This window comes from Saccharothrix isguenensis (assembly GCF_052936305.1).
On record NZ_CP193626.1, the window covers coordinates 6,465,796 to 6,523,343 of the forward strand.

The 57,548-nt window shown below is 71.5% G+C and carries 55 protein-coding genes, 1 pseudogene and 1 riboswitch (2 of these 57 only partly in view); of the genes and pseudogenes, 11 read left to right on the plus strand and 45 right to left on the minus strand.

Annotated features, from left to right (window positions below; all coding sequences use genetic code 11):
• Positions 1–179, minus strand: the start of a protein-coding gene (bioD, locus tag ACRAKI_RS28830) for a dethiobiotin synthase (protein ID WP_447003636.1). It extends 538 nt beyond the left edge of the window; 179 of the gene's 717 nt are visible here — the first part of the coding sequence; its start codon is at positions 177–179; its stop codon lies off the left edge, out of view.
• A 60-nt stretch (positions 180–239) separates the two neighbouring features.
• Between bioD and ACRAKI_RS28835 the strand changes: the two genes are divergently transcribed.
• Positions 240–479: a glutaredoxin family protein gene (locus ACRAKI_RS28835; protein WP_447003637.1), complete on the plus strand. Its 240-nt coding sequence runs from the start codon at positions 240–242 to the stop codon at positions 477–479.
• 1 nt (position 480) lies between these two features.
• A complete protein-coding gene (locus ACRAKI_RS28840) occupies positions 481–1,131 on the plus strand; it encodes a hypothetical protein (protein WP_447003638.1) in 651 nt (216 codons plus the stop codon).
• Here the strand turns inward: ACRAKI_RS28840 and ACRAKI_RS28845 are convergent.
• The 3 genes from ACRAKI_RS28845 to dnaE all read right to left on the minus strand — a co-directional run bounded on the left by ACRAKI_RS28845 (position 1,111) and on the right by dnaE (position 7,216).
• The gene (locus ACRAKI_RS28845) at positions 1,111–2,379 is read right to left on the minus strand and encodes an adenosylmethionine--8-amino-7-oxononanoate transaminase (protein WP_447003639.1); all 1,269 of its coding nucleotides are present in this window, start codon (positions 2,377–2,379) and stop codon (positions 1,111–1,113) included. The genes ACRAKI_RS28840 and ACRAKI_RS28845 overlap by 21 nt on opposite strands.
• The gene (locus ACRAKI_RS28850; protein WP_447008544.1) at positions 2,366–3,604 is read right to left on the minus strand and encodes a cytochrome P450 family protein; all 1,239 of its coding nucleotides are present in this window, start codon (positions 3,602–3,604) and stop codon (positions 2,366–2,368) included. Before ACRAKI_RS28850 ends, ACRAKI_RS28845 begins: the two co-directional genes overlap by 14 nt.
• Before the next feature lie 81 nt (positions 3,605–3,685).
• The gene (gene dnaE, locus ACRAKI_RS28855; protein ID WP_447003640.1) at positions 3,686–7,216 is read right to left on the minus strand and encodes a DNA polymerase III subunit alpha; all 3,531 of its coding nucleotides are present in this window, start codon (positions 7,214–7,216) and stop codon (positions 3,686–3,688) included.
• 172 nt (positions 7,217–7,388) lie between these two features.
• Here dnaE and ACRAKI_RS28860 point away from each other — a divergent pair, with 172 nt between their 5' ends.
• Positions 7,389–8,285 (plus strand): AsnC family protein, encoded by an 897-nt coding sequence (locus ACRAKI_RS28860; RefSeq protein ID WP_447003641.1) that lies wholly within the window; start codon positions 7,389–7,391, stop codon positions 8,283–8,285.
• 57 nt (positions 8,286–8,342) lie between these two features.
• On the opposite strand, the gene ACRAKI_RS28865 is transcribed toward ACRAKI_RS28860, so the two are convergent.
• The 7 genes from ACRAKI_RS28865 to ACRAKI_RS28895 all read right to left on the minus strand — a co-directional run bounded on the left by ACRAKI_RS28865 (position 8,343) and on the right by ACRAKI_RS28895 (position 15,173).
• Positions 8,343–9,557, minus strand: a complete 1,215-nt coding sequence (locus ACRAKI_RS28865; protein WP_447003642.1) for a multidrug effflux MFS transporter — start codon at positions 9,555–9,557, stop codon at positions 8,343–8,345.
• 122 nt (positions 9,558–9,679) lie between these two features.
• A complete protein-coding gene (locus tag ACRAKI_RS28870; protein ID WP_447003643.1) occupies positions 9,680–10,612 on the minus strand; it encodes an RluA family pseudouridine synthase in 933 nt (310 codons plus the stop codon).
• A complete protein-coding gene (gene lspA, locus ACRAKI_RS28875) occupies positions 10,609–11,190 on the minus strand; it encodes a signal peptidase II (protein ID WP_447003644.1) in 582 nt (193 codons plus the stop codon). Before lspA ends, ACRAKI_RS28870 begins: the two co-directional genes overlap by 4 nt.
• 23 nt (positions 11,191–11,213) lie before the next feature.
• A complete protein-coding gene (locus ACRAKI_RS28880; RefSeq protein WP_447003645.1) occupies positions 11,214–12,533 on the minus strand; it encodes an aminotransferase class V-fold PLP-dependent enzyme in 1,320 nt (439 codons plus the stop codon).
• A 37-nt stretch (positions 12,534–12,570) separates the two neighbouring features.
• A riboswitch (SAM riboswitch) is annotated at positions 12,571–12,684 on the minus strand.
• A gap of 65 nt (positions 12,685–12,749) precedes the next feature.
• The gene (locus tag ACRAKI_RS28885; protein ID WP_447008545.1) at positions 12,750–14,222 is read right to left on the minus strand and encodes a potassium/proton antiporter; all 1,473 of its coding nucleotides are present in this window, start codon (positions 14,220–14,222) and stop codon (positions 12,750–12,752) included.
• Positions 14,223–14,338: 116 nt separating this feature from the next.
• The gene (locus ACRAKI_RS28890) at positions 14,339–14,623 is read right to left on the minus strand and encodes a DUF167 domain-containing protein (protein WP_447003646.1); all 285 of its coding nucleotides are present in this window, start codon (positions 14,621–14,623) and stop codon (positions 14,339–14,341) included.
• A gap of 1 nt (position 14,624) precedes the next feature.
• Complete coding sequence (locus ACRAKI_RS28895; RefSeq protein WP_447003647.1) at positions 14,625–15,173, minus strand: TetR/AcrR family transcriptional regulator; 549 nt, start codon at positions 15,171–15,173, stop codon at positions 14,625–14,627.
• Between the two features lie 55 nt (positions 15,174–15,228).
• On the opposite strand from ACRAKI_RS28895, the gene ACRAKI_RS28900 reads away from it, so the two are divergent.
• From ACRAKI_RS28900 to ACRAKI_RS28910, 3 genes are all read left to right on the plus strand, one after another.
• A complete protein-coding gene (locus ACRAKI_RS28900; protein ID WP_447003648.1) occupies positions 15,229–15,687 on the plus strand; it encodes an SRPBCC family protein in 459 nt (152 codons plus the stop codon).
• 68 nt (positions 15,688–15,755) lie between these two features.
• The gene (locus ACRAKI_RS28905; protein ID WP_447003649.1) at positions 15,756–16,316 is read left to right on the plus strand and encodes an RNA polymerase sigma factor; all 561 of its coding nucleotides are present in this window, start codon (positions 15,756–15,758) and stop codon (positions 16,314–16,316) included.
• A gap of 98 nt (positions 16,317–16,414) precedes the next feature.
• Positions 16,415–16,981: an RNA polymerase sigma factor gene (locus ACRAKI_RS28910; RefSeq protein ID WP_447008546.1), complete on the plus strand. Its 567-nt coding sequence runs from the start codon at positions 16,415–16,417 to the stop codon at positions 16,979–16,981.
• 58 nt (positions 16,982–17,039) lie between these two features.
• On the opposite strand, the gene ileS is transcribed toward ACRAKI_RS28910, so the two are convergent.
• The 26 genes from ileS to mraZ form a co-directional block, all read right to left on the minus strand.
• The gene (gene ileS, locus ACRAKI_RS28915; protein WP_447003650.1) at positions 17,040–20,147 is read right to left on the minus strand and encodes an isoleucine--tRNA ligase; all 3,108 of its coding nucleotides are present in this window, start codon (positions 20,145–20,147) and stop codon (positions 17,040–17,042) included.
• Positions 20,148–20,480: 333 nt separating this feature from the next.
• Entirely contained in the window at positions 20,481–20,960 is a 480-nt protein-coding gene (locus tag ACRAKI_RS28920) for a hypothetical protein (RefSeq protein ID WP_447008547.1), read from the minus strand.
• A gap of 52 nt (positions 20,961–21,012) precedes the next feature.
• Positions 21,013–21,837 (minus strand): DivIVA-like cell division protein Wag31, encoded by an 825-nt coding sequence (wag31, locus tag ACRAKI_RS28925; RefSeq protein WP_184923463.1) that lies wholly within the window; start codon positions 21,835–21,837, stop codon positions 21,013–21,015.
• Between the two features lie 45 nt (positions 21,838–21,882).
• Complete coding sequence (locus ACRAKI_RS28930) at positions 21,883–22,167, minus strand: YggT family protein (protein ID WP_380725279.1); 285 nt, start codon at positions 22,165–22,167, stop codon at positions 21,883–21,885.
• Positions 22,168–22,187: 20 nt separating this feature from the next.
• The gene (locus tag ACRAKI_RS28935; protein WP_447003651.1) at positions 22,188–22,805 is read right to left on the minus strand and encodes a cell division protein SepF; all 618 of its coding nucleotides are present in this window, start codon (positions 22,803–22,805) and stop codon (positions 22,188–22,190) included.
• A 71-nt stretch (positions 22,806–22,876) separates the two neighbouring features.
• Positions 22,877–23,575, minus strand: coding sequence for a YggS family pyridoxal phosphate-dependent enzyme (locus tag ACRAKI_RS28940; RefSeq protein ID WP_447003652.1), 699 nt, complete (start codon positions 23,573–23,575; stop codon positions 22,877–22,879).
• Positions 23,572–24,276 (minus strand): peptidoglycan editing factor PgeF, encoded by a 705-nt coding sequence (pgeF, locus tag ACRAKI_RS28945; RefSeq protein WP_447003653.1) that lies wholly within the window; start codon positions 24,274–24,276, stop codon positions 23,572–23,574. The genes ACRAKI_RS28940 and pgeF overlap by 4 nt, the downstream gene beginning before the upstream one ends.
• A gap of 146 nt (positions 24,277–24,422) precedes the next feature.
• On the minus strand, positions 24,423–25,820 hold the full coding sequence (gene ftsZ, locus ACRAKI_RS28950; RefSeq protein ID WP_447003654.1) for a cell division protein FtsZ: 1,398 nt from the start codon (positions 25,818–25,820) through the stop codon (positions 24,423–24,425).
• Positions 25,821–26,029: 209 nt separating this feature from the next.
• On the minus strand, positions 26,030–26,542 hold the full coding sequence (locus ACRAKI_RS28955) for a DinB family protein (RefSeq protein ID WP_447003655.1): 513 nt from the start codon (positions 26,540–26,542) through the stop codon (positions 26,030–26,032).
• A 79-nt stretch (positions 26,543–26,621) separates the two neighbouring features.
• Complete coding sequence (locus ACRAKI_RS28960) at positions 26,622–27,392, minus strand: cell division protein FtsQ/DivIB (protein WP_447003656.1); 771 nt, start codon at positions 27,390–27,392, stop codon at positions 26,622–26,624.
• Positions 27,389–28,789 (minus strand): UDP-N-acetylmuramate--L-alanine ligase, encoded by a 1,401-nt coding sequence (gene murC / locus ACRAKI_RS28965; protein ID WP_447003657.1) that lies wholly within the window; start codon positions 28,787–28,789, stop codon positions 27,389–27,391. Before murC ends, ACRAKI_RS28960 begins: the two co-directional genes overlap by 4 nt.
• A complete protein-coding gene (murG, locus tag ACRAKI_RS28970; RefSeq protein WP_447003658.1) occupies positions 28,786–29,889 on the minus strand; it encodes an undecaprenyldiphospho-muramoylpentapeptide beta-N-acetylglucosaminyltransferase in 1,104 nt (367 codons plus the stop codon). The genes murC and murG overlap by 4 nt, the downstream gene beginning before the upstream one ends.
• Before the next feature lie 39 nt (positions 29,890–29,928).
• On the minus strand, positions 29,929–31,389 hold the full coding sequence (gene ftsW, locus ACRAKI_RS28975) for a putative lipid II flippase FtsW (protein WP_447003659.1): 1,461 nt from the start codon (positions 31,387–31,389) through the stop codon (positions 29,929–29,931).
• A 78-nt stretch (positions 31,390–31,467) separates the two neighbouring features.
• Positions 31,468–31,905 (minus strand): Imm1 family immunity protein, encoded by a 438-nt coding sequence (locus ACRAKI_RS28980; protein ID WP_447003660.1) that lies wholly within the window; start codon positions 31,903–31,905, stop codon positions 31,468–31,470.
• Positions 31,906–31,946: 41 nt separating this feature from the next.
• Positions 31,947–32,171 (minus strand): Imm1 family immunity protein, encoded by a 225-nt coding sequence (locus ACRAKI_RS28985; RefSeq protein ID WP_447003661.1) that lies wholly within the window; start codon positions 32,169–32,171, stop codon positions 31,947–31,949.
• Positions 32,172–32,173: 2 nt separating this feature from the next.
• The gene (locus tag ACRAKI_RS28990) at positions 32,174–32,404 is read right to left on the minus strand and encodes a hypothetical protein (protein ID WP_447003662.1); all 231 of its coding nucleotides are present in this window, start codon (positions 32,402–32,404) and stop codon (positions 32,174–32,176) included.
• Positions 32,385–32,621, minus strand: a complete 237-nt coding sequence (locus ACRAKI_RS28995; protein ID WP_447003663.1) for a DUF397 domain-containing protein — start codon at positions 32,619–32,621, stop codon at positions 32,385–32,387. The genes ACRAKI_RS28990 and ACRAKI_RS28995 overlap by 20 nt, the downstream gene beginning before the upstream one ends.
• 41 nt (positions 32,622–32,662) lie before the next feature.
• Positions 32,663–34,048: a UDP-N-acetylmuramoyl-L-alanine--D-glutamate ligase gene (murD, locus tag ACRAKI_RS29000; RefSeq protein WP_447008548.1), complete on the minus strand. Its 1,386-nt coding sequence runs from the start codon at positions 34,046–34,048 to the stop codon at positions 32,663–32,665.
• A gap of 2 nt (positions 34,049–34,050) precedes the next feature.
• Complete coding sequence (gene mraY / locus ACRAKI_RS29005) at positions 34,051–35,139, minus strand: phospho-N-acetylmuramoyl-pentapeptide-transferase (protein WP_447003664.1); 1,089 nt, start codon at positions 35,137–35,139, stop codon at positions 34,051–34,053.
• Positions 35,136–36,596, minus strand: coding sequence for a UDP-N-acetylmuramoyl-tripeptide--D-alanyl-D-alanine ligase (locus ACRAKI_RS29010; RefSeq protein WP_447003665.1), 1,461 nt, complete (start codon positions 36,594–36,596; stop codon positions 35,136–35,138). Before ACRAKI_RS29010 ends, mraY begins: the two co-directional genes overlap by 4 nt.
• On the minus strand, positions 36,593–38,122 hold the full coding sequence (locus ACRAKI_RS29015; protein ID WP_447003666.1) for a UDP-N-acetylmuramoyl-L-alanyl-D-glutamate--2,6-diaminopimelate ligase: 1,530 nt from the start codon (positions 38,120–38,122) through the stop codon (positions 36,593–36,595). The genes ACRAKI_RS29010 and ACRAKI_RS29015 overlap by 4 nt, the downstream gene beginning before the upstream one ends.
• A 147-nt stretch (positions 38,123–38,269) precedes the next feature.
• Positions 38,270–38,815 carry a hypothetical protein gene (locus ACRAKI_RS29020; protein WP_447003667.1) on the minus strand — a complete coding sequence of 182 codons (546 nt, stop codon included), beginning with the start codon at positions 38,813–38,815 and terminating at the stop codon, positions 38,270–38,272.
• Between the two features lie 81 nt (positions 38,816–38,896).
• Positions 38,897–40,789, minus strand: a complete 1,893-nt coding sequence (locus ACRAKI_RS29025) for a peptidoglycan D,D-transpeptidase FtsI family protein (protein WP_447003668.1) — start codon at positions 40,787–40,789, stop codon at positions 38,897–38,899.
• Positions 40,789–41,478, minus strand: coding sequence for a hypothetical protein (locus tag ACRAKI_RS29030; RefSeq protein ID WP_447003669.1), 690 nt, complete (start codon positions 41,476–41,478; stop codon positions 40,789–40,791). Before ACRAKI_RS29030 ends, ACRAKI_RS29025 begins: the two co-directional genes overlap by 1 nt.
• Positions 41,475–42,422, minus strand: coding sequence for a 16S rRNA (cytosine(1402)-N(4))-methyltransferase RsmH (gene rsmH, locus ACRAKI_RS29035; protein WP_447003670.1), 948 nt, complete (start codon positions 42,420–42,422; stop codon positions 41,475–41,477). The genes ACRAKI_RS29030 and rsmH overlap by 4 nt, the downstream gene beginning before the upstream one ends.
• A 169-nt stretch (positions 42,423–42,591) precedes the next feature.
• A complete protein-coding gene (gene mraZ / locus ACRAKI_RS29040; RefSeq protein WP_447003671.1) occupies positions 42,592–43,023 on the minus strand; it encodes a division/cell wall cluster transcriptional repressor MraZ in 432 nt (143 codons plus the stop codon).
• A 456-nt stretch (positions 43,024–43,479) separates the two neighbouring features.
• Here mraZ and ACRAKI_RS29045 point away from each other — a divergent pair, with 456 nt between their 5' ends.
• The 3 genes from ACRAKI_RS29045 to ACRAKI_RS29055 are packed head-to-tail and all read left to right on the plus strand — an operon-like array spanning position 43,480 to position 48,391.
• Positions 43,480–44,616 (plus strand): AAA family ATPase, encoded by a 1,137-nt coding sequence (locus ACRAKI_RS29045; RefSeq protein ID WP_447003672.1) that lies wholly within the window; start codon positions 43,480–43,482, stop codon positions 44,614–44,616.
• 1 nt (position 44,617) lies between these two features.
• Complete coding sequence (locus ACRAKI_RS29050; protein ID WP_447003673.1) at positions 44,618–45,883, plus strand: DUF58 domain-containing protein; 1,266 nt, start codon at positions 44,618–44,620, stop codon at positions 45,881–45,883.
• Complete coding sequence (locus tag ACRAKI_RS29055) at positions 45,884–48,391, plus strand: transglutaminase family protein (protein WP_447003674.1); 2,508 nt, start codon at positions 45,884–45,886, stop codon at positions 48,389–48,391. It begins immediately after the preceding gene.
• A gap of 380 nt (positions 48,392–48,771) precedes the next feature.
• Here the strand turns inward: ACRAKI_RS29055 and ACRAKI_RS29060 are convergent, their stop codons facing one another.
• The 6 genes from ACRAKI_RS29060 to ACRAKI_RS29085 all read right to left on the minus strand — a co-directional run bounded on the left by ACRAKI_RS29060 (position 48,772) and on the right by ACRAKI_RS29085 (position 54,374).
• A complete protein-coding gene (locus tag ACRAKI_RS29060) occupies positions 48,772–49,155 on the minus strand; it encodes a DUF3040 domain-containing protein (RefSeq protein ID WP_033437744.1) in 384 nt (127 codons plus the stop codon).
• A 407-nt stretch (positions 49,156–49,562) separates the two neighbouring features.
• The gene (locus tag ACRAKI_RS29065; protein WP_447003675.1) at positions 49,563–50,645 is read right to left on the minus strand and encodes a hypothetical protein; all 1,083 of its coding nucleotides are present in this window, start codon (positions 50,643–50,645) and stop codon (positions 49,563–49,565) included.
• 187 nt (positions 50,646–50,832) lie between these two features.
• Positions 50,833–51,090, minus strand: coding sequence for a hypothetical protein (locus ACRAKI_RS29070; RefSeq protein WP_447003676.1), 258 nt, complete (start codon positions 51,088–51,090; stop codon positions 50,833–50,835).
• Positions 51,091–51,174: 84 nt separating this feature from the next.
• The gene (locus ACRAKI_RS29075) at positions 51,175–51,816 is read right to left on the minus strand and encodes a Crp/Fnr family transcriptional regulator (RefSeq protein ID WP_447003677.1); all 642 of its coding nucleotides are present in this window, start codon (positions 51,814–51,816) and stop codon (positions 51,175–51,177) included.
• Positions 51,817–51,936: 120 nt separating this feature from the next.
• The gene (locus ACRAKI_RS29080; RefSeq protein WP_447003678.1) at positions 51,937–53,235 is read right to left on the minus strand and encodes a DNA polymerase IV; all 1,299 of its coding nucleotides are present in this window, start codon (positions 53,233–53,235) and stop codon (positions 51,937–51,939) included.
• A 38-nt stretch (positions 53,236–53,273) separates the two neighbouring features.
• Positions 53,274–54,374, minus strand: a complete 1,101-nt coding sequence (locus ACRAKI_RS29085) for an amidohydrolase family protein (protein WP_447003679.1) — start codon at positions 54,372–54,374, stop codon at positions 53,274–53,276.
• A gap of 36 nt (positions 54,375–54,410) precedes the next feature.
• Between ACRAKI_RS29085 and ACRAKI_RS29090 the strand changes: the two are divergent.
• Positions 54,411–55,741 (plus strand): annotated as a pseudogene (locus ACRAKI_RS29090) (glutamine synthetase).
• On the opposite strand, the gene ACRAKI_RS29095 reads toward ACRAKI_RS29090, so the two are convergent.
• Together ACRAKI_RS29095 and ACRAKI_RS29100 are read right to left on the minus strand one after the other, a co-directional pair.
• The gene (locus tag ACRAKI_RS29095) at positions 55,742–56,335 is read right to left on the minus strand and encodes a sigma-70 family RNA polymerase sigma factor (RefSeq protein WP_447003680.1); all 594 of its coding nucleotides are present in this window, start codon (positions 56,333–56,335) and stop codon (positions 55,742–55,744) included.
• Between the two features lie 301 nt (positions 56,336–56,636).
• Entirely contained in the window at positions 56,637–57,359 is a 723-nt protein-coding gene (locus tag ACRAKI_RS29100; RefSeq protein ID WP_447003681.1) for a class I SAM-dependent methyltransferase, read from the minus strand.
• Between the two features lie 34 nt (positions 57,360–57,393).
• On the opposite strand from ACRAKI_RS29100, the gene ACRAKI_RS29105 reads away from it, so the two are divergent.
• Positions 57,394–57,548: the 5' end (the start) of a ParA family protein gene (locus ACRAKI_RS29105; protein WP_447003682.1), read on the plus strand. Its footprint extends 682 nt past the window's final position; only the first 155 of its 837 coding nucleotides appear in the window; its start codon is at positions 57,394–57,396; its stop codon lies beyond the right edge, outside the window.

Below are 57,548 nucleotides of genomic sequence, written 5' to 3' on the forward strand. Positions count from 1 at the left end.
GGGCCGGCGAGCCGGACCACTTCGGCGAGATCGCCTGGTTCGCCGTCGGCGACGCCGGTCTGCACCGGCTTGAGCACGGCGACCCGTCGGCCTTCGGCGACGGCCAGGGCCGCCAAAGCGGCGACGACCACCGTCTTGCCGACCTCGGTGCCCGTGCCGGTGATCACGAGGACGCTCACGGGCACCGAGCCTAGGCGTTCACGCACAGTCGCGGCCGGTCACGTTCTAAAGTCACACCCATGAGTGAGATCGTTCTCTACGGGGCGAACTGGTGCGGTGACTGCCGGCGGGCCAAGGCGTGGCTGCGGGAGCACGAAGTGCCGTTCACCGAGGTCGACGTCGAACACGACGACGCGGCGCGCGACCGGGCGATCGAGATCGCCGGCGGGCGCAAGAACATCCCGGTGGTCGTGCTCCCGGACGGCCGGGTGCTGGTGGAGCCGACCGACACCGACCTCGCCGCCGCAGTAGACCACTGACGTGGGCAAGGCGGGCAGACGCGCGCGGCGGCGGGCGAGGTCGAAGGGGGGCGAACGCGATCCGGCCTGGTCGGAGAGCAACCACGCCCGCATCGCCGCGCAGGTCGCCGCCGAGCGAAGGCCGCCCACGTGGTTCGACCGGCTGCCCGGGTGGGCGGCGTACGCGCTCTGCACGGGATTCATCGTCGGCGCGATCTCCGGGCACTACGCGTTGTGGCGGTGGGTGATCCCGTCGGTCGGGGAGGTGGTCGGCCGGATCCCGGTGGTGTCGACCGTGGTGGGCTGGTTGTTCGCCGGTGGCGCGTTCGTCGCGGTCGGGGTCGCCGTGGTGAACGACAAGACCGCGCGCGAGAACACGCGCCGACGCCTCCGGCTGATCGCCTGCGCGTGGAGCGGGTTGGCGATCCTGTGCCTGCCCATCGGCTGGGCGGAAGCGGCCTACCTGCCGACCGACTACTGGGCCGGGGTGTTCGCGGGTTCCTACGGCACCGCGGCCTCGCCGCTGGTGGTCGCGGTGGTCGCGTTCCTCTGGTGGCTGGCGTGGCTGGGGGTGAAGGGCTCGCGCCGACCGGGCAACGGGCTCGTCGGGTGGGCGTTCATCTCCTACGGCGTGTTGCTGCTGGTGTGGGGTTCAACGCTGCTGCGCATGTGACGCCTCGGCCGCGGCGATGACGGCGGCGGCGATCGCGGCCACGTCGTCGTCGGTGCTGATGTACGGCGGCATGGTGTAGATCAGGTCCCGGAACGGCCGCAGCCACACCCCGTGGTCGACGGCCGCGGCGGTGGCGGCGGCCATGTCCACCTGGTGGTCGAGCTGCACGACGCCGATCGCGCCGAGCACCCGCACCTCACCGGGCGCCTGCGCCAGCCCGGACCGCAGCCCGGCCCCGATCCGCCGCACCGACCCGCGCCAGTCCTGCGACAACAGCAGGTCGGTCGACGCCAGCGCGACCGCCGACGCCAGCGGGTTGCCCATGAACGTCGGCCCGTGCGCCAGCACCGGCACCTCGCCGCGCGAGATGCCGTCCGCCACGCGTGGCGTGCACAGGGTGGCCGCCATCGACAGGTAACCGCCGGTCAGCGCCTTGCCGAGGGCCATGATGTCCGGGCTGATCCCGGCGTGGTCGGCGGCGAACAGCTCACCCGTGCGGCCGAAGCCGGTGGCGATCTCGTCGAAGATCAGCAGCACGCCGTGCGCCAGCGTCAGCTCCCGCAGCACGTGCAGGTAGCGCGGGTCGTGGAAGCGCATCCCGCCGGCGCCCTGCACGACCGGCTCCACGATGACCGCGGCCAGCTCGCCGGCGTGCGCCTCGATCAGGTCCGACAGCTCCTGGACGTACCCGGTCTCCATGTCGCGCGGCGGCGCGGACGCGAACACCTGGTCCGGCAGCACGCCCCGCCACAGCGAGTGCATCCCGCCCTCCGGGTCGCACACGGACATCGGCTGGAACGTGTCGCCGTGGTAGCCGCCGCGCCACGTCAGCAGCCGCCGCTTCTCCGGCCGGCCCCGCGACCGCCAGTACTGCAGCGCCATCTTGACGGCGACCTCGACCGACACCGAGCCCGAGTCGCAGAGGAACACGTGCTGCAACGGCTCGGGGGTGATCTCCACCAGCCGTGCCGCCAACGCCACCGCGGGTTCGTGGGTGAGGCCCCCGAACATGACGTGGCTCATCCGGCCGAGCTGGTCGCGCACGGCGTCGTCCAGCACCGGGTGCCGGTAACCGTGGATCGCGGCCCACCAGGAAGACATGCCGTCGACCAGCTCGCGGCCGTCGTCCAGCCGGAGCCGGACCCCCGAAGCCGACGAGACCACGAGCGGCTCCAGGGTGCCCGGCATCGGGCCGTACGGGTGCCAGACGTGCGCCTGGTCCAGCTTCAGCAGCTCATCGCGGTCCACGGGGCGTCAGGCTAACCGGCAGCGACTCGAGCCCGCGCATGAGCGTGCCCTGCCGCCAGCGCAGCGACTCCGGATCGGCCGCCAGGGTGAGGTCGTACCGGTCCAGCAGTGACCCGATCGCGATCTCGCCCTCCATCCGGGCCAGCGGCGCGCCCAGGCAGTAGTGGACCCCGTGGCCGAACGCCAGGTGCCCGCCGGCGGGCCGGGTGATGTCGAACCGGTCCGGGTCGGGGAACCGGGCCCCGTCGCGGTTGGCGCCGTTCAGCGACACGACCGCCACGCTGTCCTTGGGGATGACCACGTCGCCCACCTCGACGTCCGCGAGCGTGACGCGGATCGTGGCTTGGTTGACCGGGCTCTCGTAGCGCAGGAACTCCTCCACCGCGCCCGGCAGCAGCGACCGGTCGGCGCGCAGCTCGGCCGCCTGGTCGGGGTGGCGGAGCAGGAGCAGCACGCCGTTGGTGATCAGGTTGACCGTCGTCTCGTGCCCGGCGACCAGCAGCAGGAACGCCATGGAGATCAGTTCCAGCTGGTCGAGCCGGTCACCCTCCTCGTCGGCGTGGACCAGCTCCGAGAAGAAGTCGTCACCCGGGTTGGCCCGCTTGTGGTCCACCAGCCGGGTCAGGTAGTCCGCCATCCTGCCCGCGGCCACCGGCACCGCGTCCGCGTCCGGGCCGCCGCCGCCGACCAGGATGTTCGACCACACCCGGAAGTCGTCGCGCTCGTCCATCGGCACGTCGAGCATCTCGCAGATCACCGTGATGGGAAGCGGGAACGACAGCGCTTCGACCAGGTCGACTTCGGCTTCGCCCGCCATCCCGTCGAGCAGCCCGTCGGTGATCTCCTGGACCCGGGACCGCAGCTGCTCGACCCGCCGCACCGTGAACGCCTTGGTGACGAGCTTGCGCAGCCGGGTGTGGTCCGGCGGGTCCATGTTCAGCATGTGCCTCATCAGGGACTGGTCGAACTCCCCCGATTCGTTGCTCCCGACCTGGTTGCGCCGCATGACCTCCGGGAACGCCCGGTAGTCCTTGCTGAACCGCTGGTCCGCGAGCGCCTGCCGGGCTTCCTCGTACCGGGTGATGAGCCACGCCCTCGTGCCGCGCGGCAGCACCACTTCGGTCGCCGCAGCCTGCCCGCGCATCCGGGCGTGGAAGGCGTGCGGGTCGGCGAAGTACTCCGGCCCGAGCACGTCGAGCCCGGCGATCTTCTCCCCCACAGGGATCTCCTCCTCCGTTGAGTTAACCCTGTTCACTCAACGATTAGAGGGTCCCTCGCGTCCCCGGAGACCGCTTATCTCACCCGATCAGCCCAAGCACCCCGGTCCGAGCAGCGCCTTCAGGTCGCCCATGAGGGACGGCGTCGGCGTGACCCTGAGCGCGTCGTCCAGCTTCAGCAACGTGTTCCGGCTGCTGTTGATGACGAGGTTCAGGTGCACCTCGGTGGTGCCGGGGTGCGCGGAGAGGACTTCCTTCAGCGACGTCACCAGCTTCGGGTCGCAGCGCGACGCCGCCACCTTCAGCTTCAACGCCTGCGCGCCCAGTTCGGACAGGTCCGGCACGACCAGGTCGTTGGCGATCAGCGACGTCCGGTCCTCCCGCTTCGCCACCCGCGCCTTCACCAGCACGATCGCGTCCTCGGCCACGGACATGCCGTGGACCATGTAGCTCTTGGGGAAGAACAGCACCTCGATGCCGCCGGCCAGGTCCTCCAGCATCGCCGACGCCCACGGCTCGCCGTTCTTGTTCACCCGGCGGGTCACGGTGGTGAGGATGCCGCCCAGCGTGACCTGGGTGCCGTCCTGCACGTCGCCTTCCAGGATGCGCGGGATCGACGTGTCCGAATAGGACCCGAGCAGCTGCTCCACGCCGTTGAGCGGGTGCCCGGACACGTACAGGCCCAGCATCTCCCGCTCCAGCGTGAGCTGGTGCTTGGCCTCCCAGTGCTCGTCCGGGATCTTCACGTCGAACACGCTCGCGCCGTCGTCGCCGCCGCCGTCGCCGAACAGGTCGAACTGGCCGCGCGCCTCTTCCTTCTTGGTCAGCATGATCGCGTCGACCGCCTCGACGTGGACCATGTGCAGGCCCTTGCGCGGGTGGCCGAGCGAGTCGAACGCGCCCGCCTTGATCAGCGACTCGACGACCTTCTTGTTGCACGCCTGGACGTCGACCTTGCGCAGGAAGTCGGAGAAGTCGGCGAACTTCCCCTTCTCCTTGCGGGTCCTGATGATCGCGTCGACCACGTTCGCGCCGACGTTGCGGATCGCGCCGAGGCCGAACCGGATGTCGTTGCCGACCGCGACGAACTCGCGTTCCGACTCGTTGACGTCCGGCGGCAGCACGGTGATGCCCATCCGGCGGCACTCGGCCAGGTAGACGGCCGACTTGTCCTTGTTGTCCGAGTTCGTGGTCAGCAGGGCTGCCATGTACTCGCCGGGGTAGTTCGCCTTGAGGTACGCGGTCCAGTACGCGATCAGGCCGTACGCGGCGGAGTGCGCCTTGTTGAACGCGTAGTCGGCGAACGGCACGAGGATGTCCCACAGCGTCTTGATCGCCTCGGCCGAGTAGCCGTTGGCGCGCATGCCCGCCTCGAAGCCCTCGTACTCCTTGTCGAGGATCTCCTTCTTCTTCTTGCCCATCGCGCGGCGCAGCAGGTCCGCCTGGGCGAGCGTGTAGCCCGCCACCTTCCGGGCGATCGCCATGACCTGCTCCTGGTACACGATCAACCCGTGGGTCGTGTCCAGGATCTCGGCCAGCGGCTCCTCCAGCTCCGGGTGGATCGGCGTGATCTCCTGCTGCTTGTTCTTGCGCAGCGCGTAGTTCGTGTGCGAGTTCGCGCCCATCGGACCCGGCCGGTACAGGGCGATGACGGCCGAGACGTCCTCGAAGTTGTCCGGGCGCATGAGCCGCAGCAGGTCGCGCAGGGCGCCGCCGTCGAGCTGGAACACGCCCAGCGTGTCGCCGCGGCCCAGCAGCTCGTACGTCTTCCGGTCGTCGAGGGAGACGGTGGTGATGTCCACCTCGCCCTTGCCGTTGAGCGCGATGTTCTTCAGCGCGTCGTCGATCGTGGTGAGGTTGCTCAGGCCCAGGAAGTCCATCTTCAGCAGGCCGAGCGTCTCGCACGTCGGGTAGTCGAACTGGGTGATGATCGACCCGTCCTGCGGGCGCTTCCAGACCGGGATGTGGTCCGTCAGCGGCTCCGCGGACATGATCACCGCGCAGGCGTGCACGCCCGCGTTGCGGATGAGGCCCTCCAGCCCGCGGCCGGTGTCGATGATCTCCTTGACCTGCGGGTCCGTCTCGTACAGCGCGCGCACCTCGGCGGCCTCGGAGTACCGCTTGTGCTGCGGGTCGAACACGCCCGACAGCGGGATGTCCTTGCCCATCACGGCGGGCGGCATGGCCTTGGAGATCCGGTCGGCCACCGCGTAGCCCGGCTGCCCGTACAGCACGCGGGCCGAGTCCTTGATCGCCGCCTTCGCCTTGATCGTGCCGAACGTGATGACCTGGGCGACCTTGTCGGCGCCCCACTTGTCGGTGACGTACCGGATCACGTCACCGCGCCGGCGCTCGTCGAAGTCGATGTCGATGTCGGGCGGGCTGACCCGGTCGGGGTTCAGGAACCGCTCGAAGATCAGGCCGTGGGCCAGCGGGTCGAGGTCCGTGATGCCCATCGCGTAGGCGATCAGCGCGCCCGCGGCGGAACCACGGCCGGGGCCCACCCGGATGCCGTTGGCCTTGGCCCAGTTGATGAAGTCGGCGACCACCAGGAAGTAGGACGGGAAGCCCATCTGGAGGATGACGTCGATCTCGAACTCGACCTGCTTGCGGTGGACCTCGTCCACGCCCTCCGGGAACCGGCGGCGCATGCCCTCCCAGACCTCGTCCCGGAAGTAGTCCGCCTCGGTCTTGCCGTCCGGCGTCGGGTAGCGCGGCATCAGGTTCTGGAACGCGAACATGCCGGTGGTGTCGACCTTCTCGGCCACCAGCAGGGTGTTGCGGCACCCCTCCTGCCAGGCGTCCGACGAGTCGATCGCGCGCATCTCGTCCGGCGACTTCAGGTGGTAGCCCGTGCCGTCGAACTTGAACCGGTTCGGGTCCTGGAGCGTCTTCCCGGTCTGCACGCACAGCAGCGCCGCGTGCGCGTCGCGGTCCTCGGAATAGGTGTAGTGCGAGTCGTTGGTCACGACGAACGGGATGCTGAGCTTCTTGGCGATGTCCATCAGCCCGCCGCGGACCCGGCTCTCGATCTCGATGCCGTGGTCCATCAGCTCGACGAAGAAGTTCTCCGCGCCGTAGATGTCGCGGTACTTCGCGGCGGCCTCCAGGGCCTCCTTCTCGTGGCCCAGGCGCAGCCGGGTCTGGACCTCGCCGGACGGGCAACCGGTGGTCGCCATCAGCCCCGCCGCGTGTTCGGCGATCAGCTCGACGTCCATCCGAGGCCACTTGCCCAGCTGGCCCTCGGTGGAGGCACGGCTGGACATCTTCATCAGGTTGTGCAGGCCCTCGTTGTTCCGGGCCCAGATGGTCTGGTGCGTGTACGCGCCGCTGGCGGAGACGTCGTCGGACTTCTGCCCCGGGTCGCCCCACAGCACGCGCTTCTTGTTGAAGCGCGACTCCGGCGCCAGGTACGCCTCGATGCCGATCACCGGCTTGATCCCGGCGGCCGTGGCCTGCCGGTAGAAGTCGTAGGCGCCGTACATGTTGCCGTGGTCGGTGATCGCGGCGGCGGTCATGCCCATCCGCTCGCACTCGGCGAACATGTCCTTCAGCTTGGCCGCGCCATCGAGCATCGAGTACTCGGTGTGCACGTGGAGGTGCACAAACGAGTCGGACACCCAAACCCCCCTGAAGATCGCAGCGGGCCCGGGACTCGAAGCGCTCGGGCAAGACGGGCCCGACCCTATAACGCCGGCGGTCCCGGTTCAGCACGACACTCCCCGGTCGCGCCGAACCGGCCGGGCGGGGCGATGGGACGGAGATCGGTCCAGGCGGGTAGCGTTCTCGGGTGTGGTAGCGCCGGACCCCGTCGACGCCCGTCTCCTGGCCATGATCGCCGAGATGGGCCGCGCCGCCGTGCACGAGGTGGCCGCGCGGCTGGGCATGGACCCGCGGGAGGCCGCCACCAGGCTGATCACGTTGTCCGGTAGCGGGCTGCCGCTGCTGGTCGGCGTGGAGTGCGACCCGAACGGCATCCGCAAGGCGTTGGCGAACAGCGTGGCGTGGGGCAGCTACTCGGGGCCCGGCGGCCAGGCCGTCCGCGGCACGCCGAGCGGGCCGTACCCGCCCGCGCCCGGCACGGTGCACGGCACGCCGTCCGGCTCGTACCCCGGTCATCCCGTTCCGCAGGGGCCGCCCAGCGCGCCGTTCCCCGCGCAGCCCGGCGGGGTCTCCGGTCCGGTGCCCGTGTCGGAGCCGATGAGCACGTGGGGTGTGCCCGGCACGTCCGGTTGGGCCCGCGGCGACCAGGCGCCCGCGCCGCGGCCGCGCACCGGCAAGATCGGCAGCACGTTGGAGACCGAGGGCCTGGAAGGCGCCCGGTTGACCATCCAGCTGGTCGAGGTGGTCGACCCGGCGGACTTCCTGTTCACGGCGGCCGGGTACAAGCTGGCGGTGGGCGAGCGGGCCGTGGTCGTGCACACCGAGCTGGCGAACGTGGGCCAGGTGCCGTTCAACTCGCTGCCCGACATGTACCTGGTGCTGATGACCAACAAGGGTGAGACGGTGACGAAGGCGCCGGTGTCGCTGTCCTCCCGACCCCCGCACAAGATCGGCATCCAGCCGGGCGAGACCGCCGGCGGCCACACCGTCTACATCCTGCCCGAGAACACCGTGATCTTCTCGGTCCGCTGGAGCTCCCGCCCCGAGACCGACCTCAACACCCTGGTCTGGACGATCGACGACTGATCCGCGAGTCCTCCGTTCAGAACGCGTGAGTCCTCCAGAACGCAGGACTCGCGGGGGTCAGGCGGGAACCGGGGTGGGGGTGGTGTCCCGGGTGATGCCCACGTCGCCCCTGGTCAGGGTGGCGAACAGGATCACGGCCAGCACGGTCGCGGACGCCATCACGGTGACCATCGGCATGACGCTCGCCGAACCGCCCGCACCGACCAGCGGTGCCATCAGGCCACCGACCAGGAACGTCGTCACGCCGAGGACGGCCGACGCGCTGCCGGCCGACTCCGGGTGCCGGGACATCGCCAGCGTGGACGCGTTCGGCATGAGCAGGCCGACACCCATCGTCAGCAGGAACAACGGCGGCAGGAACGTCGCCAGCCCGCCACCCGCCACACCGCCGGCGAACAGGCCGATCCCGCCGACCACGCACCCCGTCATGCCGATCTTGAGCAGTGGACGCGGCATGATGCGCCCGGTCAGGGCCGTGTTCAGCAGGCCGGCCACCAGGACCGCCACCGAGTTCAGCGCGAAGACCAGGCTGAACTGCTGCGGGGTGAGCCCGTACACGTTCTGCAGGATGAACGACCCGCCGGCGACGTACGCGAACAGCGAGCCGAGGGCCAGGGCCGACGCCAGCGCGTACCCCAGGAACTTCCGGTCGGCCAGCAGCCCGCCGAACACCTTCACCGTCAGCAGCAGGTTCGCCGGGCGGCGCCGGCTCGGCGGCAACGTCTCCCGCAGGCCCGTCGCCAGGGCGATCAGCAGGATCAACCCCAGCACACCGAGCACCACGAACGTGCCGCGCCACGACGTGAACCGCAGCAGCTGACCGCCGATCACCGGCGCCAACACCGGGCCCAGGCTGTTGACCAACATCATCAGCGACATGAACCGCGCCATCGCCAGACCCTCGAACCGGTCCCGCGCCACCGCCATCGCGATCACGAAACCGGCCGCCACGCCCAGCCCTTGGAGCAGCCGCAGACCGGCGAACGCGAGGGCGCTGGGCGCGAGGGCGCACACGAACGAGATCACGACGTAGCCGCTGATCCCGACCAGCAGCGGCCGGCGCCTGCCCCACGAGTCGGACAGCGGTCCCACCAGGAGCTGACCGGCCGACAGACCGAGGATGAACGTCGTCAGCGACAGCTGGATCTGCGTCTCGGCCGCGCCGAACTCCGCCGCGATGGCCGGGAACCCCGGCAGGTACATGTCGACCGACAGCGGACCGAGCAGGCACAGCGACCCCAGCAGCACCACCAGTCGGGTCCTGTTGTCCATGCGCACTTCCCCCAAGGCGTCGTTTGTCAAAAGCTTCGCAAGACGAACGACCTGAGGAAAGCGATATGTCCGACGTCACCCGCCGGCCGCGGGACTTTCGTCCGCGCGGCGCACCGGACCGGTCAGTAGCCCTCTGCCCGCAGCAGTTCCAGCGCGGCGGAGAGGTCGTCCGGGTACTCGCTGGTGTACGAGACCCACTGACCGTCGGCCGGGTGGTGGAAGCCGAGCGTCCGGGCGTGCAGCCACTGCCGGGTCACGCCGAGCCGCTTGGCCAGCGACGGGTCGGCGCCGTAGGTCAGGTCGCCCACGCACGGGTGCCGCAGCGCGGAGAAGTGCACCCGGATCTGGTGCGTGCGGCCGGTTTCCAGGTGCACGTCGAGCAGTGACGCGGCCCGGAAGGCCTCCACCACCTCGTAGTGCGTGATGCTGGGCTTGCCGTTGGCCATCACGGCGAACTTGTAGTCGTGCTTCGGGTGCCGGTCGATCGGGGCGTCGATGGTGCCCTTGATCGGGTCCGGGTGCCCCTGCACGAGCGCGTGGTAGAGCTTGTCGACGGTGCGTTCCTTGAACGCGTGCTTCAACGCCGAGTAGGCGTGCTCGCTCTTCGCCACCACCATGACGCCGGTCGTGCCGACGTCCAGCCGGTGCACGACGCCCTGGCGCTCGGCCGCGCCCGACGTGGCGATCCGGATGCCGGCCGCGGCCAGGCCGCCGACCACGGTCGGACCGGTCCAGCCGGGGCTGGGGTGGACGGCCACGCCGACCGGCTTGTCCACCACGATCACGTCGTCGTCCTGGTGCAGGATCTCCAGGCCTTCCACCGGCATGACCTGCACCTGGACCGGCCGCTCGGGCTCGGGGAGGGTGACCTCCAGCACCGAGCCCGCGATCAGCCGGTCCGACTTGCCCGCGGGCTGCCCGTCCAGCAGCACGTCGCCCGACTCGGTCAACCCGACGACCACCGTGCGGGACAGGCCGAGGAGCTTGGCGAGGCCGGCGTCGACCCTCATCCCGTCCAGGCCGTCCGGAACGGGAAGGGTCCGATAGCCGCTCATGCGCCCGCCTTCTTGGCCGCGGGCTTCTCCACGCGCGTACCGTCGTAGTCACGTTGGAGCAGCGCCATCAGCACGATCACGCCGCCGCCCACGCAGATGGCGGAGTCCGCCACGTTGAACACCGGGAAGAAGTTCCCCCACGGGTCGAGCACCGAGATGAAGTCGACCACGCCGCCGCGCAGCGGGCCGGGACTGCGGAAGATGCGGTCCACCAGGTTGCCCATCGCGCCGCCGAGGACCAGGCCGAGGCCGATGGCCCAGCCGATCGACCGCAGCCGGCGCGCGATCCACAGGATGAACCCGACCACGCCGAACGCGATCAGCGCGAGGGCCACCGTCCAGCCCTCGGCCAGGCCGAACGCGGCACCCGTGTTGCGGATCAGCGGCAGGTAGACGAGCCCGCCGAACAGCTCGATCGGCTCGCGCCCCTCCAGGTGCTCCACCGCGAGGATCTTGGTGACCAGGTCGACGGCCAACACGAGCGGTGCGATGACGGCCAGCAGGAGGACCCGTCGCTTGGGCAGCGGTGCGTCCGGCTGGTCCGGCGTGTCCGGCTCGGTGTTGGGATCGGTGCTCACCGGACCATTGTCCAGCATGCAGGTCAGAGCAGGAACGGCGGGAGCGCGCGCTCGTCGTTCAGCGGCGCCCAGCGGCCGTCGCGGACCTCGTACTCCCACCGCGAGCCCTCGGTGACGAGCGTGCGCAGGGCGGCCACGAAGCGGTCCACGTGCTCCTCGGTCGTGCCCAGGCCGATGGACGCCCGCAGCGCGCGCTCGCCGTGCGCGAGCCGGTGCACGGCGACGTGCGCGCAGAACGCGCCGTCACGCACGCCTATGCCGTGCTCGGCGGACAGCGCGGCGGCGAGGTAGCCGACGTCCTGACCGCCGACCGTGAAGCTCACCACGCCCACCCGGTCGTGCTCGACGCCGAAGAGGGCCAGCTCGCGCACGCCGGGAACGGTCGACAGCCCGGCGCGGAGCCGGGCCAGGAGCGTGCGCTCGTGCTCGGCGGTCTGCTCCCAGTGCCGACCGAGCACGTCGCAGGCCACGGCCAGGGCGTGCACGCCCACCACGTTCGGCGTGCCGGCCTCGTGCCGCTCGGGCACCGCGGACCAGGCCACGCCCAGCCGGTCGCCGTGGTCCGTGACGCGGGTCGTCGCACCGCCGCCCACCAGGTACGGCTCGGCGGCCTGCAACCAGTCGGACCGGCCGACCAGGGCACCGGCGCCGAACGGCGCGTAGACCTTGTGCCCGGACAGCACCGTGTAGTCGACGTCGAGCGCGCGCACGTCGATCGGCCGGTGCGGTGCGAGCTGGGCGGCGTCCAGGGCGATCCGGGCGCCGTGCCGGCGGGCGACCCGGGCCAGTTCCGCGACCGGCCACAGCTCGCCGGTGACGTTCGACGCGCCGGTCACCACGACCAGGCGGGGGCCGACCGGCGCCTCGCGCAGCGCCCGGTCCAGCTCCAGCACCGCCGTGGCGGGCGAGGCGGGGGTCCTCAGGCGGTGGACGTTCGGGCCGCGCCACGGCAACAGCGCGGCGTGGTGCTCGGTGTCGAACAGGATCACGGCGGTGCGCTTCGGCACGCTCCTGGCCAGCAGGTTCAGCGCGTCGGTGGTGTTGCGGGTGAAGACGACGGCATCGGTGCCACGGGCGCCGAGGAAGCGGCGGACGGACGTGCGGGCCTGCTCGTAGACCTTGGTGCTGACCTGGGACGCGAAGCCGGCGCCCCGGTGCACGCTGGCGTACCAGGGCAGCAGCTCGTCCACGGCGTCACGGACCTGCTCCAGGCACGGCGCGCTGGCCGCGTGGTCCAGGTTCGCGTACTCGACGCGCTCACCGGTCACCAACGGCACGCGCAGGCTGGAACCGACGACGCGCGGCAGTGCGGCGACGGGGATTCGGGACACTGCGACGGTCATGACGCCCTCCGGGGGTCCGGGACCCCGCCGGAGGGGGAGCCCGCGCTTGCCGGGCGCCCTGCGCGCCAGGCCAGGTCCTCACCGGGGGCACCCCACCGCGGAGGAGGGTTGCCGGCCAGCAAGCCCGGGCTTGTCGCTGGCACTCATGACCTTCACGTCGAAGGTAACCCGGTGCGCGCGCTCACGTCGAGGGCGTTCACATCCTGGGAGACCCGGTCACGGCAGGCCGACGTCGCCCTTCCAGCGGGCGAACCGGCCGGCCCGGTCCACGGCCCGGATGCGCTGCTCGGTCGCCGTGCGCATGGCCTCCGTGCACACGACCAGCAGCTGGTCGTGCTCCTGCAACCGGGTCGTCGGCTCCGGCGTGAAGCCGTTGTCCTCCCGCACCACGAGGCTCACCGACGAGCCCGGCGGCAGCCGCAGTTCCGACAGGTAGACGCCGTGCAGCTTGGAGCCGCGCTGGATGCGGATCTGGAGGAGCTCCGCGCCCAGCTCGTCCAACGCCGACGAGTCGACCTGGACCTCCTGCGCCTCACCGGACTTGACCAGCTTCAGCCACTTGGCGAGCCACGGCAGGGTCGTCCCCTGCACCAGGGTCAGCACCACGACCAGCACGAACACCGCGTCGACCAGCTGTTGCGCGCCCGGCACGCCCTGGATCAGCGGGATCAGGGCGAACACGATCGGCACCGCGCCGCGCAGCCCGGACCACGAGATGAAGACCTGTTCCCGCCAAGGCACCCGGAACGGCAGTGCCGCGCACAGCACCGACAGCGGCCGGGCCAGCAGCACCAGCACGGCTCCCGCGACCAGCGCCGGCACCAGCGCCTGGAGCAGCCTGCCGGGCGACGCGTACAGGCCGAGCAGCACGAACAGGCCGATCTGCGCGACCCAGCCCAGCCCCTCGGCGAACGACAGGGTGTCCGCCCGGTGCGGCAGCCGGGCGTTGCCGAGCACCAGCGCGGCGATGTAGACGGCGAGGAAACCGGACGCGTGCGCGACGTCGCCCACGGTGTAGGCGAGCAGGCACACCGCGATCGTGGCCAGCGGGTACAGCCCCGTGGCGGGCAGTGCGGCGCGGCGCAGTCCGACGCCGCCCAGCCAGCCGAGCACGATGCCGATCACCGCACCGGCGATCAGCTCGTAGGCCATCAGCAGCGGTGCGGTCCACGTGATCGGCTCGGGCGCGGCCAGCAGCACGACGGCGATGTACACCGGCGCGTCGTTGATACCGGACTCCAGCTCCAGCGGACCGATGAGCCGCTTGCCCACACCGACCCCGCGCAGCACGCTGAACACCGCCGCGGCGTCGGTGGACGACAGCACCGCGCCCCACAGCAACGCGGTGCGCCAGTCCATGTCGAGCAGGAAGTGCAGCGCGAACCCGGTGACCGCGATGCTCACGGCGACGGACACCGTGGACAGCGCGATGCCCAGGCCGAGCGCGGGCCGCACCTCGCTCCACCTGCTGGTGAGACCACCCTCGGTGAGGATCAGCACGAGCGCGGCCGTGCCCAGCGACCGGGTCAGGTCGGCGTCCTCGAACTGGATGCCGACCACGGCCTCGCCGAGCAGCAAGCCGATGCCGAGGTACAGCAGGAGGGACGGCAGACCGAGCCGGATCGACACCCTGACCGCGATGACCGAGAGCAGCAGAACCGTGGCGGCGATGCCGAGGAAGCCCGTCACACCGCCCACTCGGCCTCCACGCGTCGGTCCCCGCCGTCATCACCCGCCGGGTCATTCTCCCTGGTGACACCGAAATGGACGAATCCGGAACAGCACGCGGCGGCACTTGGCGAAGATCACCCGTGCGGCCGGCCGTCGAGGAGGCGGGCCAGCACGTCCGCGGCGTCGACCGGCGCCGGGTCGATCCGGACGACCTTGTCCCGGCCCCGCTCGCCCGCGATCACCTCGACGTCCTGCTTCCGCACGCCGAACGCCTTGGCCAGCGCTCTGCGCACGGCCTCGTTGGCCTTGCCCTCCACGGCGGGCGCGGCGACCGCCACGACGAGCGCGCCGTCACCCCACCGGCCGCCGACGGCCTCGCGCTTCGCGCCCGGCTTCACCCGGATGGTGAACTTGGCCACGTCAGGCACGGCGGGTCATGACGGCCAGCGTCTCGTCCAGCAGCGCGCGCCGCTCCTTGACCAGGTCCGGCGCGGACGACAGCAGCTGGGCCTGCCCGAGGTAGACCGAGTACGCCAGGACGGCCCGCTGGTGCGACTGGTCGGCGGGGAAGCCCAGCTCGCCGAACAGCTCCTCCAGGTAGCCGATGCGCCGGTCGGTGACGCGGCGCAGCACGGGCGCCACGACCGGGTCCTCCTTGGCCGCGAGCAGGGCCAGCTCGACCGCGCTGTCCTCGATGCCCTCCAGCACCGTGCCGAACAGCAGCCGCAGCTTCGCCAGCGGGTCCGGCACGGACTCGACGACCTCGATGACGGCCTCGGTGCGCTTGCGCTCCCAGCGTTCGAGGGTGGCCTTGAGCAGGGCTTCCCGGTTGGGGAAGTGCCAGTACGCGCTGCCCTTGGTCGCGCCGAGCCGCGCCGCCAGGGGTTCCACCGCGACCGCCGCCACCCCGCCCTCGGCGAGCGCCCGCAGGGCCACCCCGGTCCAGTCGTCCTGCGTCCGCCTTGCCACGGCTCCATACGCTACCGTACGGTGCCGGACCATACGGTGGCGTATGGAGGCTGCGATGATCAAGAACGTGCACGTCCGGCAGATCCCTCACAGCGCGGGTGTGATCGACAGGGCGGTGGAGCTGTGGCCCCCGGCCTGGCCCCCGCTGGTCCTCGACCGGCCGCTGGGCGTCGGCGCGAAGGGCGGGCACGCGTTCGTCCGCTACCACTGCACCGACTACGTCCCCGGTCAGCGGGTCGAGTTCACGTTCGCGCCCGGCTTCGGGCTGGTCGGGACGCACGTGCTGGAAGCGGTGCCGGGTGGCTTGCGGCACACGATCACCGCTCGGACGCGCGGCCTGATGCGGGTGGGGTGGCCGCTGGCGGTGAGGTGGCTGCACGACGCGCTCTTCGAGGACCTGTTCGACAACGCCGCCCGCGCGCTCGGCCACCCGCCCGTTCACCCGGCCCGGTGGTCACCGTGGGTCCGGTTGCTGCGCGCGGCGGCCAAGAGGAGCGTCAGGCAACCCGCTTGACCGGATCTCCTCCACAACCCCCGGTCTCGTCCGTCTACCCCGTACCGGGACCAGAGGGGGGAGGGTTCGTGACGCCGGAGGATCCCGACGACCACGCGGCCACCTTCAGCGACTTCTACCACCGGGAGCGCACGCGGTTGTTCCGCTTCGCGGCGGTGATGTCGCCCCACCTGGACCACGAGTCCGCGGTGCAGGAGGCGTTCGTCGGAGCGTGGCGGCACTGGCCGGTGATCGCCCCGCCGTCGAGACGTGCTTGGCTGGTGAAGACGATCCGCAACCAGCTGGTGGACCAGGCCCGCCGGCGGGAGCGGCCGGGCGACCTGACCGACGAGGTCGTCGCGCGGCAGCGCGGCACGTACCGGATCCTGGTGCCGAGGCAGCGGGACGCCGAGACGTGGCACGAGCTGATCAGCACGCTGGCGGCCGTCGCGAACCTGCCCGACCACCTGCGGACCGCGCTGGTGCTGCGGTTCTGGGCTTTCGGCGACGACGAGATCGCCGACGTGCTGGGCTGCCGGCGCGAGTCGGTGCGCCGGTACGTGTCGCAGGCGCGGGCCGAGATCAGCGAGCGGGTCGGCAACAAGGGGCGGCGGGCGCGGGGCTCCCAGCGCGGGAAGGAGACGTCGTGACGGACGAGGTGGACCCACGGCTGGACCAGCTGCGAACCGAGCTCGTCGAAGCCATCCCGGAGGACCCGGGGACCGACGACCTGGGCGTGGCCGCGATCATGGCGCAGGCCTCCGGGTACGACCGCCAGGCGGCGCTGGTCGTGGCCGCCCGTGGCGGTTCCCGTCCCGCGCTGGACTCGCTGGTGGCCGAGCTTAACCCGCTGGTGTGGCACGTGGCCAGGGGCAACGGCCTCGACCACGTCACGGCGGAGGACGTCGTGCAGACCGTGTGGCTGAGCCTCCTGCGCCACCTCGACCGGCTGGCCGAACCCCGTGCGGTGGCCGGCTGGCTCATCGTGGCGACCCGCCGTGAAGCGCAACGGGCGTGGCGCGAGCGCAACGGCCGCCCGGCGCTGTCGACCGACTCGGCCGTCGACATGCCCGACGACCGCTGGCTGCCGGAACCGGAAGCCCTCCGCGACGACCGCGACCGCCGCCTCTGGCAGGCGTTCACCACGCTCCCCCGCCGCTGCCAGGAACTCCTCCGCCTGACCGTCCTGGCCGGCCGCGCCGAGTACCGGGCGGTGTCCGAGGCCCTCTCCATGCCGAGGGGCTCCATCGGCCCGACCCGGGGCCGCTGCCTGACCCAGCTGAGGGAACGCCTGGAACGGCACGACATCCGCTGAGGCGCGGCAGAGGGGCCGGGACGACTGCTCCCGACCCCTCTGCCGCACGCCACCCGCGTCAGACGCGGACGACCGAGACCCGGACCTTCCGGCCTTCGCCGACCACGCCGTCCGAACCGGTGACGACCTCGCCGTACTCGACCGACCCGGCCAGGGTCTCCTCCTTCACGAACGCCTCGAACTGCCGCGCCGCCGCCTCGACCGCCGGCGGCAGCTGCAACGTCAACGCGATCCGGTCGGACACGTCCAGCCCGGCGTCCTTGCGCGCCTGCTGCACCACCCGCACCAGGTCACGGGCGATGCCCTCGGCCGCCAGCTCCTCCGTCACCGCGGTGTCCAGCACGACCAGCCCGCCGCCGTTCGGCAACGCCGCCGTCGCACCCTTGTCCGTGGCGACCAGCCGCTGCTCGTACTCCTCCGGGAACAGCTCGATCCCGGCCGCCACGACCCGGCCGTCCACTTCCCGCCAGTCACCGGCCTTCACGGCCTTGATGACCTTCTGCACGTTCGGCCCGAGCCGCGGCCCGGCGACGCGCGCGTTCACCGCCAGCTCGAAGTGGCCGTGCGCGTCCACGTCCGAGGTCAGCTCGACCTCCTTGACGTTCACCTCGTCCCGCAGCACCTCGGTGAACGCCTCCAGCAGCGCCACGTCGCCGGAAGCGATCACCAGCTTCGCCAGCGGCAGCCGCACCCGCAGCTTGTTCGACTTCCGCAGCGACAGCGCCGTGGACGCCACCTGCCGCACCTGGTCCATCGCCGTCACCAGCGCGTCGTCCGCCGGCAGGTCGGCCGCCGCCGGGTAGTCCGCCAGGTGCACCGACCGGCCACCGGTCAGCCCCCGCCACACCGACTCGGTGGTCAGCGGCAGCAACGGCGCGGCCACCCGGCACACGACCTCCAGCACGGTGTGCAGCGTGTCGATCGCGTCCTGGTCGCCCGACCAGAACCGGTCGCGCGAACGGCGCACGTACCAGTTGGTCAGCACCTCCAGGAACTCCCGGATCGACGCGCACGAGCCCGAGATGTCGTACTCGTCCAGCTGCGCGGTGACCCCGGCCACCAGGTCGTGCGTCTTCGCCAGCACGTACCGGTCCAGGACGTGCTGCGAGTCCGTCCGCCACTTCCCCTCGACGCCGTCCGCGTTGGCGTACAAGGCGAGGAAGTACCAGGAGTTCCACAACGGCAGCACGGCCTGCCGCACCGCGTCACGGATCCCGCGCTCCGTCACCACCAGGTCGCCGCCACGCAGGATCGGCGACGCCATCAGGAACCAGCGCATGGCGTCCGAGCCGTCGCGGTCGAAGACCTCGTTGACGTCCGGGTAGTTCTTGCGCGACTTGGACATCTTCTGCCCGTCGTCGCCCAGCACGATCCCGTGCGCTACGCAGTTGCGGAACGCGGGCCGGTCGAACAGCGCCGTGGCCAGCACGTGCATGGTGTAGAACCAGCCGCGCGTCTGGCCGTTGTACTCCACGATGAAGTCGCCCGGGTAGTGGTCCTCGAACCACTGGGCGTTCTGGAAGGGGTAGTGCACCTGCGCGAACGACATGGAGCCGGACTCGAACCAGCAGTCCAGCACCTCCGGCACGCGCCGCATCACGGACTGCCCGGACGGGTCGTCCGGGTTCGGCCGGGTCAGCTCGTCGATCGTCGGCCGGTGCAGGTCGGCCGGGCGCACGCCGAAGTCGCGCTCCAGCTCGTCCAACGACCCGTACACGTCCACCCGCGGGTACGCCGGGTCGTCCGACACCCACACCGGGATCGGCGAGCCCCAGAACCGGTTGCGGGAGATGTTCCAGTCGCGGGCGTTCTCCAGCCATTTGCCGAACTGGCCGTCCTTGATGTGCTCGGGCACCCAGTTGATCTGCTGGTTCAGCTCGACCATCCGGTCCTTGAACTGCGAGACCGCGACGAACCACGACGACACGGCGCGCTGGATGAGCGCGTTGTCGCACCGCCAGCAGTGCGGGTACGGGTGGTCGTAGGTCTCGTGGCGCAGCAGCAGACCCGCTTCCTTCAGGTCGCGGATGATCGGCTTGTTCGCCTCGAAGACCTGAAGCCCCTCGTACGGCGGCACCTCGGCGGTGAACCGGCCGTGCGCGTCCACCGGCACGACGACCTCGATGCCCGCCGCGTCGGTGACGACCTTGTCCTCCTCACCGAAGGCGGGGGCGATGTGCACCAGGCCCGTGCCGTCCTCGGTGGTGACGTAGTCGGCGGCCAGCACCTGGTGCGCGTTCTCCCGGCCGGCGAAGAAGTCGAACGGCGGCGCGTACTTCCGGCCCACCAGGTCGGCGCCCTTGCAGCGGGCCACGACGGTCGGCTCCTCGCCCAGCTCGCGGGCGTACGCGGGGACGCGGGCCTCGGCGAGCAGGTAGCGCTCGCCGTTCGCCTCGACCGTCGCGTAGTCCACGTCGGGGTGCACGGCGGCGGCCAGGTTCGACGGCAGCGTCCACGGGGTCGTCGTCCAGACCAGGGCCAGCTCACCGGTCTCCAGGCGCAGGCCGACGGTCACCGCCGGGTCCTGCCGGTCCCGGTACGTGTCGTCCATCTTGGTCTCGGTGTTGGACAGCGGCGTCTCGCAGCGCCAGCAGTACCAGAGCACCCGGAAGCCCTCGTAAACCAGACCCTTGTCCCACAGGGTCTTGAAGGCCCACATGACGCTTTCCATGTAGTCCAGGTCGAGGGTCTTGTAGTCGTTGTCGAAGTCCACCCAGCGGGCCTGCCGGGTCACGTAGTCGCGCCACTGGCCGGTGTACTGGAGCACCGACGCGCGGCAGGCCTCGTTGAACTTCTCGATGCCGAACGCCTCGATCTCGCTCTTCGACGAGAACCCGAGCTGCTTCTCCGCCTCCACCTCGGCGGGCAGGCCGTGGGTGTCCCAGCCGAAGCGGCGCTCGACGTGCTTGCCGCGCATGGTCTGGTAGCGCGGGACGACGTCCTTGACGTAGCCGGTGAGCAGGTGGCCGTAGTGCGGCAGGCCGTTGGCGAACGGCGGGCCGTCGTAGAAGACGAACTCGTTCGCCCCGTTGTCCCCGGCCGGGCGGGCGTCGATCGAGGCCTGGAACGTCCGGTCGGACTTCCAGAAGTCGAGGACGCCCTCTTCGAGGGCGGGGAAGGACGGCTGGGAGGGAACGGAACCCTCGCCTGCCTTCGGGTAGGCCATCGTGCTGCTCCTCGCGTGCGTCCAACCGGCTCACGGGGACGACACGCCGGTCACGGCGCACCGCGGTACCACCCCGCTTGCCAGGGCGCGAAGGCACTGGCCTCTCTTCGACGGCTGTGACGGGCCGCACCCGTCCGGTTCTACTGAGGCGCGTCCCACTGGGCACGCGCCCGTTCTTCCGGAGGCTCCCCGGTGATGGCCGGATCAGCGCCTTGCTACCACCCAGGGTAGCCGAACCGCGCAAACCGCTTTCGCCCGCCGCGCGACCTGACCGCGCGACTCGCCGTGTCCCGACGGAGGACTCGCGGTGTCTGAGCGGAGGACTCGCGGGGATCAGGGGGTGGCGCGCTTGGTGGCCGCGAGGCTGGAGTCCGGGCGGCACACCGCGCACGGTGTGAAGCCCAGCCGGCGGGCCTCGTTGATCGGCAGCCCCAGGGACGGGCGTGCGGCGAGCCAAGAGCACGCGGCGAGGTGGTAGCGAGGACGCTCGTCCAGCACCCGCACCTCGTCGGTGAGCTCGCTCACGACCAGGGAGTCGGCGGCGTCCGTGTCCTCCTCGCCAGGCTCGACTTCTGCCTGCTCAGGCGAACTTTCGGCCTCCTCCACCCGCGTCCCGCCCTGGTGATCACCAACGCTAACCTGGTGATGATCAACAGCGCCGGTGCCGGCAGCCGGGGCGCCCGACCGGTGACGAAGCCACCAGTCGAGCACGAGGACCATCGCAGCGGCCCCGCTCGCACCCACGGACAACCACGCCCAATAGGTCTGGGCGCTGGTCAGCGCGGGTACGAGCAACCCCAGGGCTGCCAGCACCAACAGCAGAACTATGTAGAGCACGTGCAGCAGACTAGATCAGCTGCACCGATCAGCCGGCCTCGGCGCGCGCCCCGAAGGAGTAGCCACCCTGCTGACGCCCGTCGGACGGCGCGGCGGGACCCCGGTCCTGCAGGTCGCGCAGCGACGACTCGAGCATCGTCTTGAGCCGGGTGCGGTACTCGCGCTCGAACGTCTGAAGCTTGTCGATCTGCTTCTCGAGCGTGTTCTTCTCCTGGGTGATGTTGCCCATCACCTCGGCGTGCTTGCGCTGCGCGTCACGGTCGAGCGCGCCGGCCTTCTCACGGGCCTGCCGCTCCAACGTCTCGGCGCGGGTTCGCGCGTCGTTGAGCATGGTCTCGGCACGCGTGCGCGCCTCGTTGACCATCGTGTCGGCCTTGGCTCGCGCCTCGGACAACAGCTGCTCGGACTTGGTCCGCGCCTCCGACAGCATCCCGTCGGCCTCGGCCTTGGCCTCACCGGTGAGGCGGTCTGCCATCTCCTGGGCGAGGCCCAGCACCTTGGCAGCCTGCACGTGGTGGTCGCCACCACCGCCACCGCCACCGGGAGCGGTCTGCTCCAGTGCCGAAGGGGGCGGCACCGGGGCGAGCCTGCGCGGCTCGTCGACGACACGGCTCGGGCCGACGCCCGCGGCAACCTTCGCCCGGGCGTCTTCGAGGTCGGCACGCGCGGTCTCGACCTGCTGGTCGAGCTGCTCGACCTGCTGGCGCAGGTCGTTGTTCTCCTCGATCAGGCGAGCGAGCTCACCTTCAACCAGGTCGAGGAACGCGTCCACCTCGTCCTCGTTGTAGCCCCGCTTGCCAATCGGCGGCTTGCTGAACGCGACGTTGTGCACGTCCGCGGGGGTCAACGGCATCAGATCACCTCACGCACTCCTGGGCTGTGGACATCCCTGGTCCCCTCACCTGGGATCGGCTACTCGCATCAGAATGATAACGACCAGCAACAGCACAATAATGGACAAGTCCAGTCCGACGCCCCCGATCCGCACGGTCGGGATGATCCGACGGAGCAGCCGGACCGGGGGATCGGTCACGGTGTAGACGGTCTCAAGCGCTACCGCGACACCGCCCGCAGGCCGCCATCCCCTGGCGAAACTACGAACGAGTTCCACGACGACACGCGCCGTGAGCAGCAGCCAGAACGAGAACAACACGTAGTAGACCACGAGCCAGAGGGCATCCACAGCGTCAACTGTGCCATCTCTCAGGCCTGGTTGAGGAACCCGCCCTCCGCGAGCCGCCTCCGGTCCTCCGCCGTCACGTCGATGTTCGGCGGTGAGAGAAGGAACACCTTGTTCGTCACCTTGTCGATCGAACCCCGCAGCGCGAACGCGAGCCCGGCCGCGAAGTCGACCAGCCGCTTGGCGTCCGCGTCGTCCATGTCGGTGAGGTTCATGATCACCGGCGTGCCGTCGCGGTAGTGCTCGCCGATGGTCCGCGCCTCGTTGTAGCTGCGCGGGTGCAGCGTGGTGATGCGGGCCAGCGGGTTGCTCGGCGGGTCGGCGGCGGGCCGGAGCCTGCTCACCGGCTCGCGCTGCGGCTCGACGGCCAGCGCGCCCTGCGTCTCGGGGCTCCACGACCGCCGTGGACGGGCACCGCGCTCCGGCTCGAACTCGTCCGCGTCGTCCAGCTCGGCCCGGTAGCCGTTGAAGGAGCGTCGGCGGGCGGTCCGCTGCTCCGGGTAGGGCTCGTACTCCTCCGCATCCGGGTACTCGGTCCGGTACTCGGCGTAGCGCCGGTCCTCCTCGTAGGCGGCCGGGTCGTCGGCGTACTCGGCGGGAACCATCCCGAAGTAGGCCTTCAGCTTGTGAAACCCGCTCATGGCTTGAGCCCTTCCTCCGCCGAGATCCCTACCCGCAAGGACGTCGCGGCCGTCCCAGAGGTTCCGGACAGTTACGGCGAGGCTAGCCTCCGGCCGCCCAGCAGCGCTGTTCCGACACGCACGCACGTGGATCCGTGCGCGATGGCGTCCTCCAGGTCACCGCTCATCCCCGCCGAGAGCACGGTGGCATCGGGATGATCGTCCCGCAAGCGGGTTACCGCTTCGTATAGAGCGGCAAACGCCCGCTCTGGAGACATGTCAAGGGGTGCGACGGTCATCACACCTCGCAGAAGAAGTTCACTCGACCGTGCTACGTGATCGGCCAGTCGCGGAAGGTCACCGATCGGGTGACCGCCGCGGGCCTCGTCGCCGTCGATGCTGACCTGGATCAACACCTCGACCGGTTCGGTGGCGGCCTTGGCGATGGCATCGGCGAGCCGGGTCGAGTCGACCGTGTCGATCCGGTGCGCCCAGCGGAGGACGGACTTGGCCTTGTTCCGCTGGAGCGAGCCGACCATGTGCCACTTCGCGGGGGCGCCCGGCCGCAGCTCGGCGAACTCGGCGGTCTTGCGGTTGGCCTCCTGGTCGCGGTTCTCGGCGAAGTCGGTCAGCCCGAGGTCGCTCAGGATCGCGACGTCCTCGGCCGGGAACGTCTTGGTGACGGCTAACAAGTCCACCTCATCGGGTGACCGGCCGACCGCCGCACAGGCCTTGGCGATCCGTTCCCGGACCTCGGCCAGCGACAGGGCCAGCTCTTCGCGCCGGTTCATGACTCCATCCAGATGACGCCCGCGAGCCGCCCCGTGCCGGGCGTGCGGCGGTGGCTGAACAACTGCTTCTCCTCGAACGTGCACCGCGGGTCGATGCCGAGCCTGCCCACGCCGGCGTCGGCGAGCTGCTGCCAGAGACCGGCCCGCAGGTCCAGCGCCGGTGTGCCGGACCGGGTCTTCGACGCGCTGCCCGGCAGGTGCTTCTCGACGTCGTCGCGCATCGCGGCGGGGACCTCGTAGCACTGGCCGCAGACGGCCGGGCCGAGCAGCACCTCGATCCGCTCCTCGCGCGCCCCCAGTTCCACCATGCGACCCAGGGTCGCGGGGACGACGCCGACCCGCGCGCCGACGCGTCCGGCGTGCACGGCGCCGATCACGCCCGCCTCCGGGTCGCCGAGCAGCACCGGCACGCAGTCCGCGGTCAGCACCACCAGCGCCAGCCGCTCCTGCGCGGTGACGACGGCGTCGGTGGCCTCCAGCGGCTCGTCGACCGGACCGTCGACGACGGCGACGGTCCGCCCGTGCACCTGCTCCATCCACACCAGGCGTTCCGGTTGGAGGCCGATGCCCTCGGCCAGCCGCTTCCGGTTGGCCGCGACGGCCGCCGGGTCGTCACCGACGTGGTCGCCGAGGTTGAAGGAGTCGTACGGCGGCTTGGATACGCCGCCTTCACGGGTGGTCACGACACGACGGATGCGCACACCCCCAGCTTCCCAGACCCCACGCCCCACCCCCGCGTGAGTCCTGCGTTCAGAACCCGTGACTCACGCGACGGGAACGCAGGACTCACGCACCGGCGCCGCGCCGCCCCCGGTGGGGACGACGCGGCGCCGGTGGTGTGTCGGGCTTACCGCCGCATGAACGGCGGCACGTCCACCTCGTCATCGGGGTCGTCGGTCACCGGCACGGCCCGGTTCGGCAACGTGCCGCCGGTGTTGCCCTGCATCCCCGGCGTCAGCGACCGGGGCATGGTCGGCTGCTGCGTCCCGTACGGGGACTGGCCGTTGCCCTGGCCCGGCTGCTGCTGCGGTTGCTGCTGCTGCGGTTGCTGCTGCTGCGGCACGACGGGACGGGGCGGCACGACCGAGGGCTGCTGGTCCAGCTGCTGCGACACGGGCTGCGGCTGCTGGTGCTGCTGCTGGTGCTGCTGGTGCTGCTGCACGGGCTGCGGCTGCTGGTGCGGCTGTTGGTGGTGCTCCGGCTGGGTGTGGTTGACCTGACCCGCGGTGGCGGTTGCGACCGGGGTGCCTCGCGGCGGGCTGGACAGAGCCTGGGGCTCCAACTTCTTGTGTGTCGGCCCGCCACTGTCAAAACCCGCCGCGATCACCGTCACACGAACCTCGTCACCGAGCGAGTCGTCGATGACCGTGCCGAAGATGATGTTCGCGTCGGGGTGGGCGGCTTCCTGCACCAGCGAAGCCGACTCGTTGATCTCGAACAGCCCGAGGTCGCTGCCACCGGCGATCGAGAGCAGCACGCCGTGCGCACCCTCCATCGACGCTTCCAGCAGCGGCGAGTTGATCGCCTTCTGGGCGGCTTGGACCGCTCTCCCCTCGCCCCGCGCCGAGCCGATGCCCATCAGGGCACTGCCCGCGCCGGACATGACCGACTTGACGTCGGCGAAGTCGAGGTTGATCAGACCGGGGGTGGTGATCAGGTCGGTGATGCCCTGGACACCGGACAGCAGCACCTCGTCCGCGGAGCGGAACGCGTCCATCAGCGAGACGCCGATGTCGCCGAGCTGGAGCAGCCGGTCGTTGGGGATCACGATGAGGGTGTCGCACTCGTTGCGCAGGGCCTGTATTCCCTCTTCGGCCTGCTTGGCGCGGCGCTTGCCCTCGAACGAGAACGGTCGCGTGACCACACCGATGGTCAGCGCGCCGAGCTTGCGGGCGATGGAGGCCACCACGGGCGCGCCTCCGGTGCCCGTGCCGCCGCCTTCACCGGCGGTCACGAACACCATGTCCGCGCCCTTGAGGACTTCTTCGATCTCCTCACGGTGGTCTTCGGCGGCCTTGTGGCCGACTTCGGGATTGGCGCCGGCTCCCAGGCCGCGGGTGAGTTCGCGGCCGATGTCGAGCTTCACGTCGGCATCCGACATGAGCAGCGCCTGGGCGTCGGTGTTCACCGCGATGAACTCGACACCCTTGAGCCCGACCTCGATCATGCGGTTGACGGCGTTGACACCGCCACCGCCGATGCCGACGACCTTTATCACCGCGAGGTAGTTGTGCGGGGGCGTCATCGGTCCGCCTTCCTGATCGTGTCCGTGCTCATGAGCTGGAGTGGATGACCACCGGTGTCACAGCCCGGACGGATCTCCACCCGGATTGAAACTCTCAACCAGAGGTTCAGAGTTATGTCAACCCCGTATGTTCCTGCTGGACGTTATGCATCGGGAATGCCTCGGTCCAGCAGCCACGCCGTGTTGTGTCCTGACCGGGTGAGCGGTCTCTACTCGCCGGTCACCCCGTCGAGCAGTTCCCGCACCACGTCCAGGTGCCCCGCGTGCCGACCCGTTTCCTCGATCATGTGGATCAACACCCAGCGCACGGAAAGCACCTTGTCGCCGCGGAACGCCACCTCGTGGTCGAGGTCGAGGCCCGCGACGAGTTCGCGACTCGCCGTGCACTGCGCAGCGTAGTCGTCGATCAATCGCGAGATCGTCTCACCCGGCTCGACGCGCCAATCCGCGTCCGGGTCCTCCCGGGTGTAGGGGGCCGTGTCGGGCCGTCCGCCGAGGGCGACGTCGAACCAGTGGTGCTCCACCCAACGCAGGTGCCTGACGATGCCCGCAGCGGTGTTGAGCTGCGACGGGAGCACGGAGCGGCACGCGTCCTCGTCGCTCAGACCGGCGCACTTCAGCTCGATCGTGCCGCGCAGGTAGTCCAGGAACCCGCACAGCAGGGTGCGTTCGTCGCCGGTGAAAGGAAGTTCGATCCGGTTGTCCACCGGCGTCTGGGTCATCCGCGCAGTATCACCGCCGGGCACGGGTCGGGCGATCGACTTTCATCGTCGACCGGTGTGGCGGGATTCACCACACCGATCACGAGACGGTCGGCAGCTCCGGGCTGGAGAGGTCGAACACGGTGCCCTGCCGGGTCAGCAGGACCTCCAGCACGGCGGCCTTGCGCGGGGTGTCGGCGGACGAGCCCCAACGGGCCTCCCGACCGGCGCTCAACGTCAGCCGGACGTCCGACGGCGTGTCCGCGGTCACGATCAGCACTTCCCGGCGCAACGCCTCGGGCAGCTGCGTGATCACGCCGACGGCGGCGGCGAGCGCGTCCGGTCCCACCCTCAGCTCCGGCAGCCCGGACGGCGGGTCGCCCACGGTGGCGTAGTCCTTGGCGGTCGCGTCCACGAGGTGCGTGCCGTCCGCGGCGACGATCACGGCGACCGGTTCCCGCTCGTCCACGGTGAGCCGCAGCGTGCCGGGCAGCAGCCGTTCGACGTGCACCCCGGCGACGCGGGGCAGTTCGCGGACCCGGGCGTCGACGTCGTGGACGTCGACGCGCACCAGGGGCGTGCCTGGCTCGACCGCGGCGGCCTCGCGGACCTGGTCACCGGTCAGGTGGACCACCCCGCGCACCTCGACCTGGCGGACGCCGAGCACGGGCGTGAACCAGACCGTGCAGACGACCGCCGTCACCACGACCATGATCAGGACCGCGATCAGCCGGCGGCGCATCACCACCCGCTGGTACGGCCGCCGCACCGGGCGGCGGGACCTCCCGCGCGGCGGGCGACGACGCGCCGCCGAGCGGGGGTCCGGCCCGGAGGCGGTGGCCGGGCGACGACGCGCCGCCTTCGTACTCATGTCCGATCAAGCTCCCCGACGATCTCCGGGCCGAGCATCGTGACGTCGCCCGCGCCCATCGTGACGACCAGGTCGCCCTCGCCGACGAGGCTCTTGACCAGCGTGGGCACCCGGTCGAACGACGGCTCGTAGAACACCTTGCCGACGTCCAGCGGCACCAGGCCCGAGACCAGGGCGCCGGTGACGCCGGGCTCCGGGCGCTCGCGCGCGCCGTAGACGTCGAGCACCACGACGGCGTCCGCCGTCCCGAGGGCGGCGGCGAACTCCTCGGCGAACAGCCGGGTCCGCGAGTACAGGTGCGGCTGGAACACGACGACGAGCTTGCCGTCGCCGGCGACCGGCCGCGCGGCGGCGATCTGGGCGAGCACCTCGGTCGGGTGGTGGGCGTAGTCGTCGTACACCCGCACGCCCGCGGCCTGGCCCTTGTACTCGAACCGCCGGCGCACACCGCCGAACGCGGCCAGACCGGCCAGCACGCCCTCCCGGTCCGCGCCCAGTTCCAGCGCGGCGACCAGGGCGGCCAGCGCGTTGCCCGCCATGTGCTCGCCGGGCACGGCCACCCGCACGTCCAGCACCTCGTCGCCGTCCAGCTCGACCTTGACCACGCCACCGCCGTCGTCGGGCCGGTAGTCGAGCAGCCGGGCCGAGCCGGGACCGGAGGCCGTCCGGCCGTACAGGCGGACCCGGATGCCGAGCTTCGCGGCCCGTTCGGCCAGCGCCGCCGCGCCCGGGTCGTCCGCGCAGGCGATCAGCACCCCGTCCGGCTGGATCCGCTCCAGGAACGAGTCGAACACCGCCACGTACGCCTCGACGGTGCCGTGGTGGTCCAGGTGGTCGGCCTCGACGTTGGTCACGACCGCGACCGAGGGCGAGAAGAAGAGGAACGAGCCGTCGCTCTCGTCGGCCTCGGCCACGAAGACGCCGCCGGCGCCCTGGTGGGCGTTGGCACCGGACTCGTTGAGGTCGCCGCCGATCGCGAACGACGGGTCCATCCTGCAATGTTGCAGGGCGACCGTGAGCATGGAGGTGGTGGACGTCTTGCCGTGCGTGCCCGCGACGCACGCCACCCGGTGGTCCAGCATCAACGCGGCCAGCGCCTCGGCCCGCCGCAGCACGACGACGCCGCGTGCGCGGGCCTCCACCAGTTCGGCGTTGTCCTCGCGGATCGCGGTGGACACGACGACCGCCGTGGGGCCGCCGGGCAGCTGGTCGAGGTTCGCGCCGGCGTGGCCGACCGCGATCGCCGCGCCCTGCGCCCGCAACGCGAGCACGGTGCGCGAGTCCTTGGCGTCCGAGCCGGACACGTGCGCGCCGCGCGCCAGGAGGATGCGTGCGATGCCGCTCATGCCGGCGCCGCCGATGCCGACCAGGTGCACCCGGTCCAGGACGTCGCTCACTTCTTGACCACCTCGAGCACGATGCGGGCCAGCACCTCGTCGGCTTCGCGGTGACCGGTGCTCAGCGTGGCCGTGGTCATCGCGGCCAACCGGTTGCGGTCCGCGACCAGCGGCACCACGTTCGCGGAGATCCACTCCGGCGTCAACTGATCGTCCGGCACCAGGATGCCGCCGCCGGCGGACACCACCGTGCTCGCGTTGAGCGCCTGCTCGCCGTTGCCGTGCGGCAGCGGCACGAACACCGCCGGCAGGCCCACGGCGGACACCTCGGCCACCGTCATCGCGCCGGACCGGCACAGCACCGCGTCCGCCGCCGCGTAGGCGAGGTCCATCCGATCCAGGTAGGGCACCGGGACGTACGGCGGCGCGCCGGGCACCGACTGGACCGCCACCGTGTTCTTGGGGCCGTGCGCGTGCAGGACGGCGATCCCGGCCTGGGCGAACGCCGACGCCGCGCCGGACACCGCGTTGTTGATCGAGCGGGCGCCCTGCGAGCCGCCGAACACCAGCAGCGTCGGCGCGGTCGGGTGCAGCCCGAAGTGGGCGCGGGCCTGGGCGCGCAGCGCGGCGCGGTCCAGCGAGGTGATCGAGTAGCGCAGCGGGATGCCGATGACCTCCGCGTCGGTCAGGCCCGAGTCGGGCACGGCGGCGGCGACCCGTTCGGCGAACTTCGCGCCCACCTTGTTGGCGAGACCGGCCTTGGCGTTGGCCTCGTGCACGACGATCGGCACCCGGCCGCGCGCGGCGAGGTAGGCGGGCAGCGCGACGTAGCCGCCGAAGCCGACCACGACGTCCGCGCCGACGCGTTCCAGCACGGCACGCGTGTCACGCACCGCGGCACGCACGCGCAGCGGCAGCTTGAGCAAGTCGGGCGTCGGCTTGCGCGGCATCGGCACCGGCGGGATCAGCTCCAGCGGGTAGCCGCGGGCCGGCACGAGTCTGCTCTCCAGACCGCGCTCGGTGCCCAGCGCGACCACGCGGGCGTCGGGCCGGAGCCGCATGACCGCGTCGGCCAGGGCCAGGGCGGGCTCGATGTGCCCGGCGGTGCCGCCCCCGGCGACCACCACACATGGTCCGACCTGCTGGGGAACCCTGGTCACGCACTTCCTCCTCGTATCGGTGAACCGCTCTGCGAACGGCTAACGCCCGTCACGCCGCCTGGACCGCACGTCCCGGTCCTGGCCGGCCTTCCGGGATTCGCGACGACGGTACTCCGACGGCGGAGCGTGACGACCGGCCATCCGCCTCTCGTCCACGGGCGGCGGCGCGGCCTTGCGACCGCGCGGCGGCGTGGAGGGCCGGGAGGGACGGCGCTTGGGCGGCGGCTTGTACGCCTCGGGCGCGGGCAGCTTGAGCGCGCCGCCGACCCGGCCGGGGCCGAGCTTGCGCAGCGCCGAGACCGCTTCCGGCTCGTGGCGGGCGCAGTTGGCGAGGATGCCGAACACCACCATCGTCGTGACGATGGACGTGCCGCCGGAGGAGATCATCGGCAACGTGATGCCGGTGACCGGGAGCAACTGGACCACGTAGCCGATGTTGATCGCGGCCTGCGCGACCAGCCACACGGTCAGGGTCGCGGACACCATCCGGATCCACGGGTCGGTGTTGCGCGCGGCGATCCGCAGGCCAACGACCGCGAGCAGCGCGAACAGGCCGAGCACCACCAGGCAGCCGATGAAGCCCAGTTCCTCGCCGATCACGGCGAAGATGAAGTCGCTGTGCACGTTCGGGAGGTAGCGCCACTTCGAACTGCCGTTGGTGAGGCCCTTGCCGAAGAACCCGCCCTCCGCCAGCGCGTACAGCGCCTGCAACGCCTGGAGCCCGTCGCCCAGCGGATCGGCCGCCGGGTTCAGGAACGTCTGCACGCGCTCCATCCGGTAGTCCGCGCCGAGCGCCAGGACCAGCGCGCCCGTCACCGCGCCGATCGCGATGACGCCGAAGATCCGCATCGGCGCGCCGACGAACCACAGCAGGCTGATCAGCACGACGGCGAGCGTGATCGTGCCGCCGAGGTCGGGCTGCAGCATCACCAGCGCGAACAGCAGCATGGCCACCGGCAGGACCGGGACCATCATGTGCCGGTACTGGTCCAGCAGAGCGCGTTTGGTGACCAGGACGTGCGCGCCCCACAGCGCCAGCGCCAGCTTCGCCGGCTCGATCGGCTGGAACGAGACCGGTCCGATGATGAACCACGACTGCGCGCCGCTCGCGGCCGTGCCGAGTGGAGTCAGGACGAGGACGAGGAGGATCACGCAGGCGAGCATCGCCATCGTGCTGCCGTGCCGGATCGTGCGCAGGGGGATGCGCAGCACGATCAGGAACATCACCCCGCCGACGCAGACGTACAGGAGCTGCTTCTTGAAGACGCTGTAGGCGGACTCACCGCCGGCGGCGGCGTCCGGGGCGGACGCGGACAGGACCATGATCAAGCCGAGCACGATCAGCGTGCCGAAGACGGCGAGCAGCAGGTGGAAGTCCGCCAGCGGCCGGCCGAGCCAGGCCGTCAACGACGTCCGCACCGCCACGGCACGCTTGGCGCGCCCGGGACGCCGCCGCGCTCCGGGCGGTCGCTCGACCGGAGTACGGTCCACCGCAGTCATGCGCCCATCGTCTCCCCCCGCGGGCGGCGCAAGCCGACAATCCGCCGCGTGTCGCCCATCGCGACCATGATCCGCAGGCTACCCGGCAGGAGCGTCCCGCCACTGGACGATGGTGGGACGGGTGGAAGTGGCGCGGAACTGGTCGATCAGGTCGACCATCGCGGCCGGGGAGATGCCGGTGCCGGCCGGGAAGTGGTCACTCATGGTCGTGCGCCACTCCGGTGAGGACGAGTCGCCGACGAGCTGACTGACCCGATCGCGGTCGGTGTACTCCACGTAACCGAATCCCTTGAAGAAACCCACGACCACGTGGTGGTCGCTGCCCAGCTCGCCGGTGGACTCGTGTTGCCGGAGCGGACGGCCGGTGTGCATCAGGACCGCCTCGCTGGTGTTCGGCCGGGTGAGCAGGTCCACGAACTCCCGGACGTCCGCCCGCGTCGCGAGCTCGACTTCATGCGTCGCGTGCTCCCGCTCGGTGCCCGGCACGAAGTCGGTCCACGTGGCCATGATCGTCATCGCTTACCCCCGTACGTGATTCGCGGATCCATCATCCCGCACTACCCGCCCAACGCGTCACGCCACTGGACCATGGTGGGACGGGCGGCGGTGGCGCGGAACTCCTCGATCAGATCGACCAGCGTGACAAGCGGAATGCCGGTGCCGGGGTAGAAGTAGTCGCTCGTCGTCGTGGTCCAGCCAGGCGATTCAGGAGCCCCCACACACCGGCAGAAGTGGTCATCGCCGGAGAACTCCATGTACCCGGACCCATCGCAAACCGCCACGACTACCTGGTGGTCCGGGACGAGGGGTCGGTGTTGTCCTGACTCGCCTGGGCGAAGATGCCGACGACCTGCTCCACCTCTGGTTGGGTGGTGCCCGCTGTGGCGGTGGCCAGGTCGGTGTGGACGTCGTCCAGCAGGTCTGACGACTCCCCCAGGGCTGAGGTGATCCGGTCGACCAGGTCAAGGACGTTCCGGAGCGCGGCGGCTACCGAATCAAGCGTGGTCGAGGGCACCGCGCTTGGCCGTGGCCAGGAACGCGGTCATCGAGCGGTCGGTGAAGGACAGGGTCGGGCCGGTCACGTTCTTGCTGTCACGGACGCGGAACGCGTCGGCCGCCGAGGCGACCTCCACGCAGGCACCGGTGCCGTTGCTCCGACTGCTCTTGCGCCAGACCGACAGCTCGACGCACTCACCACCCCCTGGCCGTGCCCGGTGGTCGACGCCGCCCACGAGTACCTGAAGGACCCGGACAGCATCTACCCCGACGTCGGTCAGCGGTCCCGCTCCCGTTGACCGACCAGCTTCAGCACGGCCTCGGTGAACGCCTGCCCGCGATGGGCGTAGTCGTTGAACATGTCCAGCGACGCCGCCGTCGGGGCCAGCACGACCGCGTCGCCGGGCTGCGCCATCGAACGAGCGGCGCGCACGGCGTTCTCCATCGCAGCGGAAGCGGAGGCGTCGTCCAGCACCGCCACCGGCACCGACGGCGCGTACCGGGCCAACGCCGAAGCGATCACCTCGCGGTCCGCCCCGATCAACACCGCCCCGCGCAGCCGATGCCCTTCCGCGCGCACCAACTCGTCCACCGACGCACCCTTGAGCATCCCTCCGGCCACCCACACCACGCTCTCGTGCGACCGCAACGACGCCGCCGCCGCGTGGGGATTGGTGGCCTTCGAGTCGTTGACGTACGAAACCCCACCGTCCGTCGCCACCAGCACCGCCCGGTGCGCCCCCGGCCGGAACTCCCGCAGCCCGCGCGCCACCGCCGGAGCCGGAACGCCGTGCGCACGGGCCAAAGCCGCCGCCGCCAGCGCATCGGCGATCCCGGGCGGCCCACCGGGCCGGACATCGGCGGCCGGCAGCAACACCGTGTCCGAGGCCCCGAACGCCCGGTCCACCAACTGCCCGTCGTGGACCCCGAGCTGCCCTTCCTCCGGCGACCCCAGCGTGAACCCGATGTGCGCCCGCGCCGGCGCCCGCGCCAGGAGACTCGCCACCACCGGGTCGTCCACCCCGCCGATCCCGACCTCGCCGGTCAGCACACCGGCCTTCGCCGCCGCGTACGCCTCGAACGTCCCGTGCCAGTCCAAGTGGTCCTCGGCCAGGTTCAGCAGCACCCCGGCGAACGGCCGCACGGACGGCGACCAGTGCAGCTGGAAGCTCGACAGCTCCACCGCCAGCACCCGACGCCCGGCCAGCAACGCGTCCACCACCGGCAACCCGACGTTGCCGCACGCGACCGCGTCGAGCCCCGCCGCGCGCAGGATCGACTCCAGCATCCCGACCGTGGTCGTCTTGCCGTTCGTCCCGGTCACCGCGAGCCACGTCGGCGGGTCGGCCAGTTCCAAGCCCATCCGCCAGGCCAGCTCGACCTCGCCGATCACCTCGACGCCCGCCGCCGCAGCCGCCACCAGCAGCGGGCTGGACGGGCGCCAGCCGGGGCTGGTCACGACCAGGTCGGTCCCCGGCGGCGGAGCGTCCAACCCGGGCACCAGCGCCACGCCGGGCAGGAGCTGTTCCAGCGCGGTGAGGTTGTCGGCCGAACCATCGGTCACGGTGACCACGGCGTCCGCCGCCAGCAACGCCTCCGCCGCGGACCTGCCGGTCACGCCGGCACCGGCGACCAGGACGTGACGACCTGAGAGGAAGCCCATGGTCAGCTCTCGACCGCGGTCAGCCACTCGCTGTAGAACAGGCCGAGCCCGAGCATGCAGCACATGCCCGCGAGCAGCCAGAACCGGATGATCACCGTGGTTTCGGCCCACCCGGCGAGTTCGAAGTGGTGGTGGAAGGGCGCCATCCGGAACAGCCGCCGCCGGGACGTGCGGAAGACCGCCACCTGCAGCACCACCGACAGCGCCTCGACCACGAACAGACCGCCGATGACGACCATCAGCAGCTCGGTGCGGGTGGTGATGGCCAGACCGGCGACCAGACCGCCCAGCGCGAGCGAGCCCGTGTCACCCATGAAGATCTTGGCGGGAGCGGCGTTCCACCACAGGAAGCCGATGCAGCCGGCCATCGCGGCGGCGGCCACCACCGCCAGGTCCAGCGGGTCGCGCACGTCGTAGCAGCCGGCCACGAGCAAGTTGGAGCAGTTGTAGCGGAACTGCCAGAAGCTGATCACCACGTAGGTGCCGAGCACCATCGCGGACGTGCCGCCGGCCAGGCCGTCCAGGCCGTCGGTCAGGTTCACCGCGTTCGACCAGGCGCTGATCGCGGCGTAGCAGAACACCACGAAACCCACGACGCCGAACGACACCACGGTGATGTCGCGCACGAACGACAGGTTCACCGACGCGGGGGTCAGCCCGTCCTTGTTCGGGAACTGGATGACCAGCACGGCGAAGATGATCGTGGCGAGGAACTGGCCGACCAGCTTCGCGGTCTTGTTCAGCCCCAGGTTGCGCTGCTTGCGGATCTTGATGAAGTCGTCGAGGAAGCCCACCAGGCCGAGCGACGTGGTCAGCATCAGCACCAGCAGGCCGGACGCGCTGGGCGTCTGGTCCTGCGCGGACGCCGACATGGAGTTCACCAGGTGCGAGCCCAGGTAGCCCGCCCACATGGCGACCAGGATCGCGACGCCACCCATGGTGGGCGTGCCGCGCTTGGTCTTGTGGCTCTGCGGGCCCTCTTCGCGGATCTCCTGGCCGAAGCCCTGCCGGGAGAAGACCTTGATCAGGTACGGCGTCAGCATGATCGACGCGATCAGCGCGATGGCCGCCGCGATGAGGATGCTCTTCACTTGCTGACCGCCTCCAGGAGAGCCTCGGCAACCCGCCACAGGCCGTATGAGTTGGATGCCTTCACCAGGACGACGTCACCGGGCCGCACCTGGTCGCGCAGCAGCTCGACGGCCGCCGTCACGTCGGGCACCAAAATCGCTTCTTCTCCCCATGATCCTTCCAGGTGCGCCCCTTGCTGCATCGCGCGGGCGTCCTGACCGACCACGACCAGCTTGTTGATGTCCAAGCGGACCGCGAGCCGTCCGATCTCGTCGTGCGCGCGGACCGAGTCCGCACCCAGTTCGGCCATCGGGCCCAGCACCGCCCAGCTCCGGCGGGCGGGCGCGGTGGCCCTGGAGATGGTGGCGAGCGACTTCAGCGCCGCTCGCACCGACTCCGGGTTCGCGTTGTACGCGTCGTTGACGATCGTCACACCGTCAGGACGTTCGGAGACCGCCATGCGATGCGCGGAGACCCGTTCGGCTTTGCCGAGGCTCTGCGCGATCTGCTCCGGGGTCGCGCCGAGTTCGAGGGCGATCGCGGCGGCGGTGAGGGCGTTGCCGACCTGGTGCGGTCCGTGGACGGCGAGCCGGACGGCCGCCTCGCCCTTCGGCGTGACCAGCGTGAAGCGGGCGCGGGCCTGCTCGTCCAGCTCGACGTTCGTGGCGCGGACGTGGGCCTGGGGGTTCTCACCCGTCAGCACGACGCGGGCCTTGGTGCGCGGGGCCATGCCCGCGACGAGCGGGTCGTCGGCGTTCAGGACCGCGATGCCGTCCTCGGGCAGCGCCTCGACCAGCTCGCCCTTGGCCTGGGCGATGCCCTGGCGCGAGCCGAACTCGCCGACGTGGGCGCTGCCGACGTTCAGCACGGCGCCGACGCGCGGCGGGGCGATCCGGCACAGCTCGGCGATGTGCCCGACGCCCCGGGCACTGAGCTCCAGCACCAGGAACCGGGTGGTCTCGTCCACGCGCAGGGCCGTCCACGGGTGGCCCAGCTCGTTGTTGAACGAGCCGGGCGGCGCGATGGTCGGGCCGAGCGGGGCGAGGACCTGGGCGATGAGGTCCTTGGTGGACGTCTTGCCGGACGAGCCCGTCACGCCGATCACGGTCAGGTCTTCCAGCCGGTCCGTGACGTGGCGGGCGAGCTTGGCCAGTGCCGCGAGGACCGCCGCGCCCGCGCCGTCCGTGTCGCCGGACAGCACGTACGCGTTGCCCGAGGACTGCTCGACGGCGGGCGCGATGACGGCGGGCGCGTCGACCTCGCGTCCGGCCAGCACGCCGACCGCACCCCGCGCAACGGCCTGGGCGGCGAAGTCGTGGCCGTCGACGCGCTCACCTGGCAGCGCCACGAACAGTCCGCCGGCCGTGATCTCGCGGGTGTCGAACTCGACGGTGCCGGTGACCACCTCGGCGCCGGTGGCGTTGTGCAGCCTGCCGCCGACGGCCTCGGCGATCTCGGCGAGGCTCAGCTTGATCACTTGACGGCTCCCCGGATCGCGTTCGTCAGTGCGTCCACGTCGGAGAACGGGTGCACGACGCCCGCGACCTCCTGGCCGGTCTCATGGCCCTTGCCGGCGATCACGACGACGTCGCCGGTACGCGCGAGGGACACGGCGTGCTCGATGGCCCGGCGGCGGTCGCCGATCTCCACGACCTCGCCGCGTTCACCGTCCGGCACGGCCAGCGCGCCGCCCAGCATCGCCGCCCGGATCCGCGCCGGGTCCTCGCTGCGCGGGTTGTCGTCGGTGACGACCAGGACGTCGCTGCGCCGGGCGGCTTCCTCGCCCATGAGGGGCCGCTTGGCCGTGTCCCGGTCACCGCCGCAGCCCAGGACGGTGATGATCCGCCCGGTGGCGCGGGCGCGGACGGCCTGGAGGGCGAGCGCGACGGCGGCGGGCTTGTGCGAGTAGTCCACGACGGCGGTGAAGTCCTGGCCTTCGTCGATGCGCTGCATCCGGCCGGGGACCTGGACGTTCCTGAGGCCTTCCCGAATGGCTTCCGCCGGGACGCCCTGGGAGTGCAGGCAGGCGATGGCGAGCAGGGCGTTCGCGACGTTGAAGTCGCCGGGGAGGCTGAGCTCGACGTCGATCGTGATGCCGTCCGGGCCGTGCGCGGTGAACGCCTGCTCGCCGGTCGCGGACACGGTGACGTCGGCGGACGTCCAGTCGGCCGCTTCCGCCGTGGCGACCGTGATGGTGTGGTCCTTGACCAGCCGGGGACCCCAGTCGCCGTCCACGCAGACCACTTCGGTGCGGGCCCGGCCGTCGAACAGCTCGGCCTTGGTCCGGAAGTAGTCCTCCATGTCCGGGTGGAAGTCCAGGTGGTCCTGGGAGAGGTTGGTGAACGCGCCGATGGCGAACCCGACGCCGCCGACCCGGCCCAGGCGCAGCGCGTGGCTGGAGACCTCCATGGTGACGTCCGTGGTGCCGCACTCGAGCATCACGGCCAGCAGCGCTTGCAGGTCAGGGGCCTCGGGGGTGGTGAGGGCGCTGTCCAGCCGGGTGCCGGCGACGCGCGTCTCGACCGTGCCGATGAGCCCGGTGGCGCGACCGGCCGCGCGGAGCGCCGACTCGATCATGTAGCCGGTGGTGGTCTTGCCGGACGTCCCGGTCACACCCCACACGTTCAGCTTGGTGGACGGGTGGCCGTAGACGCGGGAGGCGAGGTGTCCGAGGACGGCGCGCGGGTCCGGGTGCACGAGCACGGGCACCCCTTGCACCTTCTCCGCCCCCCGCGCGTCGGTCAGCACCGCCACCGCGCCGTTCTCGACGGCTTGGGCGGCGAAGTCGGCACCGTGCACGCGTGTGCCCGGCAGTGCGGCGAACAGGTCTCCCGGTCGGACGTGCTGAGCGCGCAGCGTCACGCCTCCGACCTGGACATGTGCCCGGTCGGGAGCGGTCAGGTGCGCGTCGACCGTCGTGGCGAGTTCGGACACGGCAACGGGCTGGGTGCGGGAAGGGCGAGGCGGAGCGGTCGCGACCTTGCCCCCTAGCTTGGCAGGCACGCGCGGAAGGCTACCGGCGTACGGAGAGTGGTCGCCCGGCACGTCCACCCCGGACCGGATTTCGGAGCAGGAGCATCGCGAACAGTTCCGACTGGCCCACCGCGCCGACACCCCGTCGAGGTGATCACGAAGAAGGCACCCGAAGCGTCACGGTCGACCTGGCACCAGAACGTCCGCGGCCCACTGCTCCCGATTCGCACCGCCGGCGCGCAGAGTGTCCGAAAGAGGCTCGCCAAGCGCACGTGCGAGCGCTTCGAGTGCGACCCGACGCTCGACCGAAGTCGGATCTTCAACTCTTCCGATGGCCAACAGCCCTTTGAGCAACGCGCAGTCGGTATGCGCCGGCAGGTGCTCACCGGCCGCGGAAATCGCGCCCTGCCGGACATCACCCAGGCAATCCCGAGGAACTCGGTCGACGAAACGTCGGACCTCGTCGACGTACTTCCCGGTCAAGCCCCAGAAGGTGCACAGTGCCTGCAAGGCCAACCTGGACACCATCGGGTTCTCCGGGAAGTCCAGGAAGATGGCGGCCAGTTCCTCGTACTCGGTCGCGGACGATCGGGCGAGGACGTGAAGCAGCTGATATGCACGCTCGTCGTCGCGACGACTCGACAACAGCCGGGCGACATCGGCGATGTCGGACCTCGCGACGCGCCCGTCCTTGCATCGCCGGACCAGGTCATCGACATCCATACTCGGATTCACCCCACCCAACCCCTCGGAACGAAGTTCTCAGACGGGAGAGTGACGCGACGCCACTGCGACGGACGGCGCTCAGTGCACCAGCGGCACGATCGGGCTCTGCTCCGGGGACAACGGCACCTGGTAGCGCTGCGACAGGTACGAGGCGATCTCGCGGAACAGCGGCGCGGCGGACTGGGGGCCCACGGTCGGGTTGTCCAGCATGATGCCGACCACGAACCGCGGGTTGTCGGCGGGCAGGATGCCGGCGAACGTGATCCAGTGCTGCGTGTTGCTGTAGCACCCGCACTTCGCGTCGATCTGCTGCGCCGTCCCCGTCTTCCCGCTGACCTGGTAGCCCGGCAGCGCCGCCGCCGGCCCGGTCCCGGTCTGCCCCGGCGCGTTCTGCACCACCGCCCGGAACATCTCCCGCACCGTCTTCGCCGTCTGCGGCGACACGACCCGCTCGCTCTGCGGCGGCCCGACCTCCTTGCGCCCGCCGTCGACCGACACCTCGGCCCGCACGATCCGCGGCGGGATGCGCACGCCGTCGTTCGCGATCGCCTGGTACATCCCGGTCATCTGGAGCAGGGTCATGTTCAGCCCCTGCCCGATCGGCAGGTTGCCGAACGTGGACCCGGACCACTGGTTGAGCGGCGGCACGAACCCCGACTCCTCGCCGGGCAGCCCGGACTTGGTCCGCTCCCCCAGCCCGAACTTCCGCAGCATCTCGTAGTACCGGTCCGGCCCGATCTTCTGCGCCGCCATCAGCGTGCCGACGTTGGACGACTTCGCGAACACGCCGGTGAACGTCATGTCCAGCCGACCGTGGGTCCACGCGTCCGCGATCACCCGGTCGGCGACCTTGATCCTGCCGTCCACCTGGAGCACGCTGTCCGGTTGGTAGACGCCGTCCTCGACGGCCGTCGCCGCGGTCACGATCTTGTTCACCGAACCGGGCTCGAACACCGACGTGACCGCGATGTTGCGCAACTGGTCCTCGGTGGCCTTGCCGAAGTCGTACGGGTCGAACGTCTTGTCGTTCGCCATCGCGAGGATCTCGCCGGTCCGGCTGTCGAGCACCACCGCGGACCCGTTGCGCGCCCCCGACCTTGCCGTGTACTCCGTCACCATGCGCTGCAACGCGTACTGCGTGTCCACGTCCAGCGTCAGTTCGAGGCTCTTGCCCGGTGTGGCGGCGGCCAGTTCGCGCGACCGCCCCGGCCCCGGGATGACCACGTCGTCGTTGCCCTGCATCGTGTCCACGACCCGCCGCCCGTTGCGCCCGGCGAGGAGGTTGTCCTGTGCGTTCTCCAAGCCCAGCAGGCCCTGCGTGGCGGGCGGGTCCTTGTCCTTGCGCCAGTTCGCGGCGCCGACGATGTTCGACGCCAGCTCGCCGTTCGGGTACACCCGCACGGCCCGGTACTCGGAGCCGATCTCGTTGTACTTCCCCGAGATGACGGCGGCCTTGCCCGGGTCGACGTCGTCGACCAGCTCGATGTAGGTGGTGTCCTTGACGAGCTTGGCGAAGATCGTGTCCCGGTCGGTCTTCTGGCCGTTGACCTCACGGCCCAGCGTCTGCTCGATGAACTCCGCGATGTCCGCGACCCGGTCCTCGAAGCTGCCGATCTGCGGTTTGGCCTCCAGCTCCTCGGCCCACTTCTGGCGCATCAGCTGCGGCACGGCGTAGAGGGCGCGCGCTTCGACGCTGAACGCCAACTGCTTGCCGTTGCGGTCGAGGATCGAACCGCGCGCGGCCGGGATGTCGATGGGCGTGGCACGCTGCCGCTGGGCCTTCGCGGACAGCGCCTCGGCCTGGAAGCCCTGCACGTGCACGAGCTTGACGCCCGCGGCGACCAGCGCGCCCACCAGCAGCAGCCGACCGACCGTGAGGCGGACCCGGCTGTTGCTTCGCCGTCGTTTGGGGGTGGGCCCCCGGACGGACAACGGGCGTCGAGCCGGCCTGCCTCGGCTGGGCCCCGGCATCACTGACCTCCTGGTACCGGCTGTTCCGCGGGTTGCTGCCCGGCCTGCTCCGACCCGGCCTGCTCCGTCCCCGCCGGTGGTTGGGCGGGCGGCGAGGCCGCCTGGTCGGGCGGTGTCTGCGCCGGGTCCTGGTTCGGGGGCTGCTGGTCCGGGGGCGGTGTGTCGGCCGGCGGCGTGGCAGTCGTCGGCGGCGGTGGCGGCTGGACCGCGGACGGCTTGCCGTACACCTCGATCGTCCCGTCCGGCAGCTTCCGCAACCTCGCCGGGTCGCCCGCCGGGAGCATCCCCAGCTTCGCCGCGGCGTCGGCCAGGCTCAGCGGCGACTCGGCCAGCGCGACCTCCTGCCGCAGCTGCTCGACCTGCCGGGCGAGCCTGGTCTCCTCGGCCCGCGCGTCCTGCAACCGGTACGAGTCCGCGGTCGCCTGCGTGGACAGCCACATGATCGCCGCGATGCCCACGCCGAGCACGACCATCACCATCACCACGAACGGCGCCTTGGGCGTCACCACGGGCTGACGGGTCACCGCCGGACCACGGGCCGAACCGCGCTGCGCCCGCCGCGCGTAGGCGCGCTCCACCGCGGCCGACCGACGACGATCCGTCGGCACGACCTTCAGCGCGCGCTCACGGGGCTTCGCGGACCGGGCCGGGGACGGCGCGCCGCGGCCGGTCCGCGCCGGTGCCGTCATGTCGCCTCCCGGATGCGTTCCGCCGCCCTCAGCCGCACCGAGGCGGCCCTGGGGTTCTCCTCGATCTCCTGCTCGTTCGCCTGCTCGGCGCCCCTGGTCACCAGCCGCAGCTGCGGTCCGTGGCCGGGCAGCTCGACCGGCAGGTCCTGCGGCGACGTGGACGTGGCCAGCGCGGTGAACGCCCGCTTGACCATCCGGTCCTCCAGCGACTGGTAGGCCTCCACGACGATCCGGCCGCCCACGGCCAGCACCGACAACGCGGCGGGCAGTGCCAGCCGCAGCGACTCCAGCTCCTGGTTCACCTCGATGCGCAACGCCTGGAACGTCCGCTTCGCCGGGTGCCCGCCCGTCCGCCTGGTCGCCGCCGGCACCACGGCATACAGCAGCTCCACCAGCCGCCCGCTGTTCGTGAACGGCTCGCGCTCGCGTTCACGCACCACCGCCCCGGCGATCTTGCGGGCGAACCGCTCCTCGCCGTAGTCGCGCAGGATCCTGGTCAGCTCCTCGACCGGGTACGTGTTCAGCACGTCGGCCGCCGTCATCCCGGTGCCCGCGCTCATCCGCATGTCCAGCGGGGAGTCCTTGGAGTACGCGAACCCGCGCTCCTCGGCGTCCAACTGGAGCGAGGACACACCCAGGTCCATCAGGATGCCGTCGACCTTCGTGCCGCCGACCGCCTGCGCGATCCCGTCGTAGGTGGTCTGCACGAAGTCCACGCGATCGGCGAACGGGGCCAACCGCCGCCGGGACAGCTCGATGGCCTGCGGATCGCGGTCCAGCCCGATCAGGCGCACCCTCGGGTGCGCTCGGAGCACCGCCTCCGAATGCCCGCCCAGACCGAGCGTGCAGTCCACGAACACGGCGTCCCGATCGGCCAACGCGGGGGCCAGCAGATCGAGGACGCGGTCGAGCAGCACCGGCACGTGCCGCGCTGGCTCCACCATGTCCCCTCCCTGGATGGTCCCCCCTCACAAGACATAGAAGTTCGGGTGTCGTCAGGTCCCCGCCCGCCCGTCGGACCTGGCGCCGGGGAAGGTGCGCCAGGGCCGAAAGCCGAGCGGACCGAGGCCTCACGGCACCCGAAACCTCGAAACAACGGCCGTTCAAGCCGGTCTAGAAGACGCCGGGCAGCACCTCCTCGCGAGCCGTCGCGTAGCTGTCCTCGTGCTCGTCGAGGTAGCGCTGCCACGCCTGCGCGTCCCAGATCTCCAGCCGGTTGATCGCGCCGATGACCACGCACTCCTTGGTCAGCCCCGCGTAGCGGCGCAGCTCCGGTGCGATGGACACCCGGCCCTGGCCGTCCGGCCGCTGCTCGTCGGTCCCGGCGAACAGGTAGCGCTGGTAGGCCCGAACCGCCTCGTTCGTGAACGGAGCGTCCGCGACCTTGCGCGCCATCTGCTCGAACTCGGCCCGTGGGAACACGTAGAGGCAGTGGTCCTGGCCCTTGGTGACCATGAGACCCCCCGCTAGCGCGTCCCGGAACTTCGCAGGCAGCGTCAGTCGGCCCTTGTCGTCCAGCCTCGGGTTGTGAGTGCCCAGGAACACGGCAACCACCTCCCGACGCCGGAACGGACTTCCGACCGGCAGTGGAGCCCCCGTCTGCCCCACCGGCCGCCACAGTACCCCACTTTTCACCACAGTCAACGCTGAAACGGGTGGTTGCACGCTGCGCATTTCGACGTTTACGCAGGTAGAGCGAATATGACTCGCGTGGAGCGTGGTGGGGGACGCCGGCCGTGACCACCGCCGCGGGTGAGCAGATCACGCCTGAACTCCACTCGGATGGCGCAGCGAAATCGGGCAAAACCGGTTCAGCCGACGCCCCGGTGGGGAATGGTGGAGAGGTGGGGTGAACCGGCCGGCCCGCGGGCCGCAGAACCCGTGCGCGGAACCTGTCCCATGCGGGTGGGGCTCTTTGCCCTGGTTTGACACACTGCGTGAAACGCTCACCGCCACCGCGAACCGGTCGCGGTAGGGCCGCGCCCTGCTCCAGGAGGTCGAGTGACTCCGAGTACCCAGCCAGCCGCGCTGCCAGAACACTCCTACGGGGGCAACAGCGCGTCCGCGGCCGATCACGCGAACAACAACAACCAGCACGCGAGCGCTGTCACCAACAGCACCGTGCCGGTCCGGTCGGAGGAAGCGCTCGCCGAGCTGCACGCCGTGGTCGGCCGGATCGCCGCGAACGTCGAGAGGGTCATCGTCGGCAAGCCGGACGTGGTCCGGGTCGCGCTCGTCACGCTGCTCGCCGAGGGGCACCTGCTGGTCGAGGACGTGCCGGGCGTCGGCAAGACGTCGCTGGCCAAGGCGTTGGCCCGGTCGATCGACTGCACGGTGAGCCGCATCCAGTTCACCCCCGACCTGCTGCCCAGCGACATCACCGGTGTGTCGATCTACAACCGGCAGGACAACGACTTCGAGTTCCGCCCCGGCCCGGTGTTCGCGAACATCGTGGTGGGCGACGAGATCAACCGCGCCTCGCCGAAGACCCAGTCGGCGCTGCTGGAGTGCATGGAAGAGCACCAGGTCACCGTCGACGGGCAGACCTACCCGCTCGGCGCGCCGTTCATGGTGATCGCCACCCAGAACCCGATCGAGATGGAGGGCACCTACGCCCTGCCCGAGGCCCAGCGCGACCGGTTCACCTCGCGGATCTCCATCGGCTACCCGGACCCGGCGGCCGAGCTGGCCATGGTGGACGAGCACGCGGGCCACGACCCGATGGCCGAGCTGCGGCCGGTGTCGGACGCGGAGATGGTGCTGAGGCTCGTGCACGTGGTGCGGCGGGTGCACCTGTCGCCGGAGGTCCGCCGGTACGCGGTGGAACTCGTCGGCTCCACCCGGCGGCTGCCGGAGCTGCGGCTGGGCGCGTCGCCGCGGGCCACGCTGCACCTGGTGCGGGCGGCCAGGGCGCAGGCCGCGCTGGCGGGCCGGGACTTCGTGGTGCCGGACGACATCCACGCGGTGGCCGTGCCGGTGCTCGCGCACCGACTGGTCCTGACGGCAGAGGCGCAGGCCGCCCGCCGGTCGGCCGCCGACCTGGTGCGGAACCTGCTCCAGCGGGTGCCCGTGCCGCACGCGGCGCTCGACCCGACCGGGCAGTTCCTGCACGGCGTCAACCCGAACAACCACCGCTGACATGCGCGGAGCCCTGTCCGGGCTGACCACCCGGGGCCGGTGCCTGTTGGCCGCGGGGTTCGCGGCCGGTTTGTGCGCGGTCGTGCTCAACGAGCGCGACCTCCTGCGCGTGTCGATGTTCGTGGTCGCTCTGCCGCTGTTGGCGGCGTGGTTGGCGCAACGGGCCCGCGTCGGCCTGCACGCGAACCGGATGATGCACCCCGACCGGGTCCAGGTGGGTTCGGCCACCGACGTGCGCGTGGAGCTGCGCAGCGCCGGGCGGCTGCCGACCGGCGGGCTGCTGCTGGAGGACGCGGTGCCGTACGCGCTGGGCGCGCGCCCGCGCTTCGTGGTGGAACGGCTGCCGCGCAACGTGGTCACGGTGCTGCGCTACCCGCTGAAGCCGGTGATGCGCGGCGTGCAGCAGGTCGGCCCGCTGCTGGCCCGGATCACCGATCCGTTCGGCCTGGCCGAGTACGACCGCGAGATGGCGGGCCGCAGCCGACTGGTCGTGGTGCCGCGGGTGGTGCAGCTGATCGGGTTGCCGAGCGGTTCGGGCATGGGTTCCGGCGACGACGGCTCGATCCGGCTGCGCGCCGGGCAGGGCGAGGACGACGCGGTGGTGCGCCCGTACCGGCACGGTGACGACCTGCGGAAGGTGCACTGGCGCTCGACCGCGCGGCGGGACGAGCTGATGGTGCGCGTGGAGGAACGGCCGTGGCGCGGCGGGACGACCGTGCTGCTGGACCACCGGCTGACCGCGCACCGGGGCAGCGGTCCCGGCGCGAGCCTGGAGTGGGCGGTGTCGCTCGCCGCGTCGATCTGCGTGCACCTGCACCGGTACGGCCACCGGGTGCGGCTCGTCGGCGACGACGGCCGGGTGCTGGCGGGCGGGCAGGGCGACAGCGGGTACAGCGACTCCGTGGTGCTGGACGCGCTGGCCGCGTTGGCGCCGTCGCACCGCCGTGAGCCGACCGCCGGTGTCGACCCCGGCGCGGGCCAGGAGGTCATCGCCGTCCTCGGCGGCAGCACGCCCGCTGTGGTGGACGCGCTGATACGCAACCGTCCGCGCGGCACGCGGAGCCTCGCGGTGGTGATGGACGTCCGGGCCTGGGCGTCCGCGTCGGAGGACCCGGCGCCCGACCCGGTGGAAGCCCAGCGGTTGCTGAGCGGCGCGGGGTGGGGCGTGGTCGTGGCGCGGCCGTCGACGCCGATGGACCAGGTCTGGCAGGAGCTGTGCCACAGCGCGGGCAACCGCGGCCCCGTGGTGCGCACGGAGGTGGGCTAGGTGACCGGCAGGACGGCGGCTCCGAGGAACGGCAACCTGGTGGTGAGCGCGACACCCGCGGTGGCCGGTCTCGCCACGCTGTGCGCGGCGACAGCGCTGTCGGGGGTGATCGCCGGCGGGCTGTGGCTGGTGTACCTGGCCGTGGCGATCACCGTGATCGGCGGCGCGGGTGTGCTGCTGCGGTCGGCCCGGCTGCCCGCTCTCGTCGTGGGGCTGGGCCAGGCGCTGGCGCTGACGTCCGTGCTGGTGACGATCTTCACCCGCAGCGGTGTGCTGGTGGTGCTGCCGGGGCCGCAGTCGCTGAAGGACCTGGCGGCGACGCTCGGCGAGGCGATGGTCGAGGTGCAGACCGGGGTGCCGCCGGTGCCGGACAGCGAGGCCATGCGCTGCCTGGTGATGGTGGCGATCGGGCTGGTCGCGATCCTGGTGGACACCCTGGCGGTCGGCGCGAAGGCGCCCGCCGCGTCGGGGCTGGTGCTGCTGTGCGTGTTCGCCGTGCCCGCGTCGCTGGCCGACGAGCTGCTGCCGGCGTGGACGTTCGTGTTCGGCGCGTGCGCCTTCGCGCTGCTGCTGGCCGTGGACGGGCAGCACAGGCACGCGGAGTGGCGCGGGAAGTTGCCCCGCGGCGGGCAGAGCGGATCGGCGCCGGCGGCGACCGCGGTGGCGGGGCTGGCCGTGGTGGTCGCGCTGGTCGCCGGGTCGAGCATGGCGTTCGTCGGCACGGTCGGGCGGCTGCCCGGCAACGGCGAGCAGATCGGCGGCGGCTCCGGCGGCCTCGGCATCGACCCGATGACCGAGCTGCGCGGGATGCTCAACCAGGGCGCGCCGCGGGAGCTGTTCCGGGTGCGGGACCTGCCGACGTCGGCGTACCTGCGGGCGATGACGCTGCGCGAGTACGTGCCGGACAAGGGCTGGCAGCTCGGCGGGAACCTGCCGGAGGGCGTGCCCGCGAACGGCGCGCTGCCCGTGCAGTCGGGCGACCGGGGTGACGGCAAGGTCGTCAACGTCAAGATCGAGCCGGTGAGCTGGGTGGACAACTGGCTGCCGGTCTACGGCCGGCCGCGCGCCATCCAGAACGTCGAGGACAACTGGCGGTACGACGAGGTGCGCGGCATGGTCTACAGCGTCCGCGCCCGCGAGGCCGGCGAGTACACGCTGGAGACGGTGCTGGAGACCCCGTCGGCGGACACGCTGCGGCGGACGAGCGGCCCGTTGGACGTCGAGCCGGAGTACCTGGAGGCGCCCGGCGTCGAGAGCCGGGTGGCGGACCTGGCGCGGCAGATCGTGTCGGGGTACGACAACCAGTTCGACCAGGCGACCGCGCTGTACCGGCACTTCACCGATGGCACGCAGGGCTACACCTACACGACGCAGACGTCGGACACGAACACCTCCGCGGACGCGTTGGCGGACTTCGTGCTCGCGGGCAAGAAGGGGTTCTGCGAGCAGTACGCGTCCGCGATGGCGATCATGGCCCGGTCGGTCGGCATGGCCTCGCGGGTGGCGCTGGGCTTCACCGGCGGGTTCCCCACCGGCGACTACCAGACGATCACCTCGCAGGACGCGCACGCGTGGGTGGAGATCTACTTCCCCGGCTACGGCTGGATGGTCTTCGACCCGACGCCGCTGTCCGACGGTCGCGGCGTGACACCGCCGTACATCTCGGGTCTGAACCCGGACGACGAGGAAGACGGTTCCACCGCCGGCGCGACGACGACCACGACCACGACGGCGGCGCCGGGCACCAGCAACTCCGCTTCGGCCGTGCCGGGCGGGCAGAACGAGGACGGGACGGGCCAGGCCGACGAGCCGACCCCGACGTGGCACCTGGCGACGCTCCTGGTGGCATTCCTGGTGGCGCTGGTGGTGACCGCGCCGGTGCTGTTCGGCGGGTCGCGGAACCGGGACGGGTCCGGGCCGAGAGGGTCGTCGTGGACGGACCGGCAGGGGTTGCCGGGGCAGGCGGTGTGGCAGAGGCAGCCGCCGTGGGTGCGGCGCGCGGCGTCGGCGACGGCCGTGGCGGCTTGGGTGGTGGTGTCGGCGCTCGTGGTGGCGCTGGTGTCGTGGCCGTTGGCGGTGTTGCTGGTGCTGCTCTCGGCGGCAGCCGCGCCGGCGGTCGTGCGGACCTGGCGGCGGCGGGAGCGGCTGCGGGCGGTGGCCGGGCTGGGGCCGGACGCCGCGGGTGCGGCGTGGCAGGAACTGGTCGCGGAGTCCGTGGACCGGGGTACGCGGGTGCCGACGACCGAGACCGTGCGGGTGGCGGCGCGGCGTTTGGTGCGGGTGCACAACCTGGACGAGCAGGGCCGGAACGGGCTGCGGGCGGTCGTCGGCGCGGTGGAGCGGTCCTGGTACAGCGCGCAGGCGGCGGCGGACCCGGCGTTGCCGGGTGCGGTGGACAGCGTGCGGCAGAGCCTGAACCGGAACGCGCCGCTGGCGTTGAAGGCGAAGTTCCTGCCCCGGTCGGTGCTCCAGCCGAAGGCCCCGGTCGAAGCCGACGCGGAGGACTGAGCGATTCCCGGTGGTGCGGGCCTGGCAGTGTGGGCCTGGCAGTGCGGGCCTGGCAGTGCGACCCGCACCACCAAGGCCGCGCCAGTGGGCCGGTCGGGACGCGAGGGATCGAACCGGCCCCCAGGACTCGGCCGGCAGGGCTCGACCCGCACGACTCGGCCGGCTCTCAGCGCTCGGCTCGCAAGACCCGGCCCGTAGGAACCCGGTCCAGCAGGGCTGGGCCGTCCGGCAGAGGCGAGCCGGCTTTCAGGACTGAGCCAACCGCAGAAGTGAGCCGGGCTCCAGGGCTGAGCCCGCAGACTTGGTGCAGACAACGCACGGCCCGCCCCGGTGGTTGCGGGGCGGGCCGTGTGCGTTGTTCAGTCGGACTGTCGCGTGAACTACTCGTCCTCGAAACGGCGACGGAAACGTTCTTCCATCTTCTGTGAGAACGAGCTGCGGCTGGGCCGGCTTCCCTCTTCGCTGGGCTCCTCGGCACCCTGATCACCACGACGCAACGTCGTCACGGTGAGCAGTACGCCGAAGAACATCAACAGGAAGCCGACCACGCTCACCACCGGGATACCAGCGAGCTTCGGCAACATCACACCCGTCACGAGCAGTGCCACACCCACGGCGAACAACGCGATGCCTTGGATACGACGCCGTCGGGACGGCTTGCGCAGCTTGGCGCCGCGCACAGTGGATGCGAACTTCGGGTCCTCGGCGTAGAGCGCGCGCTCGATCTGGTCGAGCAGTCGCTGCTCGTGCTCGGAGAGTGGCATGGCTCCTCCTCCGGCACAGCGGTCGCGGGCGCCGGGTGTTCACGGTTGCCGCCGGTCCCGGCGGACGCCCCGCCCTGGGGGCGTCACAACCAGGATACGATTCGGGAGGCTTCCCGACTACCCAGTCCGTGCCCCTAAGCGGTTCGTTCTGTCACCATCATCCTCACGGGTCAACGGTCAGACCACCGTGAGGTCGCGGAAGCCGCCTCCTGTTCGCCTGTCAAGTGCTCAGCGTGCCCGGTTGTTCACTCCCGTGCCAAGCGGAACGGCGGGGCTGGACCGCCGGACTGCGGTCACCGCACGTCGCACAACGCCCGAATCGGACCCGAACCGGCTGCTTCGCGGCCCATCCGACCACAGCACGAGCCAGATCGCCACAAAGTCGGACCTGTCAACCGAGACGGACATCACAAGGCCCGCCCACGGGTCCGACCCACACCACTCCCTGGGCAACCGACTTCGGGATCACGAAGCCGGCCGGCCACCACCGGTTGCGGAACGATCCGGATCGTGCGCGCAGCGTCACCGGCGGCTCGTGATCGGTTCTTTTCCCGCCCGCCGACGACATCCGCACCACTGCCGACGCGGTGCCCGCCGGCTTTGATCGTCGGTCTCGGACGGTCACCGGCCCGGGTGGCGGCACGCAGCAGGTCCTGTGCCACCGCCGCCGGGAGTCGGCGCAGTCGGCTTGGCGGTGTGTGGAGGACGACCACACCGGCCGCAGCGAGGAGGTCCGCCCGGGATGTCGGCGTGCTGAACTGCCACGCCAGGGCGAGGTCGTCCCACCAAGCGTCGGCGGTACCCAGCGGGCGGCCCTCGGCGCTGCGCACCGGGACGTCCCAGCGCGGGCTCGGCAGCGGCACGTCGTCCAGCACGGCCCTCGCCCACGCTTGCGGCACCGAGCGGACGCCGTCCGCCAGCTCGGCCAGGACCTGCCGGACCTGGTCCGGACCACGCGACAGCCACGGTCTGAGATCGGCCACCGGGACGCCGCCGTGGCGGACCACCTCCGTCAGCACGATCCGGATGTCGTCGCGCAGGCACAGCGCCCCGGCCGCGTCGACCGCCGCCCTGGCGAGCGGGGCCGTCAGGAAACCCTTGCGGAGAACCGGGTCCGGCAGCCGGCGGACGCGCGTGATGCGGACCTCGGCGGTCGGCTCGACCGGGCGGTCGACCAGGATCTGCACCGGACCGGCGGCCGGCAACGCCCTCATGCCGTGCAGCTGGAGCGCGTCCACGCCCGTGAGCATCGTGCGCGGGCCGCCGTACCGGAGCGCTGCCCGCACCAGTTGCGCGCGGGTCGGCGGTGTCCGGGCCAGGAGCAGGATGCCGGGTAGGAGGTGCTGCCACGGGCCGTGCGGCCGGCAGCGGACGCCGAGCTCCTCGCTCGGCAGGCCGAGGTTCAGCAGCTCCGACGCGGTGGCGACGCGGCCCGGGAAGAGTCCGCCCAGGGCGTCGAGGTCGATGGTGGTCCGGTTCGAGGTGCGCATGGGGTCCACCATCGACGGTCCGGCAGGGAAGGTCGACGTGAAGATCGGCGACTGTGGACAACTCCGAGGGCTGTGGACAACTCCGGCCGACGACCCCCGGTGAGCAAGTGAGGCCTTCCGCAGACCCGACCGTCTGCGGAAGGCCTCGGCGAACGGCGGCCACCCCTCGTTGGCCACCGCTTGGTCTCTAGAGGCGCACGAGGTCTTCGCCGACTTCGACGTCCAGCTCGCGGCGGGCGGAGCGGACGTCGCGCCAGGCGTCGTGCACGGCGATCAGACCGCCGGCCAGCACGAGGGCGACGGCGAACGCCACCATCCCGTCGACGTCGGCCATGACGATGATCACGACGGCCGCCCACAGCTGGACGGCGGTGAAGACGAGCGTGCAGGCGAGGCGTTCGGTGAACTGGCGGCGGGACTTGGCCGGCTCCTCGTTGTGGTTCATGGCTCCCCCTCTGATCTCGACTGATGTCACATTTGTACGAGCTGTGACAGTCGGGTTCCGCGTCAGATGACGCACAAGGGGAGATCAGTTGGTGAAGTCGTAGAGGCGGCCCACGTGGTGGATGTCGATCTTCCGCCGCCCGGTGCTGATGATGCCCTCCTCGCGGAGCGCGCGCAGCACCCGCACGAGGGATTCCCGGGAGGTGCCCGCGATTCCGGCCAGGTCCTCCTGGCTCAGCGCGATGGCGCCCTGGTCGGCGATCCCCCGTTGCAGCGCCATGTCGATCAGGACGGCGGCGACGCGCTGGGTGGCCGTGCCGCTGATCTGGACCCGCTGGCGGTCGGTGTCGCGCTGCCGGGCCATGACGACGATCAGCACCGCCCACGCGATGCCGGGGTGCCGCTGGCACAGCGCGGCGAACGACGCGGCGGACAGCACCAGGGCCCGGACCGCACCGAGTGCCCGCACGGTCGCCGAGCGCGGCAGGCCGTCGACGGCGGAGCGCTCGCCCACGAGGTCACCCGGGCCGCGGACCGCGAGCACCTTCTCGTGGCCGTTCGCGGTGGTGGCGGTGACCCGGAGCAGACCGCGGCGGACGACCAGCACGTGCCCGGTGACCTCTCCCTCGTGGCAGACCACCGAACCGGGCGGGTAGTCGCGCTCGACGCCCGCCACGCCGAGCACGTCGTGCTCAGCCGGGCTGAGCAGGCCCCAGAACCGGTCCACGGTCCCACTGTGCCGGGTGATCGACCGGTGCGGTGTGGATCAGCCCGGCCACCACCCGAACGGCGCGGCGCGGTGTCGGCACCCCGAACCCGGTCACGCGAGGAGGCAGGATCCGGGCGATCACGGCTGGGGGCTGGGCGGTGGGCGGTCGGGTTTCGGTTCGTTCAGGCCCGAGCGGGCCGGGCCTGGGGTCAGCAGGGAGGCCGGGCGGATCGCCGCCTTGCCGAACTTCGACCGCGCCTGGTCCGCCGCCTGCTCCGCCTCACGCCACCCGCGCTCCGGCGCGTCGAACATCAGCTGCTCGCCGCCGTCGCCCTCCACCAGCTGCTCGATCCGCACCCCGATCAGCCGCACCGCGCCCGGCGGCACCTGCTCGTCCAGCAGGGTCGACGCCGTCCGGTACACCTCGTGCGTCACGTCCGTCGCCACCCGCAGCGTCTTCGACCTGGTGATCGTCGTGAAGTCGGCGAACCGCACCTTGATCGACACCGTCCGGCCGCGCAGCCCCCGCGAGCGCAAGGTCGCCGTCGAACGCTCCGCCAGCCGCAGCAGCTCCCGCCGCAGCAGCTCCCGGTCGAAGTGGTCGACCTCGAACGTCTCCTCCGCGCCGATCGACTTCTCCCGCGTGGACGGCACCACCGGCCGGTCGTCGTGCCCCTGCGCCAGCGCGTGCAGGTGCTCCGCCAACGCCACCCCGAGCACCTTCCGCAGCCGGGGCAACGGGGTGGCGGCCACGTCGGCCACCGTCTCCAGCCCCACCCGGTCCAGCTGCTCGGCCGTCCGCTGCCCCACGCCCCACAGCGCCGACACCGGCAACGGGTGCAGGAACGACAGCACCTCCGCGCGCGGCACGACCATGGCGCCGTCCGGCTTGCACATCCCCGACGCGAGCTTGGCCAGGAACTTCGTCGGCGCCACGCCCACCGAGCACGTGATGCCGTGCGCCGCCTCCACCTGCGCCCTGATCAGCCCGGCGATCCGCGCCGGGCTCGACCGCATCCGCTTCAGCGCGCCGCTCACGTCCAGGAACGCCTCGTCCAGGCTCAGCGGCTCCACCAGCGGGGTGATGTCGCGGAAGATCGACATCACGCCGCGCGAGACCTCCTGGTAGCGGGCGAAGTTCGGCGCCACGAACACCGCGTGCGGCGCGAGCCTGCGGGCGTGCGCGATCGGCATGGCCGACCGCACGCCGAACTCGCGGGCCACGTAGTTCGCCGCCGCGACCACACCCCGGTTCGCCGTGCCGCCCACGACCACCGGCTTGCCCGCCAACTCCGGCTGGTCGCGGATCTCGACCGACGCGTAGAAGGCGTCCATGTCGACGTGCAGCATCGAGCAGCCGGTGTCGTCCGGCCAGGTGTCGCCGCGCACGAGGAAGCGGTCGACCAGACCGCGCGGCAGGTTCGCGCTACGGCCCACGACCACCCCCAACAGGAACCGAACAAGCGTTCGACACTCTACGCCAGCCGGTAGGCCCGGTGCGCGTTCCGCCACCCGATCAGGTTGGTGATGCGCTCGGCGTCGGCCAGGGCGAGAGCACGCGTCCGCAGGCCGTGCGACAGGAAGTCGGACAGCGCCCGGCGGTAGAACAACGCGCCCAGGTAGTACAGCTCGGCCAGCCCGTAGGCGTCGGTGGAGAACAGGACCTTCCCGAACGGCACGACCTCCAGCGCCTCGGCCAGCACCCGGCTCGCCTGGTGCGCCACCGCGTGCGTGGCCAGCCCGACGTCCACGAACACGTGCGGGAACACCTGCGCCAGGTACCCGGCGTTGCGGTGGAACGGGTAGTTGTGCAGCAGCATCACCGGCACGCCGAGCCCCGCGGTCGCCCGGAGCAGGTCCGTCAGCAGCAGCGGGTCGCAGTCGCGCAGGGACAGGTCCGCGTCCCCGTAGCCGACGTGGAACTGCACCGGCAACCCGCGTTCCAGCGCCTCCCACACCAGGAAGCGGGTGATCACCTCGTCCGCGCACCGGGACGACCCGGACGTCAGCCACCGGTCGGCCGCGGCGACCACCGAGGCGTCCGACGGGCGCTCCGGGTCGAGCGCCAGCCCCACCCGGTAGGCCGCGATCGACTTCGTCGCCACCGCGGACGACGACGCCAGGGCCGCGCGCACCCGGTCCGGGAAGCCGGCGGCGCCTTCCGTCACGAGCTCCTCGGCCAGCCGCTCCAACCTCTGGACCGGAAGTTCGCTCGAATGGGTGAAGACGGACGGCCCGGCCAACCGCTCCGGCGACAGCCCTCCGTCCACCAGGAACATCGAGATCTCCGACGCCACGAGGAACGTCCGGTTCACCTCGGCGGCACCCAGCGACAGCCGCCGGGCCAGGTACTCGTCGGCCGGCGCCAGCACCGGGAGGTCCAGCAGAGGCGCACACCAACGCCGCACCGCGAGCCCCAGCGACGAGTCGAACAGGGACGTTCCCAGCGGCGACACCGACGACGCCTCGGTCAGCATCGACTCGAAGCCGTCCCGGTCCACGTCGGCCCGCAGCACCCCGTGGCAGTGGTGGTCCACGAGACGCGACGACGCCACGCAAGGCAGCAGCGGTTCCACTTGTTGAAGAGTAGTGACCTGGTGTAACCACGCCAGATGGACTCAGCCGAGCGGGAACACCGACGCGCGCTGGCCGCCGAGCTGGTGGACGACCTGCTGGAGCAGGACGTGGTGGCGATCGCGCTCACCTGGGTGGACCACAGCGGCATCACGAGGGTGAAGTCGGTGCCGCTCGCGGGCCTGCCCCGGGCCGCCGCGGACGGCGTGGGCGCGTCACCCGTGTTCGACGTGTTCCTGCTGGACGACACGATCATCACCGGGCGGCACGCCGGCGGCCCGGTCGGCGACCTGCGGCTGCACCCGGACCTGGACCGGCTCACCGTGCTGGCGGGCCAGCCGGGCTGGGCGTGGGCCCCGGCCGACCGCTTCGACCAGCACGGCGAACCGCACCCGCAGGACGAGCGCGGCCTGGCGCGTGCGGTCGCCGACCGGCTCACCGTGCACGGCTACGAGGTCCAGGCGGGCTTCGAGGTCGAGTGGGTCGTCGGCGAGGGCGGCACGGACGAGTTCCGACCCGCGACCACCGGCCCCGGGTACGGCCACGCCCGGCAGGTTGAGCTGTCCGACTACGGCGCCGACCTGCTGTCCGCGCTGGCCGAGCAGGACGTCGAGGTGCTCCAGTTCCACCCCGGGTACGCGCCCGGCCAGTTCGAGCTGTCCACCACGCCCGAGGACCCGGTGCACGCGGCGGACACGTCGGTGCTGGTGCGCGAGACGATCCGGGCCATCACGATCCGGCACGGGCTGCGCGCGTCGTTCTCGCCGCACGTCACCGCCGACGGCGTCGGCAACGGCGGTCACCTGCACGTGAGCCTGTGGCGCGACGGCCGCAACCTGTTCGGCGGCGGTGAGAGCTGGTTCGGGCTGACCGACGAGGCGGAGTCGTTCGCGGCCGTGTGCTGCGACGGCTGCCCGCCCTGTGCGCGATCGGCGCCCCGTCGGTGGCCAGCTACCTCCGGCTGGTGCCGCAGCGCTGGGCGGGCGCGTTCGCGGTGTGGGGCCTGGAGAACCGGGAGGCGGCGGTGCGGCTGGTCGCGGGGCGCGACCTGGGGGTCAAGTGCTTCGACCTGACCGCGAACCCGTACCTCGTGGTGGCGGCCACGATGGCGGCGGGCCTGGCCGGGATCGTGGACCGGGCGCGGCTGCCCGAGCCGGTCGCGGTCGACCCGGCCCTGCTCCCCGGCGCCGAGCGCCTGCCGACGTGCCTGGAGGACGCCGTGGCGGCGTTCGAGGCGGACGAGGTGCTGACCGAGGCGTTCGGCGTGGAGTTCGCCGAGACCATCGCCGACGTGCGGCGCGGCGAGATCGCCCGGTTCGCCGACCGCGCACCGGAGCAGGTCGCCGCGCTGACCCGCTGGCGGCACTGACTACGCCTCGTCCAACGCCTTGCGCAGGCGTGCCAGCGCCCGGTGCTGGGCCACCCGGACCGCGCCGGGCGTGGAGCCGACGACGTCCGCCGTCTCCTCCGCGGACATGCCGAGGACGACCCGCAGCACCAGGATCTCCCGCTGCCGGTCCGGCAGGACGCCCAGCAGCCGGCCCATCCGCTCGGACATTTCGTTGTGCAGCGTCCGCTGCTCGGGCCCCGGCTCGGCGCCCGGCCCGTCCGGCAGCTCCGGCACGGACTCGGCCCGGTTGCGGGCGGAGGCGCGGTGCGCGTCGGCGACCTTGTGCGCGGCGATGCCGTACACGAACGCCATGAACGGCCGGCCCTGCTCGCGGTAGCCCGGCAGCGCCTTCAGCACCGCGAGGCACACCTCCTGCGCCACGTCCTCCGCCGACGCCGACGACCGGTCGCCACGACCGACCCTGACCCGGCAGTACCGCACGATCACCGGCCGGATCCTGGCCAGCAGGTCCTCCACCGCCCGCCGGTCACCCCGGACCGCCGCTTCGACGAACGCCTCCGGTCCCTCGTCCGTGCGGGCCGGGGCGGAGGACCGGGCGCTCCCGAACCGCACGGACCTCACCGCCCTCCCCGCGTGACCGCGTAGTCCCGGAACCAGTCCGGACTCGACCAACCCGGACCCGACCAACCCGGACCCGACCAACCCGGACCCGATCGGCCCGGATCCGCCCAACACTGTTGTCATCGCCAGCTCCTCGGCGTCCGCGCGCCGGACGACCATCGGGGGCACATGCCAACGCGACGCCGATCCCTGACGGGGATGACGCCGGTCCCGTGAAGTTACGCCGAATGGACGCGTTTAGAACGCGATCGGCCGTACGGAGAGGGCTGGATGGTGCGCCGGGTAACCGAAGTCACGCCGGCTTTCGCGCCAGCACGTGCAGGCGTGCGGCCACGTCCCGCAGCGGCGGGTGGGCCGCCGCGGCCAGCTCCAGCTCCGCCAGCGCGTCGGCCGCGCCGGGGTTGGCCTCCAGCACCGCGCCGGGCACCAGGTCCGACACCACGCCGTGGCCCTGGACCAGCTCCACCTCCAGGCCCGCGGCCAGCACCAACGCCTCCAGCCCGACCACGTCGAACCGGCGCAGCAGCGGGTCGCGGGTGCCGACGAGCTGACCGGACTCGTCGTCCAGCAACCGCCGCGCGTCGACCAGCCGGCCGGCGATCGCCCGGTGCAGCACGGCCGCGTACCGGTTCGCCACCAGCACGGACACCGCGCCACCGGGAGCGGCGGCGGCGGCCAGCGCGGCCAGCGCGACACCGGCGTCGTCCACGACCTCCAGCAGCCCGTGCCCGAGCACGAGGTCCGCCGAGCCGTCCCGGTCCAACGCGTCCGTGTCGCCCTGAACAGCGGTGATGCGGTCCACCACGCCCTCGTCCGCGGCACGGCGGTGCAGCGTGGCCAGCGCGTCCGGGCTCGGGTCGACGACCGTCACCGAGCACCCGGCCACGGCCAGCGGCACGGCCCACACGCCACTGCCACCACCCACGTCGAGCACCCGCGGCGGTTCACCGCCCCGGCGGTCCCGCGCGGCGGCCAGCTCGGCGTCGAGCACCCTGTGTACGGCGTCCGGTCGCATGGACGTAGAGCGTAAGGGCCGTAGGCTGCACAACGTGCATACGGTGGCGGTGCTCAGCCTCAAGGGTGGCGTTGGGAAGACGACGGTCGCGCTCGGTCTGGCGTCGGCCGCGCTGCGGCGTGGGATCCGGACGCTGGTCATCGACCTGGATCCACAGTGCAACGCCACCTCGACGTTGGAACCCGGCGA

Excerpts from the sequence above, each read along its gene's own strand:
- ACRAKI_RS28835 (WP_447003637.1), top strand. The coding sequence starts at position 240 with ATGAGTGAGATCGTTCTCTACGGGGCGAACTGGTGCGGTGACTGCCGG.
- ACRAKI_RS28865 (WP_447003642.1), bottom strand. The coding sequence starts at position 9,557 with ATGGACAACAGGACCCGACTGGTGGTGCTGCTGGGGTCGCTGTGCCTG.
- ACRAKI_RS28870 (WP_447003643.1), bottom strand. The coding sequence starts at position 10,612 with ATGAGCGGCTATCGGACCCTTCCCGTTCCGGACGGCCTGGACGGGATG.
- ACRAKI_RS28880 (WP_447003645.1), bottom strand. The coding sequence starts at position 12,533 with ATGACCGTCGCAGTGTCCCGAATCCCCGTCGCCGCACTGCCGCGCGTC.
- ACRAKI_RS28900 (WP_447003648.1), top strand. The coding sequence starts at position 15,229 with ATGATCAAGAACGTGCACGTCCGGCAGATCCCTCACAGCGCGGGTGTG.
- ACRAKI_RS28910 (WP_447008546.1), top strand. The coding sequence starts at position 16,415 with ATGGCGCAGGCCTCCGGGTACGACCGCCAGGCGGCGCTGGTCGTGGCC.
- ileS (WP_447003650.1), bottom strand. The coding sequence starts at position 20,147 with ATGGCCTACCCGAAGGCAGGCGAGGGTTCCGTTCCCTCCCAGCCGTCC.
- wag31 (WP_184923463.1), bottom strand. The coding sequence starts at position 21,837 with ATGCCGTTGACCCCCGCGGACGTGCACAACGTCGCGTTCAGCAAGCCG.
- ACRAKI_RS28935 (WP_447003651.1), bottom strand. The coding sequence starts at position 22,805 with ATGAGCGGGTTTCACAAGCTGAAGGCCTACTTCGGGATGGTTCCCGCC.
- ACRAKI_RS28940 (WP_447003652.1), bottom strand. The coding sequence starts at position 23,575 with ATGAACCGGCGCGAAGAGCTGGCCCTGTCGCTGGCCGAGGTCCGGGAA.
- ftsZ (WP_447003654.1), bottom strand. The coding sequence starts at position 25,820 with ATGACGCCCCCGCACAACTACCTCGCGGTGATAAAGGTCGTCGGCATC.
- ACRAKI_RS28955 (WP_447003655.1), bottom strand. The coding sequence starts at position 26,542 with ATGACCCAGACGCCGGTGGACAACCGGATCGAACTTCCTTTCACCGGC.
- ACRAKI_RS28960 (WP_447003656.1), bottom strand. The coding sequence starts at position 27,392 with ATGAGTACGAAGGCGGCGCGTCGTCGCCCGGCCACCGCCTCCGGGCCG.
- ftsW (WP_447003659.1), bottom strand. The coding sequence starts at position 31,389 with ATGACTGCGGTGGACCGTACTCCGGTCGAGCGACCGCCCGGAGCGCGG.
- ACRAKI_RS28980 (WP_447003660.1), bottom strand. The coding sequence starts at position 31,905 with ATGACGATCATGGCCACGTGGACCGACTTCGTGCCGGGCACCGAGCGG.
- murD (WP_447008548.1), bottom strand. The coding sequence starts at position 34,048 with ATGGGCTTCCTCTCAGGTCGTCACGTCCTGGTCGCCGGTGCCGGCGTG.
- ACRAKI_RS29020 (WP_447003667.1), bottom strand. The coding sequence starts at position 38,815 with ATGGATGTCGATGACCTGGTCCGGCGATGCAAGGACGGGCGCGTCGCG.
- ACRAKI_RS29025 (WP_447003668.1), bottom strand. The coding sequence starts at position 40,789 with ATGCCGGGGCCCAGCCGAGGCAGGCCGGCTCGACGCCCGTTGTCCGTC.
- ACRAKI_RS29030 (WP_447003669.1), bottom strand. The coding sequence starts at position 41,478 with ATGACGGCACCGGCGCGGACCGGCCGCGGCGCGCCGTCCCCGGCCCGG.
- rsmH (WP_447003670.1), bottom strand. The coding sequence starts at position 42,422 with ATGGTGGAGCCAGCGCGGCACGTGCCGGTGCTGCTCGACCGCGTCCTC.
- ACRAKI_RS29050 (WP_447003673.1), top strand. The coding sequence starts at position 44,618 with ATGCGCGGAGCCCTGTCCGGGCTGACCACCCGGGGCCGGTGCCTGTTG.
- ACRAKI_RS29060 (WP_033437744.1), bottom strand. The coding sequence starts at position 49,155 with ATGCCACTCTCCGAGCACGAGCAGCGACTGCTCGACCAGATCGAGCGC.
- ACRAKI_RS29065 (WP_447003675.1), bottom strand. The coding sequence starts at position 50,645 with ATGCGCACCTCGAACCGGACCACCATCGACCTCGACGCCCTGGGCGGA.
- ACRAKI_RS29070 (WP_447003676.1), bottom strand. The coding sequence starts at position 51,090 with ATGAACCACAACGAGGAGCCGGCCAAGTCCCGCCGCCAGTTCACCGAA.
- ACRAKI_RS29100 (WP_447003681.1), bottom strand. The coding sequence starts at position 57,359 with ATGCGACCGGACGCCGTACACAGGGTGCTCGACGCCGAGCTGGCCGCC.